General features: G+C 46.2%; 49 protein-coding genes and 1 pseudogene (1 of these 50 running past the window's edge). 32 read left to right on the forward strand and 18 right to left on the reverse strand.

Features of this window, described 5'->3' with window-relative positions; translation table 11 throughout:
* A pseudogene (locus tag L5M28_RS02975) lies at positions 1-215 on the forward strand (IS30 family transposase); the annotation flags it as partial.
* A gap of 491 nt (positions 216-706) precedes the next feature.
* Here L5M28_RS02975 and L5M28_RS02980 read toward each other — a convergent pair.
* Entirely contained in the window at positions 707-2,695 is a 1,989-nt protein-coding gene (locus L5M28_RS02980) for a TonB-dependent receptor domain-containing protein (RefSeq protein WP_263198483.1), read from the reverse strand.
* Between the two features lie 432 nt (positions 2,696-3,127).
* Between L5M28_RS02980 and L5M28_RS02985 the strand changes: the two genes are divergently transcribed.
* Positions 3,128-3,706: a nuclear transport factor 2 family protein gene (locus L5M28_RS02985; protein WP_263198481.1), complete on the forward strand. Its 579-nt coding sequence runs from the start codon at positions 3,128-3,130 to the stop codon at positions 3,704-3,706.
* A 43-nt stretch (positions 3,707-3,749) separates the two neighbouring features.
* Here L5M28_RS02985 and L5M28_RS02990 read toward each other — a convergent pair whose 3' ends face one another.
* Entirely contained in the window at positions 3,750-4,397 is a 648-nt protein-coding gene (locus L5M28_RS02990; protein ID WP_263198479.1) for a class I SAM-dependent methyltransferase, read from the reverse strand.
* Positions 4,398-4,914: 517 nt separating this feature from the next.
* Between L5M28_RS02990 and L5M28_RS02995 the strand changes: the two genes are divergently transcribed.
* Positions 4,915-6,204 carry an NAD(P)/FAD-dependent oxidoreductase gene (locus tag L5M28_RS02995; RefSeq protein ID WP_263202423.1) on the forward strand — a complete coding sequence of 430 codons (1,290 nt, stop codon included), beginning with the start codon at positions 4,915-4,917 and terminating at the stop codon, positions 6,202-6,204.
* 45 nt (positions 6,205-6,249) lie between these two features.
* On the opposite strand, the gene L5M28_RS03000 is transcribed toward L5M28_RS02995, so the two are convergent.
* Positions 6,250-7,128: a LysR family transcriptional regulator gene (locus L5M28_RS03000; RefSeq protein ID WP_263202424.1), complete on the reverse strand. Its 879-nt coding sequence runs from the start codon at positions 7,126-7,128 to the stop codon at positions 6,250-6,252.
* A 176-nt stretch (positions 7,129-7,304) separates the two neighbouring features.
* Here L5M28_RS03000 and L5M28_RS03005 point away from each other — a divergent pair, with 176 nt between their 5' ends.
* Positions 7,305-8,444 (forward strand): S-(hydroxymethyl)glutathione dehydrogenase/class III alcohol dehydrogenase, encoded by a 1,140-nt coding sequence (locus L5M28_RS03005; protein ID WP_006081880.1) that lies wholly within the window; start codon positions 7,305-7,307, stop codon positions 8,442-8,444.
* 164 nt (positions 8,445-8,608) lie between these two features.
* The gene (gene fghA, locus L5M28_RS03010) at positions 8,609-9,451 is read left to right on the forward strand and encodes an S-formylglutathione hydrolase (RefSeq protein WP_028759793.1); all 843 of its coding nucleotides are present in this window, start codon (positions 8,609-8,611) and stop codon (positions 9,449-9,451) included.
* Positions 9,452-9,569: 118 nt separating this feature from the next.
* On the opposite strand, the gene L5M28_RS03015 is transcribed toward fghA, so the two are convergent.
* The gene (locus L5M28_RS03015) at positions 9,570-10,946 is read right to left on the reverse strand and encodes an L-serine ammonia-lyase (RefSeq protein ID WP_263202426.1); all 1,377 of its coding nucleotides are present in this window, start codon (positions 10,944-10,946) and stop codon (positions 9,570-9,572) included.
* 385 nt (positions 10,947-11,331) lie between these two features.
* On the opposite strand from L5M28_RS03015, the gene nagZ reads away from it, so the two are divergent.
* A complete protein-coding gene (gene nagZ / locus L5M28_RS03020; protein ID WP_131524457.1) occupies positions 11,332-12,360 on the forward strand; it encodes a beta-N-acetylhexosaminidase in 1,029 nt (342 codons plus the stop codon).
* Between the two features lie 79 nt (positions 12,361-12,439).
* Positions 12,440-12,979, forward strand: coding sequence for an alpha/beta hydrolase YcfP (gene ycfP, locus L5M28_RS03025; protein WP_028759796.1), 540 nt, complete (start codon positions 12,440-12,442; stop codon positions 12,977-12,979).
* A gap of 689 nt (positions 12,980-13,668) precedes the next feature.
* On the opposite strand, the gene L5M28_RS03030 is transcribed toward ycfP, so the two are convergent.
* The 3 genes from L5M28_RS03030 to L5M28_RS03040 form a co-directional block, all read right to left on the reverse strand.
* A complete protein-coding gene (locus tag L5M28_RS03030; RefSeq protein ID WP_212601509.1) occupies positions 13,669-14,184 on the reverse strand; it encodes a hypothetical protein in 516 nt (171 codons plus the stop codon).
* Positions 14,185-14,580: 396 nt separating this feature from the next.
* Complete coding sequence (locus L5M28_RS03035) at positions 14,581-15,303, reverse strand: hypothetical protein (RefSeq protein WP_263202428.1); 723 nt, start codon at positions 15,301-15,303, stop codon at positions 14,581-14,583.
* 126 nt (positions 15,304-15,429) lie between these two features.
* Positions 15,430-16,074 carry a hypothetical protein gene (locus L5M28_RS03040; protein WP_263202430.1) on the reverse strand — a complete coding sequence of 215 codons (645 nt, stop codon included), beginning with the start codon at positions 16,072-16,074 and terminating at the stop codon, positions 15,430-15,432.
* Between the two features lie 110 nt (positions 16,075-16,184).
* On the opposite strand from L5M28_RS03040, the gene L5M28_RS03045 reads away from it, so the two are divergent.
* The 4 genes from L5M28_RS03045 (at position 16,185) to L5M28_RS03060 (ending at position 21,431) form a co-directional block, all read left to right on the forward strand.
* Positions 16,185-16,349, forward strand: coding sequence for a hypothetical protein (locus tag L5M28_RS03045; protein ID WP_263202431.1), 165 nt, complete (start codon positions 16,185-16,187; stop codon positions 16,347-16,349).
* 258 nt (positions 16,350-16,607) lie between these two features.
* Positions 16,608-18,845 carry a hypothetical protein gene (locus L5M28_RS03050; RefSeq protein ID WP_263202432.1) on the forward strand — a complete coding sequence of 746 codons (2,238 nt, stop codon included), beginning with the start codon at positions 16,608-16,610 and terminating at the stop codon, positions 18,843-18,845.
* A 10-nt stretch (positions 18,846-18,855) separates the two neighbouring features.
* On the forward strand, positions 18,856-20,556 hold the full coding sequence (locus L5M28_RS03055; protein WP_263202434.1) for a toxin-antitoxin system YwqK family antitoxin: 1,701 nt from the start codon (positions 18,856-18,858) through the stop codon (positions 20,554-20,556).
* Positions 20,557-21,155: 599 nt separating this feature from the next.
* The gene (locus L5M28_RS03060) at positions 21,156-21,431 is read left to right on the forward strand and encodes an acylphosphatase (RefSeq protein ID WP_028759808.1); all 276 of its coding nucleotides are present in this window, start codon (positions 21,156-21,158) and stop codon (positions 21,429-21,431) included.
* Between the two features lie 48 nt (positions 21,432-21,479).
* On the opposite strand, the gene L5M28_RS03065 is transcribed toward L5M28_RS03060, so the two are convergent.
* The 3 genes from L5M28_RS03065 to L5M28_RS03075 form a co-directional block, all read right to left on the reverse strand.
* A complete protein-coding gene (locus tag L5M28_RS03065; protein ID WP_263202435.1) occupies positions 21,480-22,481 on the reverse strand; it encodes a peptidoglycan binding protein CsiV in 1,002 nt (333 codons plus the stop codon).
* A complete protein-coding gene (mfd, locus tag L5M28_RS03070; RefSeq protein WP_113940590.1) occupies positions 22,481-25,966 on the reverse strand; it encodes a transcription-repair coupling factor in 3,486 nt (1,161 codons plus the stop codon). Before mfd ends, L5M28_RS03065 begins: the two co-directional genes overlap by 1 nt.
* An 85-nt stretch (positions 25,967-26,051) precedes the next feature.
* Positions 26,052-26,693, reverse strand: a complete 642-nt coding sequence (locus tag L5M28_RS03075; RefSeq protein WP_212601065.1) for a hypothetical protein — start codon at positions 26,691-26,693, stop codon at positions 26,052-26,054.
* 94 nt (positions 26,694-26,787) lie between these two features.
* Between L5M28_RS03075 and L5M28_RS03080 the strand changes: the two genes are divergently transcribed.
* The 3 genes from L5M28_RS03080 to lolE all read left to right on the forward strand — a co-directional run bounded on the left by L5M28_RS03080 (position 26,788) and on the right by lolE (position 30,098).
* On the forward strand, positions 26,788-28,020 hold the full coding sequence (locus L5M28_RS03080; RefSeq protein WP_105252622.1) for a lipoprotein-releasing ABC transporter permease subunit: 1,233 nt from the start codon (positions 26,788-26,790) through the stop codon (positions 28,018-28,020).
* 135 nt (positions 28,021-28,155) lie between these two features.
* The gene (lolD, locus tag L5M28_RS03085) at positions 28,156-28,851 is read left to right on the forward strand and encodes a lipoprotein-releasing ABC transporter ATP-binding protein LolD (RefSeq protein ID WP_028759813.1); all 696 of its coding nucleotides are present in this window, start codon (positions 28,156-28,158) and stop codon (positions 28,849-28,851) included.
* Positions 28,848-30,098 (forward strand): lipoprotein-releasing ABC transporter permease subunit LolE, encoded by a 1,251-nt coding sequence (gene lolE / locus L5M28_RS03090; RefSeq protein WP_105252620.1) that lies wholly within the window; start codon positions 28,848-28,850, stop codon positions 30,096-30,098. The genes lolD and lolE overlap by 4 nt, the downstream gene beginning before the upstream one ends.
* Before the next feature lie 276 nt (positions 30,099-30,374).
* Here lolE and suhB read toward each other — a convergent pair whose 3' ends face one another.
* Positions 30,375-31,178, reverse strand: a complete 804-nt coding sequence (gene suhB, locus L5M28_RS03095; RefSeq protein ID WP_028759815.1) for an inositol-1-monophosphatase — start codon at positions 31,176-31,178, stop codon at positions 30,375-30,377.
* A gap of 153 nt (positions 31,179-31,331) precedes the next feature.
* On the opposite strand from suhB, the gene trmJ reads away from it, so the two are divergent.
* From trmJ to L5M28_RS03165, 14 genes are all read left to right on the forward strand, one after another.
* Positions 31,332-32,060: a tRNA (cytosine(32)/uridine(32)-2'-O)-methyltransferase TrmJ gene (gene trmJ / locus L5M28_RS03100; protein WP_113940594.1), complete on the forward strand. Its 729-nt coding sequence runs from the start codon at positions 31,332-31,334 to the stop codon at positions 32,058-32,060.
* A gap of 40 nt (positions 32,061-32,100) precedes the next feature.
* Positions 32,101-32,922, forward strand: a complete 822-nt coding sequence (cysE, locus tag L5M28_RS03105; protein WP_028759817.1) for a serine O-acetyltransferase — start codon at positions 32,101-32,103, stop codon at positions 32,920-32,922.
* 378 nt (positions 32,923-33,300) lie between these two features.
* Positions 33,301-33,762 carry a Fe-S cluster assembly transcriptional regulator IscR gene (iscR, locus tag L5M28_RS03110; RefSeq protein WP_006081858.1) on the forward strand — a complete coding sequence of 154 codons (462 nt, stop codon included), beginning with the start codon at positions 33,301-33,303 and terminating at the stop codon, positions 33,760-33,762.
* Positions 33,763-33,842: 80 nt separating this feature from the next.
* Positions 33,843-35,057, forward strand: a complete 1,215-nt coding sequence (locus tag L5M28_RS03115; protein WP_263172027.1) for an IscS subfamily cysteine desulfurase — start codon at positions 33,843-33,845, stop codon at positions 35,055-35,057.
* A 37-nt stretch (positions 35,058-35,094) separates the two neighbouring features.
* Positions 35,095-35,478 carry a Fe-S cluster assembly scaffold IscU gene (gene iscU, locus L5M28_RS03120; protein WP_006081856.1) on the forward strand — a complete coding sequence of 128 codons (384 nt, stop codon included), beginning with the start codon at positions 35,095-35,097 and terminating at the stop codon, positions 35,476-35,478.
* A gap of 14 nt (positions 35,479-35,492) precedes the next feature.
* The gene (gene iscA, locus L5M28_RS03125; RefSeq protein ID WP_006081855.1) at positions 35,493-35,816 is read left to right on the forward strand and encodes an iron-sulfur cluster assembly protein IscA; all 324 of its coding nucleotides are present in this window, start codon (positions 35,493-35,495) and stop codon (positions 35,814-35,816) included.
* Between the two features lie 16 nt (positions 35,817-35,832).
* On the forward strand, positions 35,833-36,357 hold the full coding sequence (gene hscB / locus L5M28_RS03130; RefSeq protein WP_113940596.1) for a co-chaperone HscB: 525 nt from the start codon (positions 35,833-35,835) through the stop codon (positions 36,355-36,357).
* A 67-nt stretch (positions 36,358-36,424) separates the two neighbouring features.
* Positions 36,425-38,287 carry a Fe-S protein assembly chaperone HscA gene (gene hscA, locus L5M28_RS03135; protein ID WP_263202437.1) on the forward strand — a complete coding sequence of 621 codons (1,863 nt, stop codon included), beginning with the start codon at positions 36,425-36,427 and terminating at the stop codon, positions 38,285-38,287.
* Positions 38,288-38,295: 8 nt separating this feature from the next.
* Entirely contained in the window at positions 38,296-38,634 is a 339-nt protein-coding gene (gene fdx / locus L5M28_RS03140) for an ISC system 2Fe-2S type ferredoxin (protein ID WP_006081852.1), read from the forward strand.
* Positions 38,635-38,791: 157 nt separating this feature from the next.
* A complete protein-coding gene (gene rimK, locus L5M28_RS03145; RefSeq protein ID WP_006081851.1) occupies positions 38,792-39,697 on the forward strand; it encodes a 30S ribosomal protein S6--L-glutamate ligase in 906 nt (301 codons plus the stop codon).
* A gap of 113 nt (positions 39,698-39,810) precedes the next feature.
* Positions 39,811-40,008, forward strand: a complete 198-nt coding sequence (gene iscX / locus L5M28_RS03150) for a Fe-S cluster assembly protein IscX (RefSeq protein ID WP_028759821.1) — start codon at positions 39,811-39,813, stop codon at positions 40,006-40,008.
* Positions 40,009-40,225: 217 nt separating this feature from the next.
* Positions 40,226-40,393, forward strand: a complete 168-nt coding sequence (locus L5M28_RS03155) for a hypothetical protein (RefSeq protein ID WP_081729028.1) — start codon at positions 40,226-40,228, stop codon at positions 40,391-40,393.
* 196 nt (positions 40,394-40,589) lie between these two features.
* Complete coding sequence (ndk, locus tag L5M28_RS03160; RefSeq protein ID WP_011789197.1) at positions 40,590-41,021, forward strand: nucleoside-diphosphate kinase; 432 nt, start codon at positions 40,590-40,592, stop codon at positions 41,019-41,021.
* A gap of 362 nt (positions 41,022-41,383) precedes the next feature.
* Positions 41,384-41,827 (forward strand): Hsp20 family protein, encoded by a 444-nt coding sequence (locus L5M28_RS03165; RefSeq protein WP_028759822.1) that lies wholly within the window; start codon positions 41,384-41,386, stop codon positions 41,825-41,827.
* Positions 41,828-41,927: 100 nt separating this feature from the next.
* Here L5M28_RS03165 and ilvN read toward each other — a convergent pair whose 3' ends face one another.
* The 3 genes from ilvN to L5M28_RS03180 form a co-directional block, all read right to left on the reverse strand.
* Positions 41,928-42,422 (reverse strand): acetolactate synthase small subunit, encoded by a 495-nt coding sequence (ilvN, locus tag L5M28_RS03170; RefSeq protein WP_173244657.1) that lies wholly within the window; start codon positions 42,420-42,422, stop codon positions 41,928-41,930.
* Positions 42,422-44,140 carry an acetolactate synthase 3 large subunit gene (locus L5M28_RS03175; RefSeq protein ID WP_105252618.1) on the reverse strand — a complete coding sequence of 573 codons (1,719 nt, stop codon included), beginning with the start codon at positions 44,138-44,140 and terminating at the stop codon, positions 42,422-42,424. Before L5M28_RS03175 ends, ilvN begins: the two co-directional genes overlap by 1 nt.
* A 518-nt stretch (positions 44,141-44,658) precedes the next feature.
* The gene (locus L5M28_RS03180) at positions 44,659-45,882 is read right to left on the reverse strand and encodes a multidrug effflux MFS transporter (RefSeq protein ID WP_028759825.1); all 1,224 of its coding nucleotides are present in this window, start codon (positions 45,880-45,882) and stop codon (positions 44,659-44,661) included.
* A 452-nt stretch (positions 45,883-46,334) separates the two neighbouring features.
* Here L5M28_RS03180 and L5M28_RS03185 point away from each other — a divergent pair, with 452 nt between their 5' ends.
* Entirely contained in the window at positions 46,335-48,209 is a 1,875-nt protein-coding gene (locus tag L5M28_RS03185) for a choice-of-anchor I family protein (RefSeq protein WP_263202438.1), read from the forward strand.
* 115 nt (positions 48,210-48,324) lie between these two features.
* Here L5M28_RS03185 and L5M28_RS03190 read toward each other — a convergent pair whose 3' ends face one another.
* The gene (locus tag L5M28_RS03190) at positions 48,325-49,716 is read right to left on the reverse strand and encodes an SLC13 family permease (protein WP_263202439.1); all 1,392 of its coding nucleotides are present in this window, start codon (positions 49,714-49,716) and stop codon (positions 48,325-48,327) included.
* An 80-nt stretch (positions 49,717-49,796) separates the two neighbouring features.
* Between L5M28_RS03190 and L5M28_RS03195 the strand changes: the two genes are divergently transcribed.
* Positions 49,797-50,615 carry an AraC family transcriptional regulator gene (locus L5M28_RS03195; protein ID WP_263202440.1) on the forward strand — a complete coding sequence of 273 codons (819 nt, stop codon included), beginning with the start codon at positions 49,797-49,799 and terminating at the stop codon, positions 50,613-50,615.
* A 120-nt stretch (positions 50,616-50,735) separates the two neighbouring features.
* Here the strand turns inward: L5M28_RS03195 and L5M28_RS03200 are convergent, their stop codons facing one another.
* Both L5M28_RS03200 and L5M28_RS03205 read right to left on the reverse strand, forming a co-directional pair.
* Positions 50,736-53,273, reverse strand: a complete 2,538-nt coding sequence (locus L5M28_RS03200; protein ID WP_263202442.1) for a glycoside hydrolase family 15 protein — start codon at positions 53,271-53,273, stop codon at positions 50,736-50,738.
* Positions 53,274-53,421: 148 nt separating this feature from the next.
* On the reverse strand, positions 53,422-55,083 hold the full coding sequence (locus L5M28_RS03205; RefSeq protein ID WP_263202444.1) for an MFS transporter: 1,662 nt from the start codon (positions 55,081-55,083) through the stop codon (positions 53,422-53,424).
* Positions 55,084-55,970: 887 nt separating this feature from the next.
* Here L5M28_RS03205 and L5M28_RS03210 point away from each other — a divergent pair.
* Positions 55,971-56,264 (forward strand): YciI family protein, encoded by a 294-nt coding sequence (locus tag L5M28_RS03210; RefSeq protein WP_198572268.1) that lies wholly within the window; start codon positions 55,971-55,973, stop codon positions 56,262-56,264.
* A gap of 211 nt (positions 56,265-56,475) precedes the next feature.
* Positions 56,476-57,483, forward strand: a complete 1,008-nt coding sequence (locus tag L5M28_RS03215; protein WP_263202445.1) for a class I SAM-dependent rRNA methyltransferase — start codon at positions 56,476-56,478, stop codon at positions 57,481-57,483.
* An 82-nt stretch (positions 57,484-57,565) separates the two neighbouring features.
* On the opposite strand, the gene L5M28_RS03220 is transcribed toward L5M28_RS03215, so the two are convergent.
* A protein-coding gene (locus L5M28_RS03220; protein WP_263202447.1) for a carboxymuconolactone decarboxylase family protein crosses the window boundary here: on the reverse strand, positions 57,566-57,671 show its 3' portion. It continues 344 nt past the right edge of the window; 106 of the gene's 450 nt are visible here — the last part of the coding sequence; the start codon falls outside the window, past its right edge; the stop codon is at positions 57,566-57,568.

Consider the following 57,671-nt stretch of genomic DNA (forward strand, 5'->3'; position numbering starts at 1 on the left):
CGCAGGTGTATTTTGCGCACCCTTATCGTTCTTGTGAACGTGGTGCGAATGAAAACGCCAATGGATTACTGCGGCAGTACGTCAAAAAAGGGGTTGATTTGAGGCTAGTGAGTAATGAATTAATCGAATTTGCTCAGAATAGAATTAACTATCGACCCAAAAAGTGTTTGAAGTTTAAGCAGCCTGCGGTGGTGTTTCACCAGTTAGCTGCTTAATTGTCGAGTGTCGCACTTCGGAGTTGAATTCGGGCTTGAAGTTGGAGCTGTATTTTTCTCGCTGTTTTATTAGTGATATAAACGGAAAGATAATATCACTTTTGCTTGGTGCGTACGTTTAATAATCGAGAATTTTACACCTCAAGCTTTAGCAGTCTTGCGTGTGTATAATAGTTTTTTAATATGACAAAACCTTGATCGTTATCAAAGGTTAACGGGTGAGTTATTTTTTAGCGTTAAAGTATGATCAAGGTTATATTGCGGAATGTAAAAGACTAATGATTTAAATCTGGATTATGTAATTTATATTTTTGATGTTTATTTAAAAATTCTCTATTTTAGAAAATATATTGATTTTACTTTTTCTAGTCGGATGTGTGATATTTATTTTGGTCTTAAAACAATAGGCGAAGCCAAAACGGGCTTCACCTATGATGTTTAATGTTGAGTAGCAGAGCTATAATTACACATTAATTTCTGGTTTGTAGAGCTTAGAAACTTGCAGTTACCCCAGCATAAATACTGCGACTCTTTTGAATATAATCAAGGTCGGTGGCAACTTGGTCACGTTCAGAATCCGTTAGGTTAGTCACGCCAAGCTTCAGTCTAAACATAGGATTAATTTGATAATTCGCACCTATATCGAGCGAGCCATAACCCTCTGATTTGACATTGGCTCGTAAATACTGCTCGCCAGTATAATGGTAGGCGATAAAGGTGGATAAACCATCGAATGCCTGCCATTGCAGTTTCAGGTTATAGCTGTCGTCCGGTGTTAAGGTAAAAGGCGCGCCATTTTGCTTATCTTCGGCATCGGTTTTACTGTAATTACCGTTTAGGCTGAGATCTTGAGTTAAATTGTACCAAGCTTGTAATTCCCAACCAGTGATCTTAGCTTCGTTCACGTTTTGGTAAGTTAATACTGTACCAGGGACTCTATTCCAAGTTTCGGTGATAATTTTATTTTCTACATCGTTATGGAAGTAGGTGATCGAGCCACCAAAATCCGTGGTTTGATATTGGGTCGATAACTCGTAGTTCACTGAGGTTTCGGGTTGAAGATCAGGATTTCCCGCAACGGCACAGGCGCCACGACAAGCGGGGATAATATAATCGGCTTGGGATTGCGCCATATTTGGCGCTTTAAAGGCTTTGCCGCCACCACCTTTAATGACCCATTCAGAGCTTAAGTTATACACCAAATACAAGCGTGGGCTAAATTCGGTGCCGTACACATCGTGGTGATCGACACGCCCACCTAAAGTGATATTGAGTTCGCCTAAGCTAAATTCATCTTGTAGATACAATGCCGATTGGCTGTCGTCTAAGGTGCCATCACCTAAAATATTGCGGCTATTTTCGAGCTGGGTCCAACGGTATTCTGCACCGCTGGTTAACATGTGATCGCCAAGCAGGACAGTGGTTTGACCGTCGAGATTGTGGTTGGTTTGGGTGATATTACCAATCTCGGCGATTAACGCTGAGTCGTCAGTCACCTCAACATTTTCATAGTAATAGCGCAGGCGAGTGTCGCCCCAGTTCCAGTGGCCATTATGGGTCAGACCTGAACTTATCCGCTCCGCTTGTTGGTTATTGGTGAGGATCGTGCCGTAGTTATTCCAATCAGACTCGCGTTCATCGTTGGCGTAACTTAAGTCAAATTGCAGATCTTGCTGGTTATCAATCAGCCATTGTAAATTTGCGAGGGCGCTGATTTCATCTCTGTCTTCTAGCGCATCAATAGTGGGTTTTAAGTCCGAGCGCCATGCATCGCGTTTATTGCTGTCGACGATTAAGTTTGCCAGTAATTTATCTTTGATCAGCGCGCCACTGCTGTAGAAATTGTACTTAGTGCTATCGCCACCCTTGCCACTGGTAGGTGCATCGTATTGCACGCCAACGCTGGTTTGCCAGTCCTCAGTTGGTTGACGCAGTATGACGTTAACCACACCGCCCAAAGCTTCTGAGCCGTAGAGGGATGACATAGGCCCACGTACAACTTCGATACGTTCAATGGCAGACATTGGAATAGAGGACAAGTCAAAATCGTTGCCATAACCAGAGGTTAATGCTTCGCGGGAGTTAATGCGGCGGCCATTAATCAAGATTAAAGTGTAATCTGAATCTAAACCTCGCAGGCTGATCTCATTGCGGCCATAGGGCGTGCCTTCGCTGATGTTCACACCCTGTAAATAACGGACTGCGCTAGCGAGATCGTCTATGACTAGCGCTTCAAGTTCACTGCGGTTAATCACGGACACCGAAGCTGGCGCCGAAAGCTCCGAGTGTTTAGTTTGTGTTGCTGTGATTACCATGCGCTCCATTTCTGGAGTGGTATCTTGCGTATTTGCCGCACTAGCCCATGCTGCAGGTAATAACAAACATAAACCAATAGCGCGTGATAGCTGGCTCAACATAGGTGTCTGTGTTGCATGAGATAGATGCGAGGTTTGGCGAGTGCGATGGATAAAGCGGGGCATATCATTCTTCCTTCGGTAATTTTGGCGAATGATAATTATTCTTAATTATAGCTTCAAGCTTGGATGTCTCTCTTTTGTGTAAAGGAAGTGTAAATTTTTAGTGTTTAATAACAGTGTGATAGCCCGTATATTCGACGTGTTGCTCGCTGGCATGGTCATTCTGATTGAGCGCATTGAGCACAAGGCACTGAGTATGACGATCTGAGTCTGACTGTCGTCGGATAAATCACTAAAAAATAGTGAGAATAATCAGAAACTATCACCGCACAAAACGGCATAACGTAATATGAAGCTATATCAATATGATTAATATGGATATTTTAACTGGCATAAGCTTTGCTGGCGATGTGACTTTATGTTTCGTGGTGCATTCATGTTTGTGATGTGAATAGTCGCCATACAAAATGTATTGCCAATATTTACGGAGAGAATATGAATCCAGCATTTTATAGCCTAGCCACAGTCACTGTTTTAACTTTGTCACTCGCCACTACCGAACCTGCGGTTGCCACAGATACGCCAACATTAGCTAAAGCAGCATCGGATAAAACCGCTGATGCTCCACAAGCTGACATTGCGCAGCCCGCTGCTGCACTTACAGACACTTTATCTACCCAAATTGCAGCGGTGGATTTTGCTGTGTTCGACAGTTTCAATAAGTGTTCAGCCCCTGCTGAACTCAAGAAACACGCGGCGTTTTTCACTGAAGATGTAGAGTTTTACCACGACACGGGTGGCGTGACGTGGAACCGCAAGGACATGATCGCTAATACCGAAAAATATGCCTGTGGCCATTACCGCCGCGAGTTAGTTGCGGGCACGATGAAAGTGTTTCCGGTGAAAGAGTTTGGCGCGATAGAACAAGGCGTTCACCGTTTTTGCAGCTTTGAAACCGGCAATTGTGAAGGTCTAGCCGACTTTGTCATTGTGTGGCGCAAACAGAACGAACAGTGGAAAGCTACCCGAGTGCTGAGCTATGGACACAGAACCGCTGAGGCCAAAACGGACTAAACCAAAGCTAGCTTTTAACAAAAAATGAGCCTTTAACAAAAAGCTAGCCTCTAACAAAATGCAGTAGTCGATTATTGGCGGGCATAGCCACATCTTGCTTCAGCGTTAAGCCTTGCTCGCTGGCTAAATTGCAAATCCATTCAATATCGCGAATGCCGCTGGCGGGATCCCGCTGTTTTAAAAAGGCATCAAACTGGCGATTGCTGTCACTGCTAAATTCGCCTTGGTAGTTAAAGGGGCCGTAAATGCACAGGGTCTTGAGTTGGGGGAGATACAGACCAAGGCCAGTAAAAAACGCTTCAACCATATTTTTGCTCATAATATGCAAAGTGTTTGCAGTAAATACGCCATCAATATCAGGTGTTAATCCCTTCACCGGCCATGGCACAGTGACATCAAGGGTAAGTGGTAAGCGTAGGTTTGCCGCTGCGTTGGGTAGCTTGCCTTCATGCATACACCTTGCGGTAATGACCTCAATATACTCAGCTTGATCGCTGGTTTGCCAGATTACATGGGGAAGATTTGCTGCAAAATACACAGCATGTTGCGCTGTGCCACTGCCGATTTCGAGTACATGTTGGTTGAGTGAGAATGCTTGTGTTAATACCGCTAAAATCGGCGCTTTGTTGTTTTCGCATGCTTGGGAAAACGGTAATTGGACAAGTGGCTGGGCAATTGGCATTAGTGGCATAATGGACTCTAGGTTGCTGAGATTAAAAGAGGATGACGCCGCACAAGCCTATCTTAAACCAGCAAAAAGTATAAGACTTAAAAGATAAAATGAGCCGCGCCTTAACATTCGGAGTCTCTATCTTAGGTAACTTAATCTTAGGTATCTTAATTTTAGTGCCTTAAATTTTAGTGCCTTAAATTTTAGTGCCTTAATTTTAGGTACCGCCATTTCAGAAGCTTCCATCTCAAGCTTCTCCATTTCAGGTTCTTCAAGAAGGAGCCTGCAGCCAGCTCTACTCCCTTTGTCATGTCCTGCAAATAGTTATCGCAATTCACTGTTGACCTCGATCTCAACTTAGATATACTCACAAATTCTGAACGCTTGTAAAAAATATAAAACAACGTCGGTATAATGCCGCGTTAAAACGAGTGTCCAAAACTAAGTGTCCAGAAGAACTGAGTGTCCAGAACTAAGACTTAACACTCACTTTCAGCCATCAACTTTCAACAGTTAACTTCAACATCAAGGAATGACCATGCCAGCAGAGCGTTGCGCCTCTTACTACAATGCCACCATTGACCAAGAGTCGGATTATCCTGTGCTTGAAGGCGACATTCGAGTCGATGTGGCGATTGTGGGTGGCGGTTTTACAGGCGTGGCAACTGCGTTGGAATTATCTGAGAAGGGCTATAAAGTGGCGCTTATTGAGGCCAATAAAATTGGGTGGGGCGCGACCGGACGCAATGGTGGGCAGGTGACGGGCAGTTTGTCCGGCGATGTTGCGATGACAAAACAGCTGCGCCGCCAAATTGGCAATGAAGCTGAAGATTATGTGTGGAATTTACGTTGGCGCGGTCATGACATTATTAAAAATCGGGTGGCCAAGTACGGCATAAACTGTGATTTAAAGTTTGGTCATATCCAAACCGCTTACCAGCCAAAGCACATGCAGGAGCTTAGGGCTATGCATAATGAGGCGCAGCGCCGCGGCATGGGTGAATTTATGACGCTGGTATCCGCCGATGAAATGCCTGCCTATTTAGGCTCGCCCTTGTATCACGGCGGCTTGGTCAATCGGCGTAATATGCATTTGCACTCAGTCAATTTATGCCTGGGTGAAGTCCGCGCCGCAGCAGGTCTTGGGGCATTAATCTTTGAACACTCACCCGTACTTGATATTGAAGAAGGCGATGTGGCGACTGTTGTCACTGCCAAGGGAAAAGTGCGCGCCAACAGTGTGCTGATCGCGGGTAATGCTTACCATAAACTCGCCCGTCCAAAACTGCGCGGTATGTTATTTCCGGCGTCCTTAGGCAATTGTGCCACTGCGATTCTGCCCGATGATATCGCTTTGCAAATCAATCCGCAGGACTTGGCCGTGTACGATTGCCGCTTTGTACTGGATTACTATCGCCTGACCGCGGATAAACGGCTGATGTTCGGCGGCGGCACTAACTACAGCGGCCGTGATCCTAAAAATGTGGCTGCGGAATTACGGCCTGCAATTGAGCGTACATTTCCACAATTAAAGGGCATTAATATCGAATTTGCCTGGGCCGGAATGGCAGGAATTGTGATTAACCGTATCCCGCAGCTCGGCAAAGTGTCGCCTAATGTGTTCTATTGCCAAGGATATTCTGGGCATGGGGTGGCGACATCACACATTATGGCCGAGATCATGGCCAATGCGATGGATGGGCAATTGCGTGAATTTGATTTGTTTGCCGCCATGCGTCATATCCGCATTCCGTTAAATGAATGGTTTGGCAATCAAGCGTTGGCGTTAGGCATGTTGTATTACACTTTGCGGGAAAACTGGCGCTAGTTTGCGCCGTGTTGTCTGCGACCAATCAATCTGCTCAAACAGTATTTAATCCTGTTCGATGAGTTTTTCGGCAAGGTAATCGACCAATACACGGATCTTAGCCGACAGGTGGCGATTTTGCGGATAGAGTGCCCAAATGCCTTCTTTGGCTTCGCGGTGACTGTCAAGGAAGGAGAGCAACCGTCCGGTTTGAATATCTTCTTCAATATAATAATCAGGCAGTTGAACTATCCCTATGCCCTTTAGTGCCGCATCCCTTAATGCGTAGCCACTGTTACAATTGAGATTGCCGCGGACTTTAATATTGCGCTCGCGGCCATTTTCCACAAAGCGCCAGTAATTATGATTACCGATCAAACAATTGTGCTGGTTAAGCTCAGATAAGGTATGGGGCTGACCGTATTTTTCCACATAGCTTGGTGAGGCGGCGACATAGTGGGTACGACTGCTGAGCGGTTTTGCCATCAGACTCGAATCGGCGAGTTTTCCGAGGCGAATGGCCAGATCATAACCGCCTTCAATCAAGTCTAAGGTGCGATTGGTCAAGTCGACGCTAAATTCAACACTGGGATATTGCACCATAAAATCATTGAGCAACGGCATGATAAATTTCTCGCCATAGGCGACGGGCGCCGTGAGCTTGACTAAGCCTTGGGGTGAGTCCTTTAGGTTTGAGATGGCGCGCTCGGCTTCTTCTAACCCCGTTTGTAATTGGCGGCAATGACGATAATAAATCGTGCCTTCTTCGGTTAACGACACTTTGCGGGTTGTGCGGTAAAAGAGTTTTGTGCCAAGGCGATTTTCTAAGGTGCTCACTTGGCGGCTAACGTGGGCGGTGGAGATATTCAGCCGCTGCGCTGCTAGGGTAAAACTTTCGGCCTCGGCCACTGCGACAAATTCAGAAATGCCGTCCCAGAGATACATTGTTGTTACTCAGTAAAAATGAATTGCTTGAATACTAGATTGTCTCTCGCTGAGAAACAAATACAATCCTCCTATTCAGTAGCATCAGTGCAATGGGCGCAAGAATTTGCTTGGCCTGAATTGAATTTATGATACACCAATGACTTACTCCTATTACCTATTCAAGGGACGTAACAATGTCGAACGAAAAACCGCAGTTTATTAAATCAAAGGCCGCTGTTGCTTGGGGACCAGGACAACCGCTTAAGATTGAAGAAGTGGATGTGATGTTACCTAAAGCGGGCGAAGTCTTAGTGCGCATTGTGGCTACGGGCGTGTGTCACACGGATGCCTTTACCCTGAGCGGTGACGATCCAGAAGGCGTATTCCCAGCGATTTTAGGCCACGAAGGCGGCGGTATCGTTGAGCAAGTGGGCGAGGGTGTGACCAGCGTACAAGTGGGCGATCATGTGATCCCACTTTATACCCCAGAGTGCGGCGAGTGTAAGTTTTGTCTATCGGGCAAAACTAACCTATGCCAAAAAATTCGTGCGACCCAAGGTAAAGGCTTAATGCCCGATGGCACCACGCGTTTTTATCTCGATGGCAAGCCTATTTTCCATTATATGGGCTGCTCGACCTTCTCTGAATATACCGTGTTACCTGAAATCTCATTGGCTAAAGTCAATAAGAGCGCGCCATTAGAAGAAATTTGTCTGTTAGGTTGCGGCGTAACCACAGGTATGGGCGCTGTGATGAACACGGCAAAAGTGGAAGAAGGTGCGACCGTGGCGATTTTCGGCCTCGGCGGTATCGGTCTATCGGCGATTATCGGTGCTACTATGGCCAAAGCCAGTCGCATTATCGCGATTGATATCAACGAATCTAAGTTCGAGTTAGCCAAAAAACTCGGCGCGACCGATTGCATCAACCCTAAATTACTCGATAAGCCTATCCAAGAGGTGATCGTTGAAATGACCGATGGCGGCGTAGATTACTCATTCGAGTGTATCGGCAACGTCAACGTGATGCGCAGCGCCTTAGAGTGTTGCCATAAAGGGTGGGGAGAGTCGGTGATCATCGGTGTTGCCGGTGCTGGTCAAGAGATTTCAACCCGTCCATTCCAATTAGTGACTGGCCGAGTATGGCGCGGTTCTGCCTTTGGCGGTGTGAAAGGGCGTTCTGAACTGCCCCACATTGTTGAGCGTTACATGGCGGGCGAATTTAAGCTCGATGATTTTATCACCCATACTATGGGACTTGAGCAAATCAATGAGGCGTTTGAGCTGATGCACGAAGGTAAGAGCATCCGTAGCGTGATCCATTTTGATAAATAAGTGGTTTTGCATTTTAAACGGATGCTTCAGCTTGATGTGACTAACCGGCAGACAGGTGCAAATCTGTCTGCTGTGTTGCCAACTGAGCTGACGATAAGCGCCATGACTAACGCTAAGACTAACGTTATAAATAGCGCTAAAAGATTGAGCTTAAAAGGACTTGTATGACCATAGAAAATATCAGTTGTAACAAGAGTTTTGGCGGTTGGCATAAGCAGTATCGCCATCAATCTCAGTCATTAAACTGCGAGATGCGCTTTGCCATTTATCTGCCGCCTGAGGCGGTGAATAAACCAGTGCCTGTGCTGTATTGGCTTTCAGGTCTAACCTGTACCGATGAAAACTTTATGCAGAAGGCGGGTGCACAGCGCATGGCAGCGGTACTTGGGATGGCGATTGTCGCCCCTGATACCAGTCCTCGCGGTGACGATGTGCCCGATGCGGCGGATAAAGCTTACGATTTAGGCTTAGGCGCGGGTTTTTACCTCAATGCGACAAAAGCACCTTGGAATCGTCATTACAAAATGTACGATTACATAGTCCATGAGCTGCCTACCTTGATTGAAGCGCATTTTCCTGTCACTACCCAGCGCGCTATCTCCGGCCATTCAATGGGCGGTCATGGTGCTTTGGTGATTGGTCTGAGTAATCCACACAGATATAGCTCAATTTCGGCCTTTAGCCCGATTTCGAATCCAAGTAATGCACCTTGGGGCATTAAAGCCTTTAGTGAGTATTTAGGTGAAAATCGTGAACATTGGCGCCAGTATGATGCATGCGAGTTGCTTAAGCTCGCGATTAGCGAAGTGCCAGTACTGATTGACCAAGGTGAAGCTGACAGCTTTTTAGACACCCAATTGATGCCACAATCGCTGGTGGATATCGCCCATACCAAGGGTTATCCCTTGGATGTGCGGATGCAAGCGGGGTACGATCACAGCTACTACTTCATCGCGAGCTTTATTGAAGAGCACCTTAAATTCCATAGCTTGTACTTTAAGCCTTAAATAGCCGATTCAGCAGTCACGCCGATGAGCTAAAACAAAAATGCCGCAACTTTGTGAGTTGCGGCATTTTTTATGGTGCGATTTAAGCGATTAGTGGGAGTGAACTAACACTCAGCACTTAGCACTCAACAATGTTGACTGCTAGGCCGCCTTTGGCGGTTTCTTTGTATTTGCTGCGCATATCTCTGCCGGTATCCATCATGGTTTTGATCACTTTATCCAGTGAAACCTTATGGTTACCGTCACCGCGCAGGGCCATACGAGAAGCGTTGATCGCTTTGATCGCGCCCATGGCATTACGTTCGATACAAGGCACTTGCACTAGGCCGCCCACAGGATCGCAGGTTAAACCTAAGTTATGTTCCATGCCGATTTCTGCCGCGTTTTCAACGTGCTCAACCGTACCGCCCATGATCTCAGTCAGTGCGCCAGCGGCCATAGAACAGGCCACGCCCACTTCACCTTGGCAACCGACTTCGGCGCCCGAAATTGAGGCATTTTTCTTGTACAAAATACCAATTGCAGCGGCAGTTAATAAATAACGGGCGCAGACATCGATATCCACTTCTTGTACGAAGGTATCGTAATAGCATAAAACGGCAGGAATAATTCCCGCAGCACCGTTTGTTGGCGCAGTGACGACGCGATCACCGGCCGCATTTTGCTCGTTGACCGACAGGGCGAATAAATCAACCCAATCCATAGCGGTTAATGGATCGACATTGTTACGGCCTTCGGCTTTCAACCGACGGTACAGTGCAGGAGCACGACGACGCAGTTTTAGGCCGCCAGGTAAAATACCTTCCTTCTGATAACCGCGTTCGATACAGGTTTTCATCGTCTGCCAAATATTCCACAGCTTGGCTTTGACTTCATCTTCAGTGGCTAAACTCAGTTCGTTCGCCATCATTAAAGAAGAAATGCTGAGACCTTGGCCTCCGCATAATTCCAGTAAGTGAGCCGCACTCACAAAATCAAAAGGAGCCGATTCAATTTGTGAGGCTGGCGATGCATTACGTTGGCTAATTTCATCTTCATCTAAAATAAAGCCGCCGCCCACTGAGTAGTAAGTGCGATCAAAAATGCATTCCCCTTTACAGTAAGCGTACAAGGTCATGGCGTTAGCATGCGCAGGTAGCGTTTTGCGTCTGTGATAGGTAATGCCTTGCTCACGGGTAAACTTAACTACTTTGCCACAGTGTAGAGTTAAGGTTTCGTCCTTGGAGACGTGTTCTAAAATACCGTCGATACTGTCAGTGTCCACGGTTTCGGGATCTTCGCCCATTAAGCCTAAAATCACTGCTTTGCCCGTGCCGTGGCCTTTGCCTGTTTGGCCGAGGGAGCCAAAGAGTTCGGCTCTTAATTCATCAATCTGGGTCACGAGTCCTGAGTCAGTCAGGTTTTGCATAAAAATTTTGCCCGCTTTCATTGGGCCGACGGTATGTGAACTCGATGGACCTATGCCGATCTTGAACATGTCAAATACGCTAATCATGATAGAAGTCCTGTTGTGTCTTGTTTATTATTTTAGTCTGAGTGCATGGGATTGCTCGCTCTGCAGATTGAAGCACGCTAATCTTGCGCGTGTACTCTGGTCAGTGGCGGCGTTCTTTCATGCGAAATCTGCTTGTGTGATACTCTAACGCCAGTATCCCATAGATTAGTGTGACAATTCACATTAGTTTTTTTTATTCGTAATAGTTCGGATAAGCTGAACTTAATTGGGACTTTTTTACAGGCCATTTTATGGTCAAGAATACAGGCTTCGACAGCGCTACAAGAGTAGGTGGCTCGCTTTTTTTAGCTTTTTTGTGAGCGTGGACTACTTATGGCTTGAGTGGTTATTTTTTGAGTATTAATGAATATTTTTAGGGAGAAGTATGAGCTATTTAATGTTGGATTTACTGTCGTTGGACGTCAGTGAGGCTGAATCTGAGATGCTACGCCATCCACAGGTGGGTGGTTTAATCCTATTTTCCCGCAATTTTTCGAGCCGTGATCAGTTGATCCGTCTGGTACAACAGATACGCCAAATACGCCCAGAAATATTAATCGCCGTCGATCACGAGGGTGGCCGAGTACAACGTTTCCGTGATGGCTTTACCATTATTCCCGCCATGGGCGACATTTTACCCGCAGCAAAGGGCGATATGGTATTGGCCAAGCGTTGGGCCTGTGAGCTTGGTTTCTTGATGGCGATTGAATTACTGGCTTGCGATATCGACTTAAGTTTTGCGCCCGTGTTGGACTTAAACGGCGTGAGCCAAGTCATAGGTAAACGCAGCTTTAGCCCAGAGCCCGCCGAGGTGATTACATTGGCCGAAAGCTTTATTGCTGGCATGGCCGCAGCTGGCATGGGCGCCGTGGGTAAACATTTCCCCGGGCACGGCAGTGTAGTGGCGGATTCGCACTACGAGAAACCCATTGATGATCGCGATGCCGAGGCGATTTTTGCAAAGGATATCCTGCCGTTTAAAGAATTGATCGCAAAAGAAAAGTTATTAGGCGTGATGCCCGCGCACGTGGTTTACCCTAAAGTCGACCCTAACTCTGCGGGCTTCTCTGAATACTGGTTAAAACAAGTGCTGCGTAAAGAACTTGGCTTTAACGGGGTGATTTTCTCTGACGATCTCGGCATGCAAGGTGCTGGGTTTGCGGGCGATTACCGTGCAAGGGCCAGCGCCGCCTTAGCTGCAGGTTGCGACATGATTTTAGTGTGTAATGACAATGCGGGCGTAATGTCGCTACTCGATGGCTTTACTTGGCCTGCAAGCGCGCCACAGTATCCTGCGAGTTTACTTAAACCCAATGCCTCGCAAACGGCAGCGGCGCTCGATAATACGGCCCGTTGGGAAAATGCCAAACAGCTTGCCGAGCAAATTTGTTTGGCCCAACAGGCGAAAGTTTGATGTAGCGCAAGGTGTGAGATCACTCTTTTGCTAGGGTTAGTTAATTCACTGTGATTAAAAATGATTAAAAGGCCTTGATATGATTTTCTATCTTCATGGATTTGATGCGACTAGCCCAGGTAATCACGAAAAAATGCGTCAGTTGCAATTTATTGACCCTGACGTGCGTTTGATCAGTTACAGCACCTTGCACCCTAAGCACGACATGCAACACTTGCTCAAGGAAGTCGCTAAGCAAATGCAGCATAGCGACGATCCCGCGCCGTTAATGGTTGGCGTAGGACTCGGCGCTTATTGGGCCGAACGGATTGGATTTTTGAATGGTCTTAAATCTGTACTGATTAATCCTAATTTGCACCCAGAAAATAATATGCAGGGCAAGATTGACCGCCCAGAAGAATATGCCGATATCGCCAATAAGTGTGTGTCGCAATTTCGCGAAAAGAATACTCACAAGGCCATGTGCATATTTTCTGTGAATGATGAGATGTTCGATAATCAGCAACTCGCCAGTGAATTAAGCGCCTATTATTCGATTGATTGGGATGACGTTCAGCCCCACAAATTCCCCCAACTCGCCGCCCACCTCCCCAAAATAAAAGCCTTTAAGTTGGCTTGATTGATATCGATTGGATAAAAGTACCACTCCTCTTTTTCTATTTAAGAGGGGAGTGGATTTATCTCATCGGCTATTCCGCCTTATGGTTTGGCTTTTAATACTTCATGCCGCGCACATTGCGACTCTGAATATGAGTGTGACTATGGGTATATATTTCAGTAGGGCATATTGAGGGCTCTAGATTATAAAATCGACTGTATTGGTTTTGGACTTAAATGTGTAGGAAAGTAGTCTAGGGTGACTGCGACTTTTGGTTTTGTTTTTAGGGGATTAGCGTTGGCTGGTATCTACGCATATAGGCTTGCCATGGCATTGACTCACCGACACGCAGCCAGTCCGTCCGTGGATGCTCGACCGCCCCGTCCATGGGGCGGACGGTCGTCTCGCCAATCACCATGGCTCACCTTTCGTGCATTCACGTAACCTGTAGATTTAAAAGACATACACAACACACTTTTGGACAAAAGTGCGTTAGATCTATTACTCACAATCGTCTAGTTCACATTACGATAAGTATGGCGAAGGTCAAAAAACGTAGACATTGCTGAGGTCAATTCTAAATAGATGGCTAAATTAACCGTACCACTACACAGATTATTGACCACTTTATGCAGATGACTTGGTAATATCATAGCAACTGTCTAGAACCACGGTGAACAGCTCCTAGACAGCCAGCCCCCGCAGTGCTTTTAGATTCTTTCACGTACGTAATCTCCTAATTCTATGATGTTTCCAAATTCAAGATATTTACCTTTCCCATCTAGAAGCCTATATGACTTAAAATCTCTACGAAAGAACACAACAGCATCTAATGTCTTTAATTGATAAATGAGCCACCAATTCTGCCCTTCCTTTTTTGGGTAGCTCTGACGACATGATTTTAGGTACTCTTTTATAGACAAACCACGAATTTTTCTTCTATCTAAATCTGCCTCCTTCATTACATCCGGAGGATAAACATATGCACTAAGTTTTGCAGCAGAGATACCTAAGAATTCCGCCTGTCTTTCTAATTCACTTGAAGGATTAATTATTTCTTCCAGTTCTGACTGTGTGAGATTGCTATAAATGTTATTTTTACCACATATTCCGCAATGAAATGAAAGATTAATTTCATTGCTGGTCATAAAGTCATCAAAAAAACACGCGTCGACTTCATTATATTTTCCACAATACTTACACTTTAATGATGCTGTTGTTGACATTGTTATCCCTACAAAAAGCTAACGTCTTAGTATTTATGCGCTGCGCTGTTTGCAGGGCATAAATCGCTTGTCGGACTTGGCCGCTGCCACATCCGTGTCAATTGGTATAAATGATGCTATAGGAATTTGCTTTTTTGCGGTAGCGGTTTTTATACCGTTTTAAGGGTAATTAGTTGATATCTATGGCTGGATGTTACCCTATGAACCAGACTAGGAAAGTCTGATTCACTAGCTAATTTTTGGACAAAAGCGTGTTAGGCCATCAGTTGTAACGGGTGAATTTAGGATAAAAATTCCTGTGGATTAGCGCCTAACTATGGTGCTGATAAAACTTGCTAAAATAGTGTGACGAAGCGGAACCAAGCTAAGTTTAGCCGTTTTAACACAAGTTGCTTGTTATGCGTACTGCTCGGTTATTCCATACAAACCAACAAATCTAATTTTTAAAACGTCATTGTGCTTTAACACTACTTCCAGTTCGTTTCTATCGTACATTACTGGATTTGCTTGTATTGAACCATTCCATGATTTCATAAGTAATATTGCTGATGTTTCAGTGTCAATACCCCACCAATTTTCAACTAATTCATTCAAAAAATTAACTAGAGATTTTAAAGCAATTAATGCGTCCTCAGCGGTATAATCTAATGGATTTACTGCCATTTTTGTAACGTTACACTTTTCTATAGCATCTGAATGTTCAGCTTTATGATAATAAGCTATTTTTGCGTCACCCTCAGATGTAACGATGCTTTGCTCTATGACCTTAACTTTTGGATGTACTAAATTATTTCTTTGGTCTATTAGCTTTTTTATTATTTGAACTTCTTTATTTCCGCGAGGTAACGAAGAGTCTTTATGCCATTGAAGAATGAAATCAAATTTATCTAAAGTAGGAAACCTATCGATTTGGGTGCTGATCTTTGAACTTGTATCTAAAGTTTTAAGAAAAGAGTTTGCCGCCGCTTCTAAAGCGTAATTTACAGATAGAATTGAGGACGTTGATAAAGCTCTGCTTACGTGATTGTTATGTTCATTAAAAGCTAAGTCATAGAGCAACACTGCATCTGAAAATAGAGAGAAAAAGCTATTATCAGTTATTTCTACAGAACGCTTCATACAACTCCTTTTATGCATCTTTTTCAAAAATAGTCGACACTTTTAAAAATACTAAAATTTGTCAATTCCTCTGGCACTGACAAAGATTTCTCTGGTGTTTCTGTCAAGTTTTCTGGCTTGAGCATTCTAAAGTCCGCCTAGCAGCTTAATTTCTCGCTCGTAAACATCTTTCCCTTTTGCAATAGTAAGAGAATCTGAATAGTCAATATTATTTGACTGTTCTGTTCGCTGAGTCATTTGCTCTGGAGAGTAGTCATCCATTTTGTATCGTTCTTTATGCTCAGCGAAAAGAGTTGCGTTATGGTATATAACCCCAAGAGTCTTTATTGCCGATTGAATATCCCCGAGGTTAATAGATGAGAATGGTCGACACAAACGCATAGCATTAATCATATGCTCTTGCTCTTCAAGATTAAATGATAATGCTTTCAGCCCATTTCTTTGCTCAAACGTTAGTTGGGAAAAGCATACAATACTCATATCACGTAGATAAAAACCATGTACTGGGCTAGGCAACTGAATACATTTTGTATAGTCTGAACATTCATATTTGGTGGTGCAATAGATCAAGCAATAAGCGTCATACAACGTATCCATAACTATTTTTGAATTTTTAGCAATATCCGCCATTTCGATATAAAGGACATTTTTATGAGATTTAATCTCATCAGTTCGAATGTAACGCGCAGAATAAAAACCAACCAAACCAGCTAAAAAGGCACCAACCACTGCACCAACCACTGCAACCAATGTATTCACCCAAATTTCCATTATTACACGTCCCTAATGTATAACCTTATTTCACAACAAAATATTTACCCAATGGCTTTCCTTGGATAATTCCTACTTTGCTCCTTTACTAAAATTAGGTCAACTTTCAGATGATCGCTCAGGGCTATGATCGCAATGCTAAAACGCAATGGGGTAATAGCTTTTTAGCTAAACGAACTGCGAAAGTGATAGTTAAGATTGGCATTGTTGTACCAATGACCGTTGGCGGCATGGATGCCGTCGTCGAGCCCACAGGGATACTTCTTATTAAATAAAACATCGGCGAGTCACTGGGAAACAATGACAATTAATGCTGCACAGCTAGCTTTTTGCATCAGTTATTGATGCCGGAATTCGTCATTAAAAACTTGCCTGAGATTGGTTTACTGTACCTGTGACTATCTAAAAATGATGCTTTAGTCGCGCACTCAGGTGTTGTGCTGAACTGGCATAAATAGCAAAGCATTTTATTTACTGGGTATGAAAGGGCATAATGCGGCGCTTACTATTTGTTTGAGATACAAGGAATAACCATGAAGTACTTGGTTAGCGTAGTTGCATGCTGTTTATTATCGGCCTGTTCTTTTGGGGATGCTGATGTTGAGTTTACACCTGAAAAAGGGGAAGAGCGCTCGTATCAGCTGTATAGCACCACTAACATCACTGTAGACAATGGTCAGCGTACCGAAACGGTTAACGCCACGTCACATCAATTGCTGCGTTATAAGGTTCTCGAAACAGGCAAAAACAGTCGGTTTCAAGTGCACGTCGATTATATGAACATGCGCGATGGCCAAGGGAGCGGTGTCAGTAGTGGCCAGCGGGCCGATCGTAATCCAGAAATGCACGCTATTTTCTCGCAGGGGTTTGAATTTTCTTTAAATCTAGACGATGGGAGCGTTAAAGAATTCAGTGCACTGAACAAACCTGTATGGCTGGCGCTGTTGGCTGAACGCGGCGCAGAGCTTGAGCAGGAACTGAAAAAGCTCTTTAGCTCATCTGCCTTCCTTAGCACCATACCCGCCAAATCGGGGGCGGTCGTCGCGCTTCCTGCCTATCAAGGCCACGCCAATGCCAAGCTTACTGTATTGCAAGTCACTGATACGCATGTGTTAGTTAAAGTTGAAAGTGACGGCGAGCAAGCCAAAATATACGGTCAGCTGATGTTAGAACGTGAGCGGGGTTGGTTAGCGCAGTTAGCCTTAGTGGCAGAAGCGCCGTTTGAGCGCTACGGCTATAAGGGCACAGTGCGCAGCAACGTTATTATGTTGCCGCAGGAGCGCCAGTTGGGCGATCTGACGCAGTATTTAGGTTTTTATGATTTCCCAGTATTTGAGTATCAAAAACAACCTGACGTTGTGTTGGATAACGTCAATAAGACCTTAACCCAAGATGCTGTATTTGCCTATGATGCGGGCTACTTTTACCAGCAAGATGATTTATTAAAGCTGACTTATCAGTATGACTTTTCAGGTTTTAAACCCGAAGGCGGGTTTAACTTAACCGATATCACAGCACACAGTGCGGATGGCACAGTACTGCCGCTGCAATTGAGCAAGGTAGGCAGTTACAGTTATCCAGAACAGGATGGTTTCCATCAGTCTGAGCAGCAGAATTTGCTTATCGGTTGGAATGCGCCGAATGACCTCTTAGCTCAGGTTGCTGAGTTTCGCGCGACGGCCCATTACCGCGGCGCGAAATTAGTCAAACTTAACCTGACCCCCGATCCCAGCAAAACTGTGGCCTTGCAGTATGAAGATATACAGCTGGAACTCTCGCCAATCCAAGATAAACCATTCAGTTATTTGCTGAAATCGCGAGGCAGCACTGACAAATCTTGGTTATACCGGCGCTTTGACGGTGCCGAAGGCGCTATGGTGAAATATCTTTCACCGCCGCCCACTGGGCCGGATTGGTTAACCCCGGCAGAGCAAAATATGCTGGCGTTGGCCTCAGCGGCACAATATGAATCGATCACACAGTTTACCTTTCCCGCAGCGCCGCCCACGCTGACACTCTATGTGAATACTGTGGTTGACAGTGGTGAACTGACAAAGAAGATTCGTTTTATTCCGACTCAAGATTACGCGCAAAATGTCGCCTATCCGCCGGTGCAGCAACAACTGCTTTATAGTGATGATATGTATGCGTCCTATGTTAATCAGCCGCAAGTTACTGCACCTGAAGACCCCGCCTTACTTGAGCCGCAAGTCGTGGCCAAATACGGCGTCAGTTTGCTGTTAACTTCCGAGCAGGCAGCGGTGTGCACGCTCAGTGTTGTCGATGCACCTAAGGTCAACGGGCACACACTGCAATGGACAAACACAAGCACTAACAACAAGGGTTTTGGTGGAGGGCTGGATAAGTTTGTGCTGTACCAATTGACTAGCGCCGATGGGATCCGCCGCAATTTTTACGACATCAATGTCAGCAGCACTTTGACCTGTACCGGTACGCCCAAATGGCAAGCGCTAGCGTATCAACCCGAGCAAAGCTGGTTGATTGATATCACTCAGTTGCCGAATGTTGATACCCATCAAACCGTGGCCGACTTTATGCGGCGCTATCGTTTTTTAAATGCGCAAAATTTACAGCTAGCTCCTGCTATTCAAGGTGACAGCAGTGATTTTTATCAGCGTCCGTTGCAGCAAGTATTACGTGAGGAACGCTGGTTTGTACTGGCGGGGCGCGCAGCACAGATAGAGCAGCTGACGATAAGCGGAGAACCGGTCAATAAACAGTGGGTTAATACATTCCCTGCGTTACCTTAAGGAGCAGAATATGAGAGTCTTATTACTATTATCTGCGCTACTTATGTCGTTTAATCTGTCGGCTGAGCGAATTTTACTCGACGAACTATGGCGGCTTAGCGATGTGCCTGGTGAAGCCATTTATTATCAGGAGCAAGCGCCGACAGAGCAAAATGGTGAGTGGCCGCTACAACTCTTTTATCTGGAGACGGATAAACCCGTTTTTAAGGGCAGCGTCAACAGTTCCAATTTAGCCGAGAGTTTTATCGTTGGTGATTTCGAGTTTTTCTACCCCGATGGTCAACTGTCTCGCAAGGGCAGTAGCGATGCACAAGGGCGTTATCAAGGCACGCATCTGCATTATTGGGAAGACGGAGCGCTCTCGGGAGAGTACCACTACCAGCATGGCCAGTTGAATGGAGATCAGAAAAGTTACCATACTAATGGCCAATTAAGGGAGCTTCAGCATCGTGTGAATGGGGCTGAATTAGGATTATCGCAAAGTTATTTTAACAATGGCCAGTTGCAAACACGCGTAACCTACGGCGCTAACGGTATGGAAGGGCTATATGAAAGCTTTCATAACAATGGTCAGCCGGAGCAAACCGTTAATATGGTGGCGGGAAAAAGAGAAGGCGAGCGACTGTATTGGACAAAAGAAGGCTGGTTATACACTAAAGAGTTTTATCTTAAGGGGAAAATACACGGCGAAGTGTTGATTTACCGAGCTGCCGATGTGCTGCAAGAGATTAAACACTATGAGCATGATAAGCAGGTGGGAAACCAGCAGCGTTTTGATGAACAAGGGCGGTTAGCAGAGCTGCAAAAGTATGATAAGGATGGTCGTGAAATTCAACATATTACCTATGATAATGCCGGTAACGTTGCGACCCAAACCGACACGCAATACCTCGCTAAAGGTCAGACTAGCACTGAACAGCGCTTCGATTCTGCGGGTAAGTTAACTTATCAATATCAGCAAGATACTGCAAAAGACTGGAGCTTACGTCAGCGTTTTGATGCAGCAGGTGAGCTGATTGAACGTGATGAACAACTCAAGGGACGATACGATGGCTTGTATATCGGTGCAGGCTGGAATGGTTATATCAGGCGGATAAACTACCGCAAAGGTCAAATGCACGGTGCATATCGAGAAGACAAGGCCGAGGACGGCGGTTTTGTCATCGGCCAATATCACTTAGGGTTAAAGTCCGGCAAGTGGGTCACAAAAAACGCGGATACGACGCGCAATGAGCAGTTTAACCAACAAGGTGAGCTGAGTGGTGAACAAACAGAAATCGCAGCCGATGGCACGATAATGCGCCGAGAGTTTTATAAAAACGCTAAGTTACATGGCGCGTATTTACTGCGTGGCTTTGATAAACAACTGCAAGCTCAAGGTCAATATGTTAACGGTCAGCGCGAAGGCCAATGGACGCTGCAAGATGAAAGCAGCTACAGCATGGTTAAGCTCTGGCATGGCAACTATAAAGCAGGACACGAAGTGGGTCACTGGCAAGCCTTTTCCGCCAATGGCCATTTATTAGGGCTGGCCCAGTATGATGATAAAGGTCAATTGCAAGGCAAAGGCTATAGTTTTAACGAAGATGGCAGCCTGCTGCAAAGTGATGAGTATCTTGATAATCAACTGCACGGCAGGTCGGTGTACTACTTTAATGGTGAACCCTCATCCGAGTATCGCTATCAAAATGGTCTGATGATCAGCGAGTAGCACTTCATTACCTAACCACACCATCAAGCAAAAACCGGCTAATTAGGCCGGTTTTTTGCTTTTTTGCATCTAGTTTGCTTGCCTTGCTTTATCGTCAGGCATACGCGCCGCTTGTCATTAGAGGGCTCACTTCTCAACCCCTCGTTTCGTGTTTACTAACTTGCCAGAACAAACACAATCTCAGCGTTAAACGTCAACACGCCTTTATACTTCTTTGGCTATCACAGGGGGTGTTTTTAAACATGAACAATGCAGATGGGTGTACGAGCTGATTTTCAGCTAAAAGCATTATATTCAATCGGGATGGATAGTTTTACTTTTCAAACTCTTGAAAATAATTATTTATTGTGTAAAGTAGCGACCCTTGCTATTTTGTAACAAAATGATACAGAGTTGCTGTTTTATTTGTCCATTTATTGGATATCCCTTTGCGTATGTCGCCCGACACAGCTAGCAGCAGTCTTGTTAGCTGTTTTTTTTGCCTAAATTTAAATATTGTTTGTTTTTTGCTCTACAAATCCATAGGTTAACACTTAGCCTTTGGATAATTGCGGCTATGCTTATTTCTATAACAAGGTTCCGTGAAAAAGGAGCGTGAGATGAAGCGAGTATTAATTAATTTGACGGGAAAAGTGCAAGGTGTTGGTTGCCGTCATGCGACCTTGACTAAGGCCAGAGCCCTTGGTGTGACAGGATATGTAACCAATTGCCGCGATGGCAGTGTTGAAGTACTCGCCCAAGGCAGTGACATTGCTGTTAATGCTTTAATTGCTTGGTGCGAAGTAGGTGTGCCTTGCACTGAGGGATTAACCGTAACGGTAGGAGAAGACGAGGCTGATGATATCTACCTCGATTTCTCCATCGTTCAGTCTTAATTTAAACGTACCGTGTTAACTTAAGAATTGTGCGGGTTGTGTGTTTATTCAGTATTGGCCAACAGTCTGTATTGATTCGGTATTCTGATTATTTTGCATTGCACTGGGTTGCGCCATCTTGCGGATTTGGATCACCATGCCTATTTCGGGATGATCTAAATAATGGATTTCTTCACTCTTCACGCGGCGGTTTTGCTCCAAAGGCACAGACATTAAAAATGGTGTCATGACTTTGGGCGCCGTGAGTGTTGCGCTGGTATCGGCCGCATCACTGGGTACGGCTGGCATTAATTTTCTGCCTTCTTTGCGTAAGTGCAATGCGGTTTCAATATACAAATAGTGGCTTAAATAGATATTCAGCGTGCCATCTAATTCCCATACCGGTGATACAGCAGGTGCAAGCATTGGCGTGCCATCGGCATTAGTCATAGGCTCTGCTTGAGCTTGCTTAATGATTTTTCTGCCATCGAAGTGATAAGTACCTGAGAAATCTTTACCCGCAAATAAGCGTATGGGTACTGAGCCACTCTTACCACGCATAGGTTGTTGCCAAGCCATGTGCAGTAAACTGCGCGTACCACGTTCGCGGGAAATACTATTGATAATGCTCGCGAACTGACTTTGGCTGCGGGTTAACAATACTGGGTTGCCATTGGCTGTAGGATAACTGATCTGTGCGCTGCTGATTTCTGATGGGATCACCGGCGGGTAACGATATTCCACACTCGCAGGCGCGGCAGGCATAGGTTCTGACGTCGAGGTACCGTTTAAGGTTTCAGCGCAGTGGCTATTTGCATCGGCATCAAAGACCAGTGTGCAAGGCGCAGATGCGCTGGGTATCGGCGTGATTGCTTGCGCGATAGCGGGGGAGATTAAGTCTATTGCGTTATCGGTTTTCGTCTTGTTCGGCGCATCAGGCCATTGTTCACTTGACTGACTTTGGCGTTCAAACACATAGACTTCAACCTCGAACCAAGCTTCTGCTTGGACGACCTGACTGTGTGATAGTGCAATGAGTGTAGCGATAGAGACCGCGAGTTTACGTAACACTATTTATCTCCAAGACGATGTTGCGATAATTGTTCTAGCAAGAGTTTCACTAAAGCGAGCCTGTCTTTACTGGTTTCGGCTGCAAGGCTGAACTTTAACTTATTCGGTCCTTCCATTCGATAGATTTGTGGCTGGCTTTGGAGTAATCCAATAATAAACACAGGATCTATGACATGATCATCACTAAATTCGATGCTGCCACCTTTACTGTGCACTTCTATTTTAGTCGCACCTAAGCGAGTCGCCTCATGTTTATAGAGGGTCATTTCCATTAAGTTACGCGTCGGTTCAGGTAATAAGCCAAAACGGTCGATCAATTCGACTTTTAACTCATCCAGCGCCGCCTGTGTTTCGCAACCTGCGATGCGTTTATAGAGCGACAGACGAATATTTACGTCGCTCACATAGGCTTCAGGCAGAAGGGCTGGGATACGCAGTTCAATTTCGCATTGCTGATTGAGCATTTGCGCCAGTGACGGTTCTTTGCCTTGTTTTAAGGCTTTGACTGCCGCTTCGAGCATTTCCATGTACAAGCTAAAACCAATTTTCGAAATATGGCCACTCTGTTCATCGCCCAAGAGTTCACCTGCGCCGCGGATCTCTAAATCTTGGGTTGCCAGCATAAAGCCCGCACCGAGATCTTCAAGAGCATCAATGGCTTCTAAACGTTTGCGCGCATCTGGGGTCATACGTTTGGGATGCGGCGTCATCAAATAAGCGTAGGCCTGATGATGCGAGCGCCCGACGCGGCCACGCAATTGGTGTAACTGTGCCAGACCAAAGGTATCGGCACGCTCAATAATAATGGTGTTAGCACTCGGAACGTCGATACCGGTTTCGATAATAGTGGTACAGACTAACACGTTGAATCTTTGATGGTAAAAGTCTGACATTACCCGTTCTAGATCGCGCTCACGCATTTGACCGTGGGCAACGACGACTCGCGCTTCAGGCAATAAATCGATAATGCCTTGGGCACATTTCTCAATACTTTCAACATTATTGTGCAGGTAATACACTTGGCCGCCACGGAGAATTTCCCGCAAAATGGCTTCGCGCACAGTCGCGGGATCCGATTCCCGTACAAAGGTTTTCACCGCTAAACGTTTGGCGGGCGGGGTGGCGATAATCGATAAATCGCGCATGCCCGACATGGCCATGTTTAAGGTGCGCGGAATGGGCGTTGCGGTCAGGGTTAAGATATCCACGTTGGCGCGCAGCGCTTTGATTTTCTCTTTTTGACGTACTCCGAATCTGTGTTCTTCGTCGATAATCAACAGGCCTAAGTTTTCAAACTTAGCCTCAGATTGCAGTAACTTGTGGGTACCGATCACGATATCGACTTTGCCTTCTTCCAATTGCTGCAGCACTTGAGTCTGCTCTTTGGCGGTACGAAAGCGTGACATCACTTCAGTGACCACGGGCCAGTCGGCAAATCTGTCTTTAAAGTTTTCATAGTGTTGCTGGGCAAGCAGTGTGGTCGGAACTAGCACGACCACTTGTTTGCCAGCGTTGACGGCCACAAAGGCGGCGCGCATGGCAACTTCGGTTTTACCAAAGCCCACATCGCCACAGACTAATCTGTCCATTGCGGTCGGCGATTGCATATCGGCTAACACGGCGATGATGGCGCTTTCTTGATCGACGGTTTCTTCGAAGGGGAAGCCACGGGCGAATTGAGCGTATTCTTCTTCGTCAATTGCGCAGCTTTCGCCGGGACGCGCTTGGCGACGGGCATAGACATCGAGCAGCTCGGCCGCGACGTCGCGGATTTTTTCAATCGCCTTTTTCTTGGCTTTAGCCCACGTCTCGTTGCCGAGTTTATTTAAGTGGGCGTCTTCATCGGCGCCAACACTGTAACGGCTGATGAGATGCAATGAAGACACTGGCACATACAGTTTGTCACCGCCAGCGTATTCTAATTGCAAGTATTCGGCGACCAGTCCACCCGTATCTAGGGTGACTAAGCCCCGATAAAGTGCAACGCCGTGCTCTAAATGCACTATGGGCTGGCCAACTTTGAGTTCGGCCAAGTTTTTAATCAGGGCATCATTACTGATCTGACGCTGTTTTTCACGCCGACGTTGCTGGGAAATACGATGGCCGAAGAGTTCAGTTTCACAAATGATACTGATACTTTCTTTGGCGCTGATCTGCAGCAAACAACCGCGTGACAGCGGCGACACGATAAGACCTAACTTGGCATCACTTTGAATAAATTCATCAAAATGGTTAAACAGTGCAGGTTTTAACTGAATTTTAGCGAGCAATTCAAGCAGCGCTTCGCGGCGACCCTCGGACTCAGCGCTAAACAACATGCGTTTGGCGCTGCTGGCATAATCTTGCAGCGCTAGCAGCGGTTGCTTTAATTTATGATTGGCGCTGATGTCGGGCAGGGTGCTGGCGGCAATAACAACCGCTTTCGTTGTTTCAATGCCATCTGTTGGCACTTGCATTTGATAACGTGGCAGCGGTTTAAAGGCGGCAAATAACTCTTCTATGAGTAAATACAGCTCTTTAGGCGCCAGTAATGGCCGCAGCGGATCGACGCGTCTGTCTTGATAGCGATGTTCGACTTCTTGCAGATGGGCGCGCGCCGACTTTTCGATATCGCCTAAGGTGACGAGTTGAGTGTCCTTGGGCAAGTAATCGAATAGGGTGGCGGTGTCATCAAAAAACAGCGGCAGGTAGTTTTCGATCCCCGCCGGCATCAAGTTACGGCTCACTAGCTGATAAACCGATTCCGGCTCTTTGACTATGACCTCGAAACGGCGGCGGTATCTTTGCCTAAAACCTTCGATGGCCGAACTGTCGGTTGGGAATTCCTTCGCGGGCAATAGGCGAATCGAGTCGACAGGTTGCAATGAGCGTTGGGTTTCTGGATCAAAATGGCGAATGGTTTCCACTTCTTCATCGAATAGCTCGATGCGCAGTGGCATATTCATCCCCGTTGGGAAGATATCCAGAATCGAACCGCGAATGGCAAACTCGCCATGTTCATACACTTGCTCCACCGAATGGTAGCCAGTGTCGGTTAAATGCTGGCGTACATCGTGTAACTTGTAGCTATCCCCCTTTTTGAGCACAAACACGTTGGCGCTTAAATAGGCCTTAGGTGGCAGGCGTATCATCAAGGTGGTGACGGGCACGATAACGATATTTTGCTCAATCTGAGACAGCTGCGATAGCGTTTCGAGTCGCTGGGAAATTAAATCCTGATGGGGCGAAAAACTGTCGTAGGGCAAGGTTTCGCGGTCAGGGAATAATCTGACCTTAATGCCTGTTTTACTGAGCAAATAACTCAGCTCTAACTCTAAGCTTAAGGCACTTGGCGTGTCACTGGTGACGACTAAGGTCGTTCCCTTATGTTGACGCGCTAAATTGGCGAGTGTAACGGCTTGGCAAACGCCGCCCACGGTGGACAGAGTCTGAATTTGAGTGCCATTTTTGACGGCTGGCGGCGTTAGGGCTGATATGTGAGTCATTGGCGTGCGATAAACTGATTCATTCACAAAGAGTTGCAGACATTGTAGAGACTTGATGGCGTAGGTGCCAGAGAAAAGTCAGCGGCTATTGACGCTCGTCTCTGGCGAGTTTGCGTAACTTGAGTTGTTTCTGTTGCACATTGAGGCTAGCTTTGACTAATTGCTCCACGTCAGATTCAAGAATTTGACTGAATTCAAAGTCGGTTTGCCATTGTAGATGTTCAGGTTGAGTATGTTGTTCTGTTCTGTCATTACGACTCATATCGCCTTCGGCTTGTGCTATTTTTTGTGCTTGAGTGGCGATGACTTTGCCAAAACAGAGAATGGCAACTAATTCGTCGTGAATAAACAGAGTAATTTTATAGTGGGAGCCAATGTCTAAGGCTGTTGGGGTGAGTAATCTCAGGCCACTACCACCAAATTGGTTACCAAAGCATTTTTCGCCCTCTTGAGTTTCTTTTTCTAATACATGTTGCAGCACTAGATCTACTTTGCGGGATTGCAGCTTTAAAAAATCCACGACAACTTTTGCCTCGTTATCTAAATGGCGCAGCTGTAGCAAGCAGTTAGCTTCGAGTGTTTTGACTTCGCTGAGCAGTTGAATGCCTAATGATTGCATTGATCTCAGTGCCATTTCTGAGGGTAATGGCTGGGAACTCGGCCATTGGCTTAGGTAGGCGGTAAAGTGGTGAGGCACACTAAAATACGGATTGGTGTCAGTGAACAAGGCTTGCCTCTTTATTTATAGGACCAATACCCCTATTATCGTGCCCATCTTCATGATTTAGCAAGTTCAGCACACAGGACGCAACCCTCTTTCAATGAATCCAGGATTCCCTTTCTATATTGGTTACCGTTATTGGCGGGCCAAAAAAGCGAACGCGTTCGCGTCGTTCATTACCTTATTTGCCGTGTCGGGCATTTTTTTAGGCGTTGCAGCCCTGATCGTTGTCAGCTCAGTGATGAATGGCCTTGAAGGCCAACTTAAGCAACGTATCTTAGGTGCAGTACCGCAATTAACTATTTATAGCGAAGCGCCGTTAGTCGATTGGACAAAGCAGGCGAGTGCGCTTAAAGCCTTACCGGGTGTGTTAGGCGTTACACCGAGCGTGTCGACGCAGGCCATGGTGCAATCTGCGTCGAATATTCGCGCTGTGCAGGTTTATGGGGTATTTCCCGAATTAGCGCAAAAGTTATCCTCCGTTGCGCAGCACACTTACTCAGGTGCATTTGAGCAGTTGGCGAGTGGCGACTTCAAGGTGATTTTAGGATCTGAGCTCGCACGGCAACTCAAAGTCGCTCCCGGTGATACGGTACGATTATTGAGTGGCGATGGTGTGGTGTACTCCCCATTAGGCCCAGTTCCGAGTCAACGTAAGTTCTTGGTATCTGGCATTTTTGAAATGGGCTCTCAGGTTGATGCTGGCGTTGCATATATCCATTATCAAGATGCAAAGCGTCTAATGCGTCAACCGAGTGAGGCTATTGATCAGCTTAGACTCTATTTAACTGATCCCTTTAGCGCGCCCGCTTTAGCGTCTAAAGTGCAGGATGTTCTCGCTAAACAAGATATTAAGGTAACAACCAGCGATTGGCGCGATACCTATGGTCACTTGTTTGGTGCGGTAAAAATGGAAAAGAACATGATGTCACTGATGCTGAGCCTGATTGTGGCCGTGGCCGCATTCAATATTGTTTCGGCGCTAGTGATGATGGTGGTCGATAAAACCACGGATGTGGCAGTGCTAAAAACCCAAGGCGTAACCACGCCTGCCGTGATGGGCATTTTTGTGGTGCAGGGTTCGCTCAATGCAGTACTTGGTTTAGTGCTTGGGCTCGCGGTAGGTATACTTATCACTTTAAATCTTAATGGTATTATGACGACCTTAGGCATTTCGATTTTAGGTGCAGGACAGAGTTTGCCAGTAAAACTGGAGTTGATGCAGTTGTCAGTGATCGTGATAGGCACACTATTGGTCACCTTGTTGGCGACCTTATATCCCGCGCTGCGTGCGGCCAGTGTGCAACCCGCAACTGCGCTGAGATACGAGTAAACCCGTGAGCTTTTATGAATAGTCGTCCCCCATGGGCATTCATCCGTGAGTGATAGTTTGCCAAGATGAAAATAATTTAATGCATTGATTTAATGAAATAAATTGATGCCAAAGCATGTTTAAGAGAGAACTTCAATGCAAGACGTGTTACTGCAAGTGCAGAGTGTCAGTAAGAGTTACCATGATGGCGCCGTGACCACGCAAGTGTTGTCTAATGTCGATTTGCAGGTGTTTAAGGGCGAGCAGTTGGCGATTGTCGGCAGCTCAGGCTCAGGTAAGAGCACACTGCTGCATATTATGGGAACTTTGGATGAGCCAACCGCGGGCAAAGTCTTGTTGCTAGGCGAAGATTTATACCAAGTGTCTAGTGCGCGTCAAGCGCAGATCCGCAATCAAGATCTCGGCTTTATCTATCAATTCCATCATTTATTGCCTGAATTCACTGCGCTAGAAAATGTCGCTATGCCGGCATTTATTCAAGGTAAAGACCGTAAACAAGCGCTCGCCGATGCCAAAGTCTTATTGGAGCGGGTAGGGCTAGGCCATCGCATGACCCACATTCCCGCCGAACTATCGGGCGGCGAGCGTCAGCGTGTCGCTATCGCAAGGGCGTTGATTAATAAACCTAAGTTAGTGCTGGCCGATGAACCTACGGGTAATTTAGATGCTAACAGTGGCGATGCGGTTTATGAGTTGATCCGCGAGCTGGCCGATCAGTTAGGCACGGCGTTTGTGGTGGTGACCCATGATCATAAATTGGCTGCCCGTATGGACCGCCAACTGATGATGAAAAACGGTTACTTGCAATTAGCGGCGGAAACCCAAGTATGAAAGGACCGTTAGCCCTATCCATTGGTTGGCGTTTTTATCGCGCCCGCCAATCCAACAGTTTTATTAGTTTTATTTCCTTTGCATCGACTGCCGGTATCGCTTTAGGTGTGGCGGTATTGATCATAGTTCTGTCTGCAATGAATGGTTTTGAGCGCGAGCTAGAGCAAAGATTACTGGGTGTAGTGCCGCAGGCGGACATTGTCGGGGTGGACGAACCTATCGTCAATTGGCAGAGTGTTGCGCAAGGTGCGCTACAAATTGAAGGTATTCGTGGTGCTGCCCCCTTTATTCGCATGCAAGGTTTAGTGCAGAAGCCTGGTGGTTTTCAAGGCTTAGCCGTGGTGGGTATTGATCCGAAAGAAGAAACGAAGGTTTCAACTTTGTCACAGTTTATGAGTGATGCAAGCTGGCAGAGTCTGAGCCAAGATGAGAATCATATCGTCCTTGGCGAGAGTTTATTGACTAAGTTGGGGCTTGAGGTGGGTGATACGCTGGCCTTATATGTGCAGGATATCGATCCCGACGCGGCAGGCAGTTTACGTGCGGCGAAGAGCCATCGTTTTGTGGTGTCAGGCACCTATCATCTGGGCGGCGAGCTTGAACTGACAACCGCTTATATTCCATTGCAATACGCGGCGCAGATCTTGAACATGAATAACGGTGTAACGGGTGTGCGTATTAGCGTCGATAAAGTGTTTGATGCACCAGTAAAAGTGCGCGAACTCGGTTATGCGCAAAAGCAGTCTGTGTATATCAGTGACTGGACTCGTACTCAAGGGCATTTATATCAAGATATTCAGTTAGTTCGCACTGTGATGTATTTAGTTTTAGTGCTCGTGATTGGTGTGGCCTGCTTTAACATTGTCTCCACCTTAGTCATGGCGGTGCGGGATAAAGCGTCCGAAATTGCGATTTTGATGACCATGGGCCTGAGTCGTTTGGCTGTGATGGGGATTTTCATGGTGCAGGGCGCGTTAAATGGTCTGCTTGGCTGTGGTCTTGGCGGCATTATTGGCATTAGTGTGGCGCTGAATTTAAGTGCGATTGCGAGCTCAGTTGAGCAATTACTCGGTATTCAACTGCTCTCGGCCGATGTTTACTTTGTCGATTTTTTACCGTCTGAATTGCATGTTTCGGATGCGGTACTGGTGATTGTGATGGCGTTTGTGATGAGTTTAATCGCGACTTTGTATCCCGCTTGGAAGGCGAGCCAAATTGCACCAGCACAAGCGTTAGCGGGTAGATAACTGGATAAGTGGCTGTTCGTCATGTTAGCCGATGTGGGCTGAAATCAGTGCAGATGTTTTCAGGACACTCCTTTCTTCCCAATGACTATTGCTTAATTACTATACTATTTCTAAATACGAAATTGTGGCGACTGAGGACTTGATGACTCGAGTACTTAAGGCTTTAGAATGAAAACCACATAAACAAAAAGGCCAGTGGGCGCTCTTAAAGAGATTACCACTGGCCTTTTTTGTATCTGTTTTATGCGTTTATTTAAAGCTAAGTGTTAATCTTGATTAACGCTTTAAGCCTTCGTTCAATAATGGACGCATGATCTTCACTAATTCTGTGGTCACCTTAGGTGAGCCAGCAACGATGTTGCCCGAAACCAAATAGTTATGGTTGCCAGTAAAATCAGTCACTGTACCGCCTGCTTCGCGGCAAATCAGATCGCCAGCAGCGATGTCCCATGGCTTTAAGCCGATTTCAAAGAAACCGTCCAAACGACCCGCGGCAACATAGGCTAAATCTAATGCGGCAGAACCTGCGCGACGTAAGTCAGCACATTGGCCGAAGACTTCGCCGAAAATAGCCATGTAAGTTTCAGTGTGTTGACGCGCCTTGAATGGGAAGCCAGTACCAATCATGGTAGGAGCTAATTCATTCACGTTGGTAACACGCAGACGGAAATCATTGAGTTTTGCGCCTTTACCACGGACGGCGGTAAAGAGTTCTTCACGGACAGGATCGTAAACAACGGCAACTTCAGTCTTGCCTTTGTATTGCAGAGCGATAGAAACCGCGAAGTGGGGAATGCCTCTAACAAAGTTGTTAGTGCCATCCAGAGGGTCGACTATCCAAACATAGTCTTTATTCTCACCGCGGTTTTCGCCTTTCTCTTCACCCACGATAGTGTGATCAGGGTAAGATTTACGAATTTGGTAAGTAATTGTCGCTTCTGCTTCCTTGTCTACACTGGTAACAAAATCGTTGATACCTTTTGAACTGACTTCGATACGGTCAAGTTCAGTATAGGCGCGCATAATAGTTTGGCCGGCCGCGCGGGCAGCGCGTACAGCAATCGTCAGCATCGGATGCATTGCAATCCCCTGGATGTTAAAGAACGTTAAAATAGCGGGCGGTATTATACTCGATTTGATAGTTATATCAAATACCGATTTTCATATAAGCATTCGGCAATGGCTGTGATAATATTCGTCCCCAACGTTTTATGAATTAAATTAAGTTGTTTCATGCTAAGTAATATTCGAGTGGTTTTAGTGGGGACTTCGCACCCCGGCAATATTGGTTCTACTGCCAGAGCGATGAAGACTATGGGTCTGTCTACTCTGTATCTTGCAGAGCCCCGGGTTGAGCCCGACGGTCATTCCATAGCATTAGCCGCGGGTGCATCGGATATTCTGAAACATCTTGTGAAAGTGGATTCACTTGCTGAAGCGATTGCCGATTGCAGTCTAGTGATTGCAACCAGCGCGCGCAGTCGCACCTTAGATTGGCCCATGTTAGAGCCAAGACAAGCTGGGGTGAAATTAGCGACCGAGGCACTTAAAGGCCCTGTTGCGATTGTGTTTGGCCGTGAAAACCATGGTTTAAGCAATGAAGAGCTGCAACAGTGCACTTATCATGTGGCTATCCCTGCAAATCCAGAGTACAGCTCGCTTAATCTGGCGCAAGCCGTACAAATCATTTGTTATGAAACCCGCGTTGCCCATCTCGCGCAAAAAGACGTTGCCGAAGACGAGCTGACTGAGTATCCCTTGGCTGCCGATCAGGAACGTTTTTTCGCACACCTTGAAACGACACTGTTATCAACTGGATTTATCATCAAGAACCATCCTGGACAAGTGATGATGAAACTTCGCCGCTTGTTTAGTCGAGCACGGATTGAGAGTCAGGAAATGAATATCCTCAGGGGTATTTTGACGTCAATTGAGAAAGTGGCGGGTTCTAAAGAAAAATAGCCAAACCTTAATAATTAACACTAATCGCGAAGGATAAACAATGGGCGTGATAGCTAGGCTAAAAGAAGATATTGAATCTATATATCACCGTGATCCTGCGGCGCGTAGCGCGTTTGAGATCTTGGTTAACTATCCAGGCATGCATGCCATTTGGTTGCATCGGATAAGCCATAAGCTATGGAAGCGCGATTGGCGCTTAACGGCACGTTGTTTATCGACGTTTTCCCGTTGGTTGACAGGGGTTGAAATCCATCCTGGGGCAACCATAGGTCATCGATTTTTTATCGACCACGGTATGGGCGTTGTGATAGGTGAAACGGCTGAGATTGGTGATGATTGCACTCTTTATCACGGTGTCACGCTTGGTGGAACCACCTGGCAGGCGGGGAAACGTCACCCGACGTTAGCCAATAACGTGGTGGTGGGCGCAGGGGCAAAAATCCTCGGTCCTATTACCATGCACGATGGTGCGCGTGTGGGTTCGAATTCTGTTGTGGTGAAAGATGTGCCCAAAGATACCACGGTTGTGGGGATTCCTGGGCGCGTGGTTGCTACACCGTCACCGCAATCGAAAGAGAAAACTGAACGCCGCAGCGCGATGGCAAAAAAATATGGCTTCGATGCGTACGCGGTATCACCGGATAATCCCGATCCGGTGGCCAATGCAATAGGGCAGATGCTCGATCATATGCATTTGATGGACTCGAAAGTTCAAGAGTTGTGTCAAGCCATTCAAGGGCTGGGTGGCAATGTCTGCACTGAAAAACTGCCAGAGCTGGATATGGGCGAGTTTAATGATGCAGAAAAAGCGGCAGCGGAAAAACGACATAGTGCATTAGATGAGTTTGATCCGAGTATCTAAGTTTCAAGAAATAGTTCAACGAAATGATTTAACTTAGCGGTCTAACTTGCTTAAGGGCTGACCCTCACAAGGGTCTCGTTTAGCGTTTTACTTTAGCTCATCCTGTTGTAAAGGCGCATAGCGCGATCAAACCTGAGTTTGATCGCGCTATAGTACCGAGATCACTTTTATCCTGCGTTTATATCGTGCTAGATGTCGATTAATTGGCGCTTTAGCATTGAATCTTAGGCTAGAAAAAGGTTAAATACCCCACCAAGATGAAAGGGTATTGGTTATGTGCACACTCATATACTTGAGTGTTTTAGTAGGTTTTAATACTTGACTGAATTACTCGGGTATGTTGAAATAATGCATACCTGTTCGGGAGCTATGGTAGTTATGAAACTTACATCAAAAGGTCGTTATGCAGTAACCGCTATGCTAGATGTGGCAATCCACTCAGCATCGGGACCAGTTCCCTTAGCGGATATCTCTGAAAGACAAGGGATTTCGCTTTCCTATCTGGAACAACTCTTCGCTAAGCTAAGAAAACACGGTTTAGTTGCCAGTGTACGTGGACCAGGCGGTGGTTATCGCTTAGGTCTAGAAGCCAATGATATTTCAGTCGGCATGGTTGTCCATGCTGTAGATGAGTCTGTCGATGCGACTCGTTGCCAAGGACTTGGCAATTGTCAGAGTGGAACTCGCTGTTTAACCCATTCACTTTGGGGCGATTTAAGCAAACAAATTTCCGATTTTTTAGATGGTATCAGTCTTGCCGGCTTGATGCAGAAGCGAGATGTGCAATTTATCTCACTTAAGCAAGACACTATGCAAAAGGAACAAAGAGTCAGTTTATAGCGGCACTTTGTTATATATAAAAATAATTTTTGTACGTTGTATGTAGCCTCTACCAGAGACTGCTCAGTACGGAGTGTGTTATGAAGCTTCCTATCTATTTAGATTATGCCGCCACCACGCCTGTTGATCCTAGAGTCGCGGAAAAGATGTTCCAATGCATGACAATGGACGGCATCTTTGGTAATCCGGCCTCACGTTCACACCGCTACGGCTGGCAAGCCGAAGAAGCGGTGGATATTGCTCGCAACCAAGTTGCCGAGTTAATTAACGCCGATCACCGCGAAATTGTGTTTACCTCTGGCGCGACGGAATCGAACAACTTAGCGATAAAAGGTGTTGCTCATTTCTATCACAAGAAAGGTAAGCACATCATCACCAGTAAGACTGAACATAAAGCGGTTCTCGATACTTGTCGCCAATTAGAGCGTGAAGGTTTCGAAGTGACTTACTTAGAGCCTGCTGCAAACGGCATCATTCCGATGGAACGTTTAGAAGCAGCGATGCGTGACGATACTATCCTTGTCAGCATTATGCACGTGAACAACGAAATCGGTGTTATCCACGATATCGATGCAATCGGTGAGCTATGCCGTTCAAAAGGCATCATTTTCCACATGGATGCGGCACAAAGTGCAGGCAAAGTACCTATCGATGTGCAAGCCACTAAAGTGGATTTGATCTCGATTTCTGGTCACAAAATGTATGGCCCTAAAGGTATCGGCGCACTATATGTTCGTCGTAAGCCACGCATTCGCTTAGAAGCGCAAATGCACGGTGGTGGTCATGAGCGCGGTATGCGTAGCGGTACGTTACCAACGCATCAAATCGTAGGTTTAGGTGAAGCGGCTGCAATCGCAAAAGTGGAAATGGCCTCTGATGACGCTCGTATCGGTGCATTACGTGACAAATTATGGAATGGCATCAAGCACATTGAAGAAACCTATATCAATGGTGATGCGATTGAGCGTGTTAGCGGTAGCCTCAACGTCAGCTTCAACTATGTTGAAGGTGAGTCGTTAATGATGGCACTGAAAGATTTAGCGGTTTCATCGGGTTCGGCTTGTACCTCAGCCAGCCTAGAGCCTAGTTACGTATTACGTGCGCTTGGCTTAAACGATGAAATGGCACATAGCTCGATTCGTTTCTCTATCGGCCGTTTCACAACCGAAGAAGAAATCGATCACGCTATCGAAGTAATTACTCAATCTATTGATAAATTAAGAGAAATGTCTCCTTTGTGGGAAATGTTTAAAGATGGGATCGACCTGAACCAAGTTCAATGGGCACATCATTAATTCTGACCTTTACAATAGATAATTTTGGAGCAGTACCATGGCTTACAGTGAAAAAGTGATAGATCATTATGAGAATCCACGTAACGTTGGTTCTTTTGATAAAAACGATCCTTCGGTCGTGACTGGTATGGTAGGCGCGCCTGCTTGCGGTGACGTGATGAAACTTCAGTTGAAAATTGGTGCTGATGGCATCATTCAAGACGCTAAGTTCAAAACCTACGGTTGTGGTAGCGCGATTGCGTCTAGCTCACTGGTAACTGAGTGGGTTAAAGGCAAGACTATCGAACAAGCTGCGGCGATCAAAAACACGGATATCGCTGAAGAATTGGCATTGCCACCGGTGAAGATCCACTGTTCAATTTTGGCTGAAGATGCCATTAAAGCTGCTATCGACGAGTACAAATCGAAACAAGCTAAGTAACATCTGGAGTTAAGATGGCGATTACAATGACCCCAGCGGCAGCCGATCGTGTCAGATCTTTCTTAGTCAACCGAGGCAAAGGTGTAGGCCTGCGTCTCGGCTTAAGAACATCAGGCTGTTCTGGTATGGCTTATGTACTTGAGTTCGTTGATTCTTTAAATGATGACGATGAAGTGTTTGATATCGAAGATGTGAAAATCATCATAGATGCTAAGAGCCTTATCTATCTTCAAGGGATCGAGCTGGATTTTGTTAAAGAAGGGCTGAATGAAGGCTTCCAATTTAATAATCCTAACGCAAAAGGTGAGTGTGGTTGTGGTGAGAGTTTCACTGTTTAACCGCTAAAGTTGACGCATGAATTATTTCGAGCTGTTTAAATTTTCCCCTGCCTTCGATATTGATACCGCCTTACTTGCAGAACGCTATCGCGAACTGCAACGGGCGGTTCATCCCGATAAATTTGCCAATGATACTGATCAGCAAAAATTGCTGTCGGTGCAGCGCACGGCGCAAGTCAATGATGGTTTTCAAACCTTAAAAGATCCCATTCGCCGCGCTGAGCATATGTTGTCGCTGCGTGGAATTGAATTAAGCCATGAAACCACGACAGTGAAAGATACTGGCTTCTTGATGCAGCAAATGGAATGGCGCGAGGCGTTGGAAGATATACGCGATAGTGCCGATCCTCAAGCGAGTATTGACGAGCTATATCAATCTTTTGCGCAGTACCGCGCGCAACTCACTCAGCAATTGACTCAACTGTTAACCAGTGAGCAGGCTGAAGACGCATTGTTAGCGGCGGATCAAGTTCGCAAACTCAAATTTATGGCAAAATTACACGACGAGTTGACCAGAGTCGAAGACGCTCTGTTAGATTGATTTTCCGTGTTTATGTTACTTTGCTGACTCAAGTACGCTTGAGTTGGCATTACTAAGTTGGATATATATGGCCCTTTTGCAGATAGCTGAGCCCGGTCAAAGTGCCGCGCCGCACCAACATAGACTTGCCGTTGGCATAGATTTAGGTACGACCAATTCTTTGGTGGCGGCCGTTCGAAGTGGAGAGACGGCAACCCTGCCGGACGAACTTGGACAGCATTCATTACCTTCTATCGTGCGTTATACCCAAGATTCAGTCGAAGTCGGCGCACTTGCGGCGTTGAGTTCGGCGCAGGATCCGCAAAACACGATCGTTTCGGTAAAGCGTTTTATGGGCCGCAGCCTAGCGGATATTCAAGCTGGAGAGCAATCATTACCCTACGAGTTTGCCGAAAGCGAAAACGGTTTACCTTTATTTGTGACTCCCCAAGGCCAAGTGAATCCCGTGCAAGTATCTGCGGAGATTTTACGTCCGCTGATCGCCCGCGCTGAAAAAACCTTAGGCGGCGAACTGCAAGGCGTGGTGATCACTGTGCCTGCGTATTTCGACGATGCTCAGCGCCAAGGCACAAAAGATGCCGCAGCTTTGCTGGGTGTTAAAGTGCTACGTTTGTTGAATGAACCGACGGCTGCTGCGATTGCCTATGGCTTAGATTCTAAGCAAGAGGGCGTGATTGCCATCTATGATTTAGGCGGCGGGACCTTCGATATTTCTATTTTGCGTTTGAATCGCGGTGTATTCGAAGTGTTAGCCACTGGTGGTGATTCAGCGCTTGGCGGCGATGATTTCGATCATTTACTGCAAGCACATATGCAACAAGTGTGGCAGCTTAGCGACATCGACTCACAATTAAGTCGTCAGTTGTTGATTGAATCGCGTCGAGTCAAAGAAGCCTTAACGGATGCAGCAGAAACTGAAGCAAAAGTGATCCTTGCCGATGGTACTGAACTGACGCAAATCGTTACTAAAGCTGAATTTGATGCCATGATTCTGGCATTGGTGAAAAAGACGATTGCCAGCTGTCGCCGTACCCTGCGTGATGCGGGCGTGACGACGGATGAAGTGCTTGAAACTGTGATGGTTGGCGGTTCAACGCGCGTGCCATTAGTGCGTGAACAGGTCGAAGCTTTCTTCGGTAAACCACCCCTGACGTCTATCGATCCCGATCGTGTTGTCGCCATTGGCGCGGCCATTCAAGCCGACATTTTAGTGGGTAACAAACCCGAATCGGATTTGTTATTGCTCGATGTGATCCCTTTGTCATTAGGCATAGAGACCATGGGCGGCTTAGTGGAAAAAGTGGTATCGCGTAATACCACGATTCCGGTTGCACGGGCGCAGGAATTTACCACCTTTAAAGATGGTCAAACGGCCATGGCATTCCATGTGGTGCAGGGCGAGCGTGAGCTCGTCGCTGATTGCCGCTCACTGGCGCGTTTTACCTTAAAGGGTATTCCGCCGTTAGCCGCTGGCGCTGCGCACATTCGGGTGACCTTTCAAGTGGATGCCGATGGTTTACTTAGCGTGACGGCGATGGAGAAGTCCACCGGCGTGCAGTCTAGTATTCAAGTTAAGCCGTCTTTTGGTTTATCGGATACTGAAATTGCCACTATGCTGAAAGATTCGATGAAGTATGCCAAAGACGATATCGGTCGTCGTATGCTGGCTGAGCAGCAAGTGGAGGCGGCGAGGGTACTCGAGTCTTTACATGCCGCGTTAGCGAAGGATGGCGATTTGCTGAATGCCGATGAGCGTGCTCAGATCGATGCTACTATGGCCAATGTGGCGCAAGTGGCTACTGGCGATGATGCCGATGCGATTAAACTCGCGATTGAAAAACTGGATGAGCAAACCCAAGGTTTTGCTGCCAGACGTATGGACAATTCTATTCGAGTGGCATTCAAAGGCCAGTCGATCGACAACATATAGGTGATGTAATGCCCCAATTAGTCTTTCTTCCCCATGCCGAGTTGTGCCCTGATGGCGCTGTGCTTGAGGCGAATGTTGGTGAGACCATTCTCGATGTTGCGCTGCGTAATGGCATCAATATCGAGCATGCCTGTGAAAAGTCCTGTGCTTGCACGACGTGTCACTGTATCGTGCGTGAAGGCTTTAATGATCTTGAGCCAAGTGATGAGCTAGAAGATGATATGTTAGACAAAGCTTGGGGACTCGAGCCCGAAAGCCGTCTATCTTGTCAGGCTAAAGTGGTCGACACTGACATGGTGATTGAGATCCCTAAATACACGGTTAACATGGTTAGCGAAGGCAATTAATATTGCTTCGATAATGATTAAAACCAGTCCACGTGACTGGTTTTTTGCTTTTGGCGTTGAGCATTTGTGCAACTAATCTTGTCTATGCCTCTAGTTGTTTGATTTATCCTTGCGCAAGCGTATTATGCGCTCAAAATTAATGGTTGCCGGAGACCAAATGAGAATAGCGATTTTATCGCAAGGGCCAGAGTTATATTCAACGAAGCGACTCGTTGAAGCGGCTCAATTACGTGGTCATGAAGTACACGTAATCAATCCCCTTGAATGTTATATGAATATCAACATGCGGCAATCGAGTATCCACATTGGCGGGCGAGAGTTACCTGCATTTGATGCCGTGATCCCCCGTATTGGGGCGTCGATTACCTTTTATGGTTCGGCGGTGTTGCGCCAATTTGAGATGATGGGCGTCTATGCCTTAAATGATTCAGTTGGAATTTCCCGCTCACGGGACAAATTGCGTTCTATGCAGCTGATGTCACGCCGCGGTATTGGTTTGCCTATTACCGGTTTTGCCAATAAACCGAGTGATATTCCTGACTTAATTGATATGGTGGGTGGCGCGCCTCTGGTGATTAAATTACTCGAAGGCACCCAAGGCATTGGCGTGGTATTAGCCGAGACCCGCAAAGCGGCTGAGAGCGTGATTGAAGCCTTTATGGGCCTGAAAGCCAACATCATGGTGCAGGAATATATCAAAGAAGCCAACGGCGCAGACATTCGCTGTTTCGTGCTCGGTGATAAAGTGATTGCCGCCATGAAACGTCAAGCTATGCCCGGTGAGTTTCGCTCTAATTTGCACCGTGGGGGCACGGCGAGTTTAGTCAAACTGACTCCTGAAGAGCGCTCTGTGGCTATTCGTGCGGCGAAGACGATGGGATTGAATGTGGCAGGGGTTGATTTGTTACGCTCAAACCATGGCCCAGTGATCATGGAAGTGAACTCCTCACCAGGGCTTGAAGGGATTGAAGGCGCCACCACGAAAGATGTGGCGGGTGCTATTATTGATTTTGTTGAAAAAAATGCGATTAAAGTGAAAAAGGTGACGCAAGCACAGGGTTAACACCCTTGCTGTCGAGTATTGACTACGGAATATCAACACTTGATTCACCTCCTTATGGGTAACGGCGTTAAGCACTAGCTTACCCATTCAAGCGAACCGAATAGGGGAAAACGATGACATTAACTTGGATAGATTCGTTAGATATTGCGTTGGAATTACTCGAAGCACACCCAGAGGTTAATCCTACTCAACTGCATTTCACCCAACTGTATGAGTGGGTGTTAGCTTTGAATGATTTTGCAGATGATCCTAAGCATTGCAATGAAAAAATACTGGAAGCAATTCAGCAGTGTTGGATTGATGAAAAGTAGTGAGCACAGTTGTAGTCCGGCTTTTTATGTGAGGCATCTTGTCCTTCAGAAGATTAACTAAGGTGATTTATCTCACGTATTTGCAGTGGCGCAGAGAATATTTGGCGAGAGTTTGATCACAGTCAAGTTCATTTTCAGCGGATATCGTAGTTTGTTGTATATTGGTTAAGGCATTTATATGGCTTAACTTTATTATCGCAACTGCAAGGATGTTCACATGAAACTTTTGCTTGTATTGTTATGTATGCTTGTCCCTTCAATGGCTTGGGCTCATCCAGGTCATGGCGGTGTTGGTTTATTCCACCACTTGTTAGATCTTGCTCCCGCAGTCATTTTAGTCGCTTTAATTGCATGGGCTGGTATTTGGGCAAAAAACAAAAAATAATCCCATTATTAATGAGTTAACATGCCCTGCTAAGATTTTATTATCCTAGTGGGGTATTTTGTGTGATCAAGCTGATTACGAATAAAGCGAATGTGCGCAATATCTCAGACTAATTTGCTATAAAGATAGGATTTAGCTTTTAAATTTCGTATAATCCGCGCGAATTTTTTAAACTTGCTGACAAAGGAAGCTAGTTATGGCGATCGAACGCACATTTTCTATTATCAAGCCAGATGCTGTTGCAAAAAACCACATCGGTGCTATCTACAATCGTTTTGAAACTGCTGGTCTTAAGATCGTTGCAGCTAAAATGTTACACCTGACCAAAGAACAAGCTGAAGGTTTCTATGCTGAGCATAGCGAGCGTGGTTTCTTCGGTGCTCTGGTTGCATTTATGACTTCTGGTCCAATCATGGTCCAAGTATTAGAAGGCGAAAACGCTGTTTTAGCTCACCGTGAAATTTTAGGTGCAACTAATCCTGCTCAAGCAGCTCCTGGTACTATCCGTGCTGATTTCGCAGAAAGCATTGACGAAAACGCGGCTCACGGTTCAGATGCTGTTGAATCTGCTGCTCGTGAAATTGCTTACTTCTTCAGCGCTGAAGAATTGTGTCCACGCACTCGTTAATTCGATGCTAAGACTGAAAAAGGAGCCTAGGCTCCTTTTTTATTGGCTGCAATTTAGCGAATATAGATTTCCATATTGCAATGATGCTAATCCCTTTATACAAATCATACGTCAATTCAAAGTGTTAAAACTTAATAAAATTTTGTTTTTATTAGTCTTTTTAAATTTTGCATATTTTTTTAATTTTCTTGCTTGAAATTTTCTCTCCCGTCCTTATATCTATTTCAGGATCGCTCGATGAGGATCCTAGTGTGAATTCTGTGCCGTAAGGACAGAAGATTTAACTCGGCAGACTCTACAAGCGTTTTCATCGTGAAAACCGTCCGCCAATTCTCCATATTGCTTAAGACAAGGATATGAATATGCGTAATTATGATCTAGCTCCCCTGTACCGTAGTGCCATTGGTTTTGACCGTTTAGCTCAGCTGGCAGAACATGCCGCCGCTAATAATGGCAATACTGGCTATCCCCCATATAACATTGAATTATTAGGCGAAAATCGCTATCGCATTACTATGGCCGTGGCCGGATTTTCAATGAATGAACTTGAGATCAGCAGTGAAGGTGAGAAATTACTGGTGAAAGGCAACAAAGCTGAAAGCCAAACCGAGCGTAAATACTTGTACCAAGGCATAGCGGAACGCGGTTTTGAGCGTACTTTCCAACTGGCAGACTATGTCACTGTGCTCGGCGCAAGTTTAGAAAATGGCTTACTCAATATTGATTTAGTGCGTGAAATCCCTGAAGCATTGAAACCACGCAAAATTGAGATCACTTCATCGCGCTTGCTAGACAGCCAGTCATAATTGACACTGTGGTAACCACCTAAAAACAAGGGGAGCATAATGCTCCCCTTGATGTTTTTGTGTTCACGCAAAAAATGTCCGCGAGATTTCCGTGAGAAAGTTACGCTTTCATGGCCTTTTCGCCGCGAGCCAAACCCACCACACCGGAGCGAGAGACTTCGACCAATTTAGTCACTTCACCTAGGGCATTGATAAACGCATCGAGTTTCTCTGATGTGCCGACCATTTGGATGGTATATAAATTGGCGGTGACATCGACAATTTGGCCGCGGAAAATGTCCGCCATCCGTTTAACTTCTTCCCTAAACTCGCCCTGGGCGCGGACCTTGATAAGGGCTAATTCGCGTTCAATATAAGCAGACTCGGTAATATTCGAAACTTTTAACACATCGATGAGTTTATGTAACTGCTTCTCTATTTGCTCTAACACCATTTCGTCGGCAACGACCGTGATGTTAAGCCGCGACAGTGTGATATCGTCCGTTGGCGCCACCGTTAAACTTTCAATGTTATAACCGCGCTGTGAAAACAAACCGACCACACGAGACAGGGCGCCGGATTGGTTTTCTAATAATACAGATATAATTCGACGCATTAGCATTTCTCCGTCTTAGTCAGCCACATTTCATTCATCGCACCACCGCGGATCAACATGGGATACACGTGCTCAGTTTCATCCACCATGATGTCGATAAAGACCAGTCTGTCTTTCATCGCCAGCGCTTCAGCCATTTTTGACTCAAGTTCGGCGGGATCGCTTATCGTCATACCTACATGGCCATAGGCCTCGGCAATTTTGGCAAAATTGGGTACTGAATCCATATAGGAATGTGAGTGACGGCCAGAGTAAATCATGTCCTGCCATTGTTTAACCATGCCAAGGAAACGATTGTTTAAGTTGATAATTTTAACCGGCGTATCATATTGCAGTGCGGTTGATAGCTCTTGGATGTTCATCTGAATTGAACCATCACCCGTGACACAGACAACTGTGGCATCAGGCATCGCCATTTTAACCCCCATCGCGGCGGGTAGGCCAAATCCCATGGTGCCTAGACCCCCTGAGTTGATCCAGCGGCGCGGCTTATCGAACGGATAGTACAAGGCGGCAAACATCTGGTGCTGGCCAACATCAGAGGCGACATAGGCATCGCCATTGGTCAGCTTATACAAGGTTTCAATCACTTGCTGTGGTTTGATGCGACCACTGTTTTTGTCATAGGCCAGACAATCGCGGCCGCGCCATTGCTCAATATCATTCCACCAAGTGGCGATGGCATCGTTGTCATTGTGCTCGTTCGATTCATCTAACAGTGTCAACATGCTGTCTAAAATACTGTCGGCCGACCCTACGATGGGAATGTCGACGTGGATAGTTTTCGAAATAGACGAGGGGTCGATATCTATGTGCAAAATGGTCGCGTTCGGACAGTATTTTTCCACATTATTAGTGGTTCTATCGTCGAAGCGTACACCAATACCGAAGATCAAATCGCAGTTATGCATTGTCATGTTGGCTTCGTAGCGACCGTGCATCCCTAACATGCCTAGGCTGTTTTTGTGGGTACTTGGAAAAGCCCCGAGTCCCATAAGTGTGCTGACGACGGGAATATTTAATCTCTCAGCTAATTGTAAAATTTGCTTATCACAACCCGAGATAATGGCGCCTCCACCGACATAGAGCACAGGCTTTTTAGCCGCTAATAGTGCCTGTAGTCCACGACGGATCTGTCCTTTATGCCCCGAGGTTGTCGGGTTGTATGAGCGCATTTTCACGCTTTCGGGATAAATATACTCGTGCAGCAGCGCTGGGTTTAAGCAATCTTTTGGCAGGTCTACGACAACAGGCCCAGGACGGCCGGTAGAGGCAATATAAAAGGCTTTTTTTATCGTTTCAGGGATTTGAGTGGGATCTTTAACTAAAAAGCTGTGTTTCACCACTGGGCGAGAGATACCGATCATATCGCATTCTTGGAAGGCGTCATTACCGATAAGATTGCTCGGTACTTGCCCCGATAATACGACGAGGGGAATAGAGTCCATGTAGGCGGTGGCAATACCGGTAATCGCGTTGGTGGCACCGGGTCCTGAAGTGACTAATACCACACCCACTTTACCCGTGGCACGGGCGTAGCCATCGGCCATGTGTACGGCGGCTTGTTCGTGGCGAACGAGTATGTGTTCAATACCTGGGATAACGTGCAGGGCGTCGTAGATATCTAAAACTGAACCGCCAGGATAGCCGAAAATATGCTTTACGCCTTCATCAATCAAAGAACGCACGATCATGCTGGCGCCGGATAACATCTCCATGTGGAACTCCTATTGCATAGTACCGTTACGGTAAACAGTATTTTGTTACAGCGACGGTAATCGCTCTAAAAATTAAGCCTGAAGGGTAATTCAGACTCCGAAATGCTGAACTGACTTCGTAGAAGACAAGTGATTCATCCTTAGGATGCAGCAACTGTTGCAATGAACAGAATTTCATCATATTCAAAAAAAACAACATTTCAAGCCTTTTATGTAAAAAATAACCAACTTGAAACAATTTCACGTTTGAATGGCTGGATAACTTGCTGGAATCGCCAAGTAATCTAGGTTGATTTATGGGCTTATTTTATATTTTTCAGATTGTTAGATGCTTAAAAAGCAAAAACGGCACTAAAAGTGCCGTTTTGGTGTGGGACGTTAGATAAGCAGATACTTAACTGTTGCGATTAAATATTACTTATTTGCTACATTAGTGAAAGCCAATGCGCTGTTTTCACGCGATCAAACATGTGTTGCCGATGTGGCATTGGTATCCATGGAACCTTAAAAATAGATCCTTAAACCGTCGGCTGTATTTGATGTTTTGGACGATTAAATTGGCAAATACCGACTAACACAATAGAGCCTAACATGAGGGCAGAGAAGGGCACTGCTGTGCCATCATAGAACACCGCTAATAACGGCCCCGCTAATGCGCCACAGCCAAATCTTAAGGTGCCAATAACCGCCGTTGCCGTTCCGGTTTCTTGTTTGAACTTCATCAGCACTATCGCATCTGCGTTGACTGACATCACCCCTAGGCTGCCCATCAAAGGAATAAGCATGATCACGGTAAAATGATAGCTCATATCCAGTAGGTTGACGGTTAATAAACCAGCTCCCGCAATAGCGCCAAAAAAGGTCGATACGTGCAACATACGCAGCGAACCATAGCGGCCGACAATGCGAGTATTAATAATATTGGCCAACATCAAGGCGCCAACGTTGGTGCTAAACAAGATGGCAAAATAGGATTTATCTAAGGCAAAGACTTCCATATAAACGAAGGGTGATGCGGTGAGATAACAGAAAAACGCAAAAGATGTTAACACACCGCTGGCAATGTTTAACTTAACGCCAGGTCGGGAAAATACGGTCGCATAGGCACCAAGAAACGATTTTTGGCTGCGAGTATCCATATCTTTATCGCTGGGCATTTTTAGCGCAAACAGCACGAGTAATAACAGGGTCGCGGCATAGGCAGATTGAATGAAGAAGATTAAATGCCAATCACCGAGTTCTAAGATCACGCTGCCAATACTAGGGGCCAATAATGGCGCTAACATCATGATTAAACTCACGTAAGACATACCTTTGGCGGTATTATCGCCATAGACTTCTTTGATGTATCCCGGTACCACCACAGTCGCTGCTGCGCCGATAAAGGCCTGCAAAAAGCGTAGCCCAAGAAAGACTTCGACTTGACCAGCAAAACCAATCAGTAAACTGGTTAGCATAAAGCCACTCAGCCCCATTATCACCATAGGGCGACGGCCAATGCGGTCAGCTAAGGGACCGAAACACAACATGCCCAGTGCATAACCTGCTAAGTAGATACTCAGGGACTGTTGCACTGTTGTGATATCGGTATGAAAACTAAGGGCCAATGTTGACATCGCAGGTAAGTACATGTCGATGGCTAATGGTGTGATCGCGACAATCGCCGCTAGCATGGGAATAAGCAGTGCTAAATTCGGTATACGTCTACTATTATGGGCAGAAGGTTGTGATTGTGGGTCCACTGTTACCTCGGGTGGCGAAAGAATTGAAAGCGTATTTCTCAGGGTTATGCGGCGTGGTTTAAATTGTACTAGGACAATTCACTCTAATCCGTCCATTTTTAGCCAGCATCTTGCGCTAATTGGTAGTGTTTGGGGAAAAGTGAATTGTGCTTCGATCAATTTTCACGGTAAGGCATTAAGCAATAGCATAGTAAAGCGCTAGGACAAATAAACCAATCTTTGCGATGATTTCTTTACCGTATTTTACCGATTAAATTGTAACTAAGTAGCAAATATCGATAATCGAGGTATAACCTTGGCGGCTCGAGCGGTTATCCTCCAATATGCTTCATTCAAAAGTGTTAGTTGTCATCTGAGTGTCACTGCTTTGTCATCTAGGTGTCTTTTATGCTGACTAATTTAGTGGGCTTTAGCTTCACCCTACTAAAAATAAAATATTCAGGAATGACAAGATGAAAACACAACGACTCCCGCTTGCAGCCGCCATTATGGCGAGCTTATTACTCGGTGCTTGCAGCGGTGATGATGGCGCAGCAGGTGATAAAGGCGACAACGGCTTAAATTCACTGGTTAAAGTGACCGCATTAACTATTGGTGATGCAAATTGTCCCGCCGGTGGTCAGCGTATCGATACCGGATTAGATGCCAACCATAATGGACAATTGGATAACAGTGAAATTGCAGTCGCGCAAACCCAATATGTTTGCCAGCCACAAACTGCAAGCTTAAAAGCAGAGTTGATTGGTCGTCATCAGACTGGCGTTTATGGCTTAAGTGCTGCCGAAATCGTTGAATATCACAGTGCATCTAACCGTATTTTTGTGGTCAATGCGATCAGCGGTAAAGTCGATATTATCGATGGCAGCTTATTAGTGACTGCATCAAACGCCACAGATCCTTTAGCATTGAATAATCTCGACAAATTAGCTGAACTCGATGTTGCTAAGGATGTGGGTCAAACCTTTATGGGTAGCGTTAACAGCGTGAGTATTTCAGGCAACTTGTTAGCGGCTGCCATTGAGCGTGGTGACTCTGCAGGCAATAAAACTCAAGCCAATGGTTTTGTAGCTTTTTATCAGCTTAATGGCACAGATGCTCCACAGTTTATCAGCGCCGTCGAAGTCGGTGCTTTACCCGATAATGTAGTGTTCACCCACGACGGTAAAACTTTACTCGTGGCCAATGAAGGCGAACCTAATCCTGCTTATACCTTAGATCCTGAAGGCAGTGTTGCGCTGATTGCGATTACTGACGGTAAGCCTGCAGCCGCTGCGACCATCATAGATTTTAGTGTGTTTAATCATGGCGGTGCGCGTGCAACTGAAATCACCGCTGACATTAAAATTAATGGCCCAATGGCGAGTGTGGCGCAGGATTTAGAACCTGAATATATCGCCATTAGCCAAGATAACCGCCGTGCATTTGTCAGTTTACAAGAGAACAATGCTATTGCCGTGATTGATATCGCCAATGCGAAAGTCTCAAAGATTTTACCACTAGGCCTCAAAGATTACGGGCTTGATGTGAATAAAATTGATGCGAGTGACAAAGACAATCTTGTGAACCTGCAAAGCTACACTGGGGTGTACGGCATGTATCAACCCGATACCCTTGCTAGCTACCGTTGGAATAACACTGACTTTATTGTGACTGCGAATGAAGGTGACTCCCGTGACTATGCGGCTTTTTCGGAAGAAGCCCGCGCAGGGGATTTAGTGCTCGACCCGAATCACCCACAATTTGCCGCCGCAAAAGATAAAACCCAATTAGCGCGTCTTAAGGTAACGACGAGCATGGGGGACGATGATAAGGATGGCGACTACGACAAAGTCGTGAGCTTTGGTGCTCGTTCCTTCTCGATTTGGAATGCTGATGGTCAGCAAATGTTTGACAGTGGCAGTGATTTTGAACGTATTACCGCCGCACTACTGGGGGATAAGTTCAACAATAACAACGAAGAAAATAAAGGTGATAGTCGCAGCGATGACAAGGGGCCAGAGCCAGAAGCTTTAGCCCTAGGCCAAATTGGTCAACGACTATATGCCTTTGTTGGTTTAGAACGTACCTCTGGCTTTATGATCTATGACGTGACTAATCCTTTTGATGTGCATTTTGTCGACTATGTTGTGAACCGTGATTTTGAAGCTGACTTCGTTGTCGATACCGCTACAGGTGCAGTCAAAGGTGATGCAACATTGGCGGGTGATTTGGGACCAGAAGGGATGAAATTTGTCAGTGCCGATAAAAGCCCTAACGGTAATCCTTTGTTAATAATAGGCAATGAAGTTAGTGGCACCACGAGTGTTTACCAACTCAAGATCAAGTAATTGAGTTTTACTCAGTCACCTGAGCATCGCGCTTTGGACGTGGGCCTTGTGAGTTCTTGATATAACCGCTCTAAAATCCACCATTGGCGGCATGAATACCGCCAATGGTGAGGGTTTAGGCTATCCAACCGAGCCATAGCCACCATAAATAATCCAGTGGCATGAGTGCAACTAGAGTTATTGCCGCTAGAGGTAAGGTGATGCGAAGTAGTTTAGTTAATGGCTCTTGGGATAATTGCATCGCCAAAATCAAAGGAGCCACCTGATAAGGAAAAATCACGGTTGAGAAACCGATCACCTGCGTCATTAATACCGCAGGGGTGGAGAAGCCAGTTGCATTGGCAAAGTCTGCTGCCATGGGGGATAACACAGTCGGCACGCCTGGAACCGTTGCCACTAATCCTGTTAGCGTCGCGATTAACGATAACGACATAAAATTCAGGAACGATGCCCCTTGCTGCAATGGTAACCATTCACTGAACAGTTGACCTAGCGCAGTGCCGAGCCCGGAATGATTGACCAATGCTCCCAGACCTAAGGCCGCCGCGACAAAAATGACGGTCGACAAATCCACTGAACTATTAAAACTCTTAGGCTCAAGCACTCCCCATTTTGGGAGCAATAACAAGATAGCCGTTGTTAATCCTACCCAAGCGGGGTTGATGCCGTGCAGCGAGTCAGTCACCCAAAAGAGCAAAGTAATCGCCAGTAACAGTGCAACTTTCTTTTGCATACCAAGGTTATAAGCTTCTTTTTCAATAACGCGTTCAGGCTGATTTTTATCAATTTTTGCAGGAAATAGGAAAACGACTAGCGCCACAATCAATATTGATTTGAGTAAGCCAAGGATTGGAAAATGCAATAAGAGATACTCAGTATAACCAAAGTGGATATTGAATAGATTCTCACTGGAACCCGCTAATATCATGTTGGGAATATTCGCGGGCAATACGGCAAAACTGGGCATGTTACACGCCAGTGCCAAGGCGGTCGCAATGCCTATCCGTCCATGGCTACCACGAGCAAAACCGACTTGCTCAGCTAACGCCATACCAATTGGCACCATGACCACAGCACGGCCAACGGATGAGGGCATCACAAAGCCAAGCAGCATGGCACTAAAGACTAAACCCGCAATCAAGCGTGGATAACTTGAGGTCAGTATGGGGGCAATCAAACTGGCCATTCTGCGACTTAAGCCAGACTGAGTGATGGCACTGCCGATCACAAACCCTGAAATGATTAACCACACCGCAGTTGAGCCGAATCCGGAGAAAAGTATACTCGGCTCAATGAGTTTAAAAATGGTGGCAAGGGCAAAAAAGATTAACCCCGCCATAAAGGGCGGGAAGAAACCTGTGCTCCAAAACATCAAGGTCACTAACACTACGCCTGCGCTGTAGGAAAACACCGCGGGATGCTGACTTAGCGGAAAAAGCGCAAGTAAAGTAGCGATCAACAGTGCACTGAAAAACGCTAGCTGTTTAACGCCAATAAAACGTTTCATGTTTACCGACCTATTGGGTTGAATACGTAAAAGATGCCTACTAAGATAGCTGACTTAGTTTGGCGTTTTAAGAGGGTAATATGTCAAAATATGTTCCTAAAGCGACATTGTTAACACCCAGTGATGCGGCGTTTATCATAGATGCCAATCGGCCCGTACTGACCCATACTCGCAATATGGCGGCGGAAGCGGGTATCGAGCCTCACTCGCACCCGCGGGGTCAGCTACTTTGGGCCGCCAAAGGTTTGTTACGTGTTCGCAGTGAAAATGCCGTCTGGGTGGTACCCTCAACCCATGCCGTTTGGATCCCTTGCAATTTGCCCCATCAAGTGAACAGTGAAACCCACGCACATACTCGCAATATTTATATTGACCCTAGCTATGGCGTTAGGCCACAGGATACACAAGTGGTGATGGTGACTATGACAGCGCTGATGCGTGAATTAGTGCTTAAACTTTGTGAAAGTTCACATCTTATGGACAGTGGACAACTGCATCGGCTGGGTTTGGTTGCCATCGATGAGCTCCAAACACTGGACAGTCTGGATGCCCATTTACCTGCTGGCTCAGATCCAAGACTCAGTCGCTTAATCCAAATGCTAGTTCGGCAGCCGAAAGTGAATTACTCACTGACCGAGTTAGCCGAAATGGGCGGCGCGAGTGTGAGAACGATTGAGCGGCTATTCAAAGCTGAAACTGGGCTCACTTATCGACAATGGCGGCAAAGGTTTCGTTTGTTAAATTCGCTTGAGAGCTTAAGCCAAGGGGAGAGCACAACTATGGTGGCCCATAGTTTAGGTTATCTGAGTGTCAGCAGTTTCAGTGCCGCTTTTAAAATGCAATTTGGTTGCACGCCGCAAGATTACCCGCAGCATAAGCCTATGAAAAGCGGGAGCTAAATCAGGCATCATAAAACCGTCTATAAAAAAGCTAGAACAATATCTAGGATGCTGTTCTAGCCTGCAATTTATCAAAGTGTCTTAAGCTAATGCGCTATTTTAATTGGCTATTTCAACTTGTCATTTCAATGCCGCTGGGACGATAGGGTAATAATCCCAGACTTGGCCATCGGTCATTGAGCGCACCAGTTTGATGTATTCGGCATGGGTCCAGGCAAGCGGTGTGGCAGAGTTGGTGCCTTGTCCGAGTTGGTAATGATAACGGGTGGCGTCGCCGACACCGTCCCACGCTTGCTCGGGTAACATCATGCCAGCATTCGCAAACGTTTCCATGCCCTGCACATAGGTGTTGATCAACTGCAGCTTGGTTTGCTGGGCGTTATTGCCTGTTAGCTCGCCTTTCGCTTGGGCGAGTGCTAATTCAAAATGACCGCGCTCGCCGGTGAAGAAGGGCCAGACTCGGCCACGTTGATTGGCGCTGTTGCTGCCCGACTCCGCATAGTTATGGCCAGTCACCGTATCCTCGCCGTAGCCGTCGTTGCCATAACGTCTAAAGCCTGGGATAATGCTGCCATCTTTGGCGGTAAACACGTATTTTATGCGTAGGTTTGGTTCAAGTTCAGTGTTATCAATCAATTGAAGGCTTTGATTGATGAGCTTATCGGTTGCACCGCGCACGCCATAACGCACTAGTTCTAAAAATCCGCCATCGAGGATCTGACGTTGATCTAAACCTTGCTTACCGTTATTTGCCGCCAGTGTATCGCTAGTATTTGGCTTTCCATTCGGGCTTAAACGTAAATAGTAAGGCGCGCTGACTCCAGTGCTGTTCTTCAATAATCCTTGGGTGGTGACTAAGTGTTTTTCTAAACTATTACTTAAGTCTTTGGCGGCGGTAAGATAACGGCTGCTGGAGGCAAGATCCTTGGCTTCTTTGGCGATTTCACTCGCGGCAACAAGACCGGCGATCACGGCAGCCGTTGTAGAGGGGGAGTAACCCGCCTGTTCCTCCCAACGCTCTTGCTGGGTTTTAGGCGGGGTGATTTGGGTGTGATTCCAATCCAGATTGACCTCACCGCCACTGATCAAAAAGTCCGCTGCACCTTTGAGCATCTCTTGATACCAGTGACTGATCTCATCGGGGGTGAGTACGCCCGCTTGCCAGAGTTTCCAGCCGAGCATGATAGGCATGGCGGTTTGATCGAGTTGCACGCCGACCCATTCAATTTGGCCATCCACATGGGTCTTTTGCAGGAACCAACCGGGCGTACCCGTAAAGCCGGGCGTCTTTTCGGTCACTTGCACTTTTTTCAGGTATTCGAAGGCCACTTTGGGCGTTTGTGTGTCACCCATGGCGAGGAATGCCATGGCGCATTGGTAAAAGTCGCGCGGCCATACTGCTTTATAGCCAGTGCTCGGCACGGCTGCCGAAACCGTATCGCCCCAAGGGTTTGAAAGCGAAGCGATCAGTGCGCCCGCATAGGTTTTATCTTCCTGCGCTTTCAAGACCATAGCGCTGGTATACAGCAGCTTGCCGTTATCTGTGGTGTTGTTAGCCATGTTAGCGATGGCGGGCAGTGAGCTTAGGTAACCCTGCCAGCCTGCATTGTAATGGCTGAGCACAGAATCATAACCTGCGGCTAAGCTGGCATCGGCATTGGCTAAACTTTGTGCTTCATCTTTACCAAAACCGATGGCGAGATTAAAAGTGACGGGTTTGGCTTTGATGAGCGTAGGGTAACTCGCGGTAAAGGCGATATTGCCGACGGTCGATTTATCTTGCGCACTGGTCGTTTGATAGGGCGTATCGAGTTTGCCGTTATCGGCCAAATCGGCTAGGCCATCGGAGACACCGACAAAGCCAGTGGTTGCCTGCACAAAATTCAGATCGGATTTTACCGTCATTACGCTACTGTCTTTGGCGGCGGTATAGGCCACCAGCGCCTGATTCTTTGTATGAGTGTCGATGCGGCCGATATCATTGGCGCCCGCATTGTCGATATGCGGATTGACATACAAATGCGGTGTAATGCCATCTTCAAAGGCGGTAAAGGTGACACGCATCATCAAAGTGTCGCGGTCGGGATCGGTAAAGATATGTTTTTCAATCTGATACTTACCTTCAACATCTTTATTGATAATTTTATAGGCAAGGGATTGCGGGCGACCATTAGCATCTGTATCTAAATATTCTATGCTGCTGATGGTGTTCTCTTTTTCGGTATCGACAAAGCCATTACCTGTGACCACAAATTGCAGTTCTTTGAGCTGCGCATTATGGATAAGACCATACATGGTTTCGGTTAAAATACCTTGGGCGAGGGAGAACCAAACGCGGCTAATGGGATTTTGCTTAGCATCTTGATATTGACCTTGGGTATAAGGCTCGTAAGACGTCCCAATACCAGTTTTACCCGAAAATGCCCAAGTCGGCGCTTTACCCGGTGCGACGGGCGCAACCCGCTGCACACTTGGCGCGGCATTCACACTTGTGGCAGTTGTTGCTGAATTCGATGTGGGTGAACAGGCCGCTAACCCTATTATCCCCAATAGGCTTGCGGCGACGGCAAGCGCTAGGCGGCTGCGTCTTGTTAACGCTTGTGTGTGACGGTTTTGGCTTGTGTGCAGATCCTGTTGCGGCGTAGGACTCGATTCCATCTCGTTCTCCCCAAATAATGGTTTTATTTTTATAGTGATTGAATTGATAAAGATATTTTATGCTGCTGTGATTAGCCAAATGACCGAATTCACCGCGCTTAACATGCATTTCTGCATATCGCCTAATGTGTATCGCAGCTATAAAGAGCTAACTTTTATTCGTTAATTTGTCTGTGGCTTTCGTGATTAAGTGGGTCTTGTGGTTCATTGCTGTACTTTGATTATTTGGGTTATTTTGTTCGACAACGTCTTGGTCGACAAATAATACGGCAATGCCTGCACACATCATCAAGACGCCACCTGTGATCAGTGCATAAATAGGTTGACCATCGAACAGACCATTGAGCACTAAACCCAGCACACTGGCGGCAAGAAGCTGCGGGATGACGATGAAGAAGTTAAAAATCCCCATGTAAACGCCCATTTTTTGCGGGGGTAACATGCTCGACAACATGGCGTAGGGCACAGATAAAATTGACGCCCACGCGATACCGACACCAATCATAGGCAGCCATAACAGGTTTGGGTCTGTAATAAAAAAGAAACTAATCAAACCTATACCACCACAGAACATATTGACTGTGTGGGTCAGCTTGATGCCAATACGCTTAGCCAGCATAGGAATAAAAATGGCGGCAATGGCGGCAAAACCATTGTAGGAGGCGAATAGTACGCCGACCCAATCTGCGCCGTCGTTATAAGCTTGGGACAACACATCGCTGCTGCCAAAATGGTAAGACGTCACGGCGGCTGTGGTGTAAATCCACATGGCAAACAGTGCGAACCAAGAGAAAAACTGCACGATCGCCAGTTGATGCATGGCTTTGGGCATATGGAACAAGTCATCGACCACGCTAAATACCATGCCGAGCTTATTGCGTTCAGCGGGTTGTGAATGGCCCAAACGCAGCGCGCAATACAGTTGTAATGGGCCAAAGGCGAAAATCCCTAAGCTCAAAATATACAGTTGCTTGTCTAAATCCTGCGCCCCAATAGCGAAGGTGAGCAGGGCGCCGAGACCCATCCATACGAAGGAGGCAAATTGATAGTCCTTGCGGGTACGAGTGCGGGCTAAAGTTTCATCTTCAGCATCGACTTGTTTTGCGTTAAAGGCGGCTAATTCTTCAGGGGAATATTCTCTTGACGATACGACAGTCCAACTGACGGCGAGCAATAATACTGTGCCACCGAAATAGAAGGCATAACGCACTGAATCGGCAATTTCACCCGCTGGTGCAGTATTCGCAACATCAAAAAAGTGAGTCAAAATATAGGGTAAGGCCGAAGCCACCACAGCGCCAATGCCGATGAAAAAGCTTTGCATGGCATAGCCTTGGGTACGTTGGCTTTTCGGTAAATTGTCACCGACGAAGGCGCGAAACGGCTCCATGGCGATGTTGATCGAGGCATCCATGATCCATAACATGCCGGCGGCAATCCACAGGGTAGGCGAGTGCGACATGATAAAAATGGCAAGGGTAGTAAAAATCGCGCCAATCAAAAAATAGGGGCGGCGACGGCCAAGGCGTCCCCAAGTATTATCACTCAAATAACCAATAATAGGTTGAACCAATAAACCCGTTAGCGGCGCGGCAATCCACAGTATGGGGATTTCATCGATAGAAGCCCCCAAGGTTTGAAAAATGCGGCTGACGTTGGCATTTTGCAGGGCAAACCCAAATTGAATGCCTAAAAAACCGAAACACATATTAAAAATTTGCCAGAAACTCAGCTCAGGTTGTTGCTTGAATGCATGCGGCAACTGAGGCGCTGCGGCTTGATGGGGATCTTGCTGGTGATTCGAAGACATTGAACTTCCTTTCTGTTGCCGGCAGTCGTTCTGCCTTGAGTGCTTATTGTTTTAATTGTTTTGCCTAGCAATGGATTGGCACTGTACTTTGCTTTTATGTGGTGAGCTATTTCATCACAGCCAAGAGCATACAATAAAAGCCAAGAGTCAGATTCATGGCTTATTCATGGTAGTTTCGCGCATGCCATGAATGAGTGTACTCTGTGAAAAAATGGCGAATATACTCCTCCCTCAGAAGCATATTCGCCGATAAATTCATTTCAAATTTGGGCTAACACCTTAATTCAAAGGGGTTAGCCCAAGTGAGTGGCCTAAAGCCAGTCAGCAGAAAGAACTTAAGCCTGATAGCAATCCTTGTATATAACCCTATCAGAAACGACCTCACAGATTTCAAACCCCACAAGCAGAGGGTGAAACGAGCGGATTTATAGTAGCCTCGGCGTAGATTTTTGCACAACTGCTTACATACGTATTCATCATGGCTCAGTAACTGGATTGAAACATAGGCGTAACGCATCTAGACGATTTATCAATAGCTATAGGCTTGCTGGAATGCTCAAATAACTCTCTAATCTTGTTAGAATACTTGATGATCAGTCATTGCATTATTTTTTAGAAAAAAAGGGTATTGTTATTGCGGATGTTAACTGAGTGATAAAATCAACCGCAGCATAACTGACGGCGAGTTAAATGCGCTTAATCAGAGTCAGCATGCAATAAATATCCAGTACGGATGCCGATAGCTTGACTCGAAAGTTGCGCACTCTGCACTATATAGCCAGCCTAGATATGGTGGGCTCAAATAGTTACTTAGCTTATGATGATCGCCAGATTAAGCGTTTTTCGTTCGATTATTTTAAATTTTTTCAGTTGATTAAAGGATCCCTATGTTTGTTGTCTCGCTTACCTATAAAAAGCCAATTGCAGAAGTGGAGTTACATTTAGCCGCCCATATTGCTTATCTTGATGAGTATTATGCCGCAGGGACTTTTGTCGCCTCGGGTCGTAAGGTGCCACGTACCGGTGGCGTCATCCTCGCCAAGGCTGAAAGTCGCGCGGCGCTAGAGGCTATTTTGCAGCAAGATCCTTTCTGCATTGCCGATGTCGCTGAGTTTGAGGTGATAGAGTTTGTGCCGACTAAAACGGCGCCAGGGTTAGAGCCGTTGCTTGAAGTGATTTAACCTACATCTTTGTTTGAAAATTATTCCGTGCACTTGGTTATAACAGGCTTGGCGGGTTGGGGGACATAGAGTTCCCCCCATTTGGGTGTTAGTCGGTGTTTATGCTGTTTTCGGGGCGAACTTTTCCGATATTCTGCGACCTAGTTTGGTATTATGCCGTTTTCCCTCTTGAAACCTTACGCAGGTTTCCGCTGCGCGAGTCCCACTTTTTATGTCTATTCAAACGCTGTTATCGACGGCTCTGGCGAAACGCCATGATTTTTTACAACAAGCAGAACAGGATCAAACCGATTGTTTTCGGGTGTTCCATGGCACAGTCGAAGGCGTCAGTGGCTTGAATATCGACCGTTATGGCGATACTTGGCTAGTGCAGAGTTTTCATCAGACCTTAACCGACGAAGAGTTGGTTGATGTCGGCACTGTTTTGTTGCAACAGGCCGATTTGCCGATAGTGTATAACGATCGTTCATTAGGCCATTCCCGTGTATTGAATGCCTTATCTCCCGCACTGACAGAGATTGCGAGTTCTGAGCGAGTAATGCAGGAAAATGGCATCAAGTTCAGCACTAAACTGCGCCACGAAGGACAAGATCCGCTGTTATTCCTTGATATGCGCATTGGCCGCGAATATGTGCGGGCACACAGCCAAGATAAAACTGTGCTGAATTTGTTTTCCTACACCTGCGGCATTGGTACTGCGGCAGCCATCGGCGGCGCGACTCAGGTGATGAATGTTGATTTTTCTTCCTTTGCTTTAGCGACGGGCAAAGCGAATGCGGCGTTAAATCAGGTGTCGAATGTATGTGAGTTTGTGCAGAGTGATGCGTTTCCGGCATTGCGCCAATTGGCAGGCTTGAGTGTGGGAGGGCGTCGCAATCAAAAATTACCGAGTTATCCCAAATTGGCGCAAACCCAGTTTGATCTGGTGTTCCTCGATCCGCCGCGTTATGCCAAGAGTGCTTTTGGTATTGTTGATTTGGTCAATGATTATCAAGGTTTGTTCAAGCCCGCATTAATGGCGACGAAAGTCGGTGGCACTATCGTTTGCTGTAACAATGTGGCGAAAGTCGAGCGCCAAGCATGGTTTGACAGTTTAGTGCGCTGCGTTGAAAAACAAGGCCGTACAGTCACTACGCACACTTGGCTCGATCCCCATGAGGATTTCCCGTCATTCGATGATAATCACCCACTTAAAATAGTGGCGCTGACATTAAGTTAACTATACAAACGGCATAGTGATAAGAACTACATAGAGATATCAACAAGCAGGGCACCCGATTCGGTGCCCTTTTTATTTGCCGCTAGATGGGCTGTAAATGGAAGGCTATCGCGATGCGGTTCCAGCCATTAATGGCAATGATTAAGCTGGTGAGATCGACAATTTCTTTCTCGGAATAATGCTCTGCA

Origin of the sequence: Shewanella sp. SW32, from assembly GCF_025653365.1 — a bacterium.
Classification (GTDB): Bacteria; Pseudomonadota; Gammaproteobacteria; order Enterobacterales; family Shewanellaceae; genus Shewanella; species Shewanella oncorhynchi.

What these genes read in the sequence shown, in the direction of transcription:
- L5M28_RS02980 (WP_263198483.1), bottom strand. Translation starts at nt 2,695, where the DNA reads ATGCCCCGCTTTATCCATCGCACTCGCCAAACCTCGCATCTATCTCAT.
- L5M28_RS02985 (WP_263198481.1), top strand. Translation starts at nt 3,128, where the DNA reads ATGAATCCAGCATTTTATAGCCTAGCCACAGTCACTGTTTTAACTTTG.
- L5M28_RS02990 (WP_263198479.1), bottom strand. Translation starts at nt 4,397, where the DNA reads ATGCCACTAATGCCAATTGCCCAGCCACTTGTCCAATTACCGTTTTCC.
- L5M28_RS02995 (WP_263202423.1), top strand. Translation starts at nt 4,915, where the DNA reads ATGCCAGCAGAGCGTTGCGCCTCTTACTACAATGCCACCATTGACCAA.
- L5M28_RS03000 (WP_263202424.1), bottom strand. Translation starts at nt 7,128, where the DNA reads ATGTATCTCTGGGACGGCATTTCTGAATTTGTCGCAGTGGCCGAGGCC.
- L5M28_RS03005 (WP_006081880.1), top strand. Translation starts at nt 7,305, where the DNA reads ATGTCGAACGAAAAACCGCAGTTTATTAAATCAAAGGCCGCTGTTGCT.
- fghA (WP_028759793.1), top strand. Translation starts at nt 8,609, where the DNA reads ATGACCATAGAAAATATCAGTTGTAACAAGAGTTTTGGCGGTTGGCAT.
- L5M28_RS03015 (WP_263202426.1), bottom strand. Translation starts at nt 10,946, where the DNA reads ATGATTAGCGTATTTGACATGTTCAAGATCGGCATAGGTCCATCGAGT.
- nagZ (WP_131524457.1), top strand. Translation starts at nt 11,332, where the DNA reads ATGAGCTATTTAATGTTGGATTTACTGTCGTTGGACGTCAGTGAGGCT.
- ycfP (WP_028759796.1), top strand. Translation starts at nt 12,440, where the DNA reads ATGATTTTCTATCTTCATGGATTTGATGCGACTAGCCCAGGTAATCAC.
- L5M28_RS03030 (WP_212601509.1), bottom strand. Translation starts at nt 14,184, where the DNA reads ATGTCAACAACAGCATCATTAAAGTGTAAGTATTGTGGAAAATATAAT.
- L5M28_RS03035 (WP_263202428.1), bottom strand. Translation starts at nt 15,303, where the DNA reads ATGAAGCGTTCTGTAGAAATAACTGATAATAGCTTTTTCTCTCTATTT.
- L5M28_RS03040 (WP_263202430.1), bottom strand. Translation starts at nt 16,074, where the DNA reads ATGGAAATTTGGGTGAATACATTGGTTGCAGTGGTTGGTGCAGTGGTT.
- L5M28_RS03045 (WP_263202431.1), top strand. Translation starts at nt 16,185, where the DNA reads ATGATCGCTCAGGGCTATGATCGCAATGCTAAAACGCAATGGGGTAAT.
- L5M28_RS03050 (WP_263202432.1), top strand. Translation starts at nt 16,608, where the DNA reads ATGAAGTACTTGGTTAGCGTAGTTGCATGCTGTTTATTATCGGCCTGT.
- L5M28_RS03055 (WP_263202434.1), top strand. Translation starts at nt 18,856, where the DNA reads ATGAGAGTCTTATTACTATTATCTGCGCTACTTATGTCGTTTAATCTG.
- L5M28_RS03060 (WP_028759808.1), top strand. Translation starts at nt 21,156, where the DNA reads ATGAAGCGAGTATTAATTAATTTGACGGGAAAAGTGCAAGGTGTTGGT.
- mfd (WP_113940590.1), bottom strand. Translation starts at nt 25,966, where the DNA reads ATGACTCACATATCAGCCCTAACGCCGCCAGCCGTCAAAAATGGCACT.
- L5M28_RS03080 (WP_105252622.1), top strand. Translation starts at nt 26,788, where the DNA reads ATGAATCCAGGATTCCCTTTCTATATTGGTTACCGTTATTGGCGGGCC.
- lolD (WP_028759813.1), top strand. Translation starts at nt 28,156, where the DNA reads ATGCAAGACGTGTTACTGCAAGTGCAGAGTGTCAGTAAGAGTTACCAT.
- lolE (WP_105252620.1), top strand. Translation starts at nt 28,848, where the DNA reads ATGAAAGGACCGTTAGCCCTATCCATTGGTTGGCGTTTTTATCGCGCC.
- suhB (WP_028759815.1), bottom strand. Translation starts at nt 31,178, where the DNA reads ATGCATCCGATGCTGACGATTGCTGTACGCGCTGCCCGCGCGGCCGGC.
- trmJ (WP_113940594.1), top strand. Translation starts at nt 31,332, where the DNA reads ATGCTAAGTAATATTCGAGTGGTTTTAGTGGGGACTTCGCACCCCGGC.
- cysE (WP_028759817.1), top strand. Translation starts at nt 32,101, where the DNA reads ATGGGCGTGATAGCTAGGCTAAAAGAAGATATTGAATCTATATATCAC.
- iscR (WP_006081858.1), top strand. Translation starts at nt 33,301, where the DNA reads ATGAAACTTACATCAAAAGGTCGTTATGCAGTAACCGCTATGCTAGAT.
- L5M28_RS03115 (WP_263172027.1), top strand. Translation starts at nt 33,843, where the DNA reads ATGAAGCTTCCTATCTATTTAGATTATGCCGCCACCACGCCTGTTGAT.
- iscU (WP_006081856.1), top strand. Translation starts at nt 35,095, where the DNA reads ATGGCTTACAGTGAAAAAGTGATAGATCATTATGAGAATCCACGTAAC.
- iscA (WP_006081855.1), top strand. Translation starts at nt 35,493, where the DNA reads ATGGCGATTACAATGACCCCAGCGGCAGCCGATCGTGTCAGATCTTTC.
- hscB (WP_113940596.1), top strand. Translation starts at nt 35,833, where the DNA reads ATGAATTATTTCGAGCTGTTTAAATTTTCCCCTGCCTTCGATATTGAT.
- hscA (WP_263202437.1), top strand. Translation starts at nt 36,425, where the DNA reads ATGGCCCTTTTGCAGATAGCTGAGCCCGGTCAAAGTGCCGCGCCGCAC.
- fdx (WP_006081852.1), top strand. Translation starts at nt 38,296, where the DNA reads ATGCCCCAATTAGTCTTTCTTCCCCATGCCGAGTTGTGCCCTGATGGC.
- rimK (WP_006081851.1), top strand. Translation starts at nt 38,792, where the DNA reads ATGAGAATAGCGATTTTATCGCAAGGGCCAGAGTTATATTCAACGAAG.
- iscX (WP_028759821.1), top strand. Translation starts at nt 39,811, where the DNA reads ATGACATTAACTTGGATAGATTCGTTAGATATTGCGTTGGAATTACTC.
- L5M28_RS03155 (WP_081729028.1), top strand. Translation starts at nt 40,226, where the DNA reads ATGAAACTTTTGCTTGTATTGTTATGTATGCTTGTCCCTTCAATGGCT.
- ndk (WP_011789197.1), top strand. Translation starts at nt 40,590, where the DNA reads ATGGCGATCGAACGCACATTTTCTATTATCAAGCCAGATGCTGTTGCA.
- L5M28_RS03165 (WP_028759822.1), top strand. Translation starts at nt 41,384, where the DNA reads ATGCGTAATTATGATCTAGCTCCCCTGTACCGTAGTGCCATTGGTTTT.
- ilvN (WP_173244657.1), bottom strand. Translation starts at nt 42,422, where the DNA reads ATGCGTCGAATTATATCTGTATTATTAGAAAACCAATCCGGCGCCCTG.
- L5M28_RS03175 (WP_105252618.1), bottom strand. Translation starts at nt 44,140, where the DNA reads ATGGAGATGTTATCCGGCGCCAGCATGATCGTGCGTTCTTTGATTGAT.
- L5M28_RS03185 (WP_263202438.1), top strand. Translation starts at nt 46,335, where the DNA reads ATGAAAACACAACGACTCCCGCTTGCAGCCGCCATTATGGCGAGCTTA.
- L5M28_RS03190 (WP_263202439.1), bottom strand. Translation starts at nt 49,716, where the DNA reads ATGAAACGTTTTATTGGCGTTAAACAGCTAGCGTTTTTCAGTGCACTG.
- L5M28_RS03195 (WP_263202440.1), top strand. Translation starts at nt 49,797, where the DNA reads ATGTCAAAATATGTTCCTAAAGCGACATTGTTAACACCCAGTGATGCG.
- L5M28_RS03200 (WP_263202442.1), bottom strand. Translation starts at nt 53,273, where the DNA reads ATGGAATCGAGTCCTACGCCGCAACAGGATCTGCACACAAGCCAAAAC.
- L5M28_RS03205 (WP_263202444.1), bottom strand. Translation starts at nt 55,083, where the DNA reads ATGTCTTCGAATCACCAGCAAGATCCCCATCAAGCCGCAGCGCCTCAG.
- L5M28_RS03210 (WP_198572268.1), top strand. Translation starts at nt 55,971, where the DNA reads ATGTTTGTTGTCTCGCTTACCTATAAAAAGCCAATTGCAGAAGTGGAG.
- L5M28_RS03215 (WP_263202445.1), top strand. Translation starts at nt 56,476, where the DNA reads ATGTCTATTCAAACGCTGTTATCGACGGCTCTGGCGAAACGCCATGAT.